This window comes from Mesorhizobium sp. LSHC412B00, assembly GCF_000503035.1.
GTDB lineage: Bacteria > Pseudomonadota > Alphaproteobacteria > Rhizobiales > Rhizobiaceae > Mesorhizobium.
Genome location: NZ_AYWB01000005.1, coordinates 167,105 through 223,571 on the forward strand (window position 1 = coordinate 167,105; position 56,467 = coordinate 223,571).

The following is a 56,467-nucleotide window of genomic DNA, read 5'->3' on the forward strand; positions in this document are numbered from 1 at the left end:
CCGCCTTGCTGTTTTCCGCTGCAACTCCATTTCCCGGCGTCAGTGCGTTGTTGCCGACCTTGGCCACAGTGCTGGTCATCCTGGCTGGCGAGGTTGAAGTCGGCCGGTTTCGTGGGCTCGATTCGTTGCCACTTCGTTTCATCGGCGATCGCTCCTACTCGGTCTATCTATGGCATTGGCCGCTGATCACCATCTCCCAGGCGCAGGGTCATTCGCTGACCCTTGCCGGCGGTTTCGGCCTGATTGCGGCGACCCTGCTTCTATCGGATCTGTCCTATCGATATGTTGAGCAGCGCTACCGGCAAGCTCGGGGCGGCGCCTGGTGGAAGCCGCTGGGATACGGCACCGCGGCGGTTCTCACATGCGTGGCCGCATCCGGCAGCCTGCTGCTCTTTCTGAAGACCGAACGCATCGACACCGCGCTGATCGGCACGCCTTCCTACCCTGGGCCCGCCGCTCTCGTCTCCGGCGCCGTGGTCCCGGACGGTGTGAACCTTCTGCCGCCGCTGGCCCGGCTGAGGCGGGACGTGCCGGTCGTGTATGCAAGGAAGTGCCACCAGGAGGAAAGCTCGGAGCCCAAACGATGCTCTCTAGGCGATCCCACGGGTGCGAAAACAATGGTTCTGGTGGGAGATTCTCATGCAGCCCAGTGGGTGCCGGCACTGGACAAGATCGCAAAGGACCGCAACTTCAAACTGGTTACCTTTACAAAATCCGCCTGCCCATTCACCCGCGTGGCCATCACGGCGGATGGCAAACCCAACGTCTTATGCGCGCAGTGGCACGAAAAGGTGCTGGCCGAGATCCTAAAGCTGAAACCGGATCTGATCTTCACCAGCCAGTCCAATTACGGAGCGGTTCAGCAAGACGTGATGATCGAGGGGCTGCGAAGTCTCTGGGGCGGGCTGACGGACGCCGGCTCGCAAATCGTTGCCATCCGCAACACGCCCTATATGAAATTCGACCCGGGCGAATGCCTGAGTTCGACCCCAACGAAATGCGTCACCAAACTGAGCGATATTGAGCGGAGCAACGTGTTGGCGCTGGCCGCGGAAGGACAGAAAAATGTGCGCGCCATCGATATGCTCGATGCCATTTGCGGGCCGCAACTATGCCCGGCAGTTGTCGGCAACATCATCGTCTGGCGGGACAGTCATCATCTGACCGCCAGCTACTCGCTTGCCCTGGCGCCCTATCTCGCAGCGAAGGCGGGGCTTTGACGAGACGTCTCGGAACTTAGATGTGTCGACAGGCAGGAAAATTCCGCTGGTGGAGCTGAGGAGGATCGAACTCCTGACCTCGTCATTGCGAACGACGCGCTCTCCCAGCTGAGCTACAGCCCCGTCCAGCGGATGGCGCATTTATCGAAGGCTGCGGTTTCCTGTCAAGGCGGGGTTTTGCGGAAATCCCTTGTGCCCGGTGCTTGCAGGCGACCGGCCCTTGCCGGTTTCGCGCGCAATGGCTACATGTCGGCAACAATCGGAGACCGGCATGCTCGCCCTCATTCAAACAATCGTCATGGCGCTGGACCTGTACTGGTGGGTCATCATCGCCTCGGCGATCTTCTCCTGGCTCTATGCGTTCAACGTCGTCAACTCGCGCAATCAGTTTGTCGGCAGCATCGGCAACATGCTCTACCGGCTGACCGAGCCGGCGCTGCGGCCGATCCGTCGATTCATGCCCGACCTCGGCGGCGTCGACATTTCGCCGATCATCCTGCTTCTGCTCCTGTTCTTTCTCAGGCAGCTCATTCTCACCACGATAGCGCCGCTGGTCCTGTGAACCTGACGATGGCATGAGCGCGCCATTCCGCTTGCGCGCTGACGGCATCGACCTGTTTATCCGGCTGACGCCGAAGTCTTCTGTGGACAGGCTCGAAGCCGTAGAAACATGGGCCGACGGGCGCAGTCATTTGAAGGCGCGCGTGCGCGCCGTGCCGGAGAATGGCGCGGCCAATGCGGCGCTGGAACGGCTGGTGGCCAAGGCGCTGGGCGTTCCGGTATCGGTCGTGTCGGTCATTGCAGGCGGCACGGCGCGGCTGAAGACGGTGCGTGTGGTTGGCGAACCATCGACGCTGGTGAAGAGCATCGAGACACTGGCCGCCGGATAATCCTCAATCCCCCAGCGGCAATTTCGGATCGTCGACCTTCAGCGTGTTCACGCTCTGCTTGATGCGGCGCAGGTTTTCGAGAACCCTGGGTCCGCGCGTCTCGGCCACGGAGGTGACGATCATGTCGACGATCGACAGCAGCGCGTAGCGCGAAGAGGTCGGCTTGTAGATGTTGCCGTCTTCCAGCGACTGGAACTGGATGACGGTATCGGCGGCCTTGGCCAGCGCTGATTCCGGCGGGGTTACGGCGATGGTGGTGGCGCCATATTGCTGGGCCACCTGAACGGCGTCGATCACCGAGCGCGCATAGCCGGACACCGAGAACGCGATCAGCGTCGTCTCCGATGTGGCGACCGCGGCATACATGCGCTGCAATTGCCCGTCGATCTGCGCCAGCACCGGCACGCCGAGCCGAAACAGCCGGTTCTGCATCTCGGTCGCCATCATCGAGGAAATGCCGCCGGAGCCGATGCACAGCACATTGCCCGAACTGACGATGCGCGCGGCCACGCCCACCAGCGTCTTCATGTCGAGGTTTTCGCTGGCGCGCTGGATGGCGGCGATTGCCGCTTCGGTGATGGCCGACGCAATGCGCTGCTCGCGCGCGTCGCGGTTCAGCGGTTCGGGCGACAGATACTGGCCGCCAATGGCAATCGCCTGCGCCAGGTAGAATTTGAAATCGCGCAGACCCTCGCAGCCGAGATTGCGGCAGAAACGGGTGACCGTCGGCTCGCTGACGCCGACGCGCGCGGCAATTTCCGAGATTGCCGCCTTGGAGGCGAAGTCGAGATCGGTCAGCACGAGGCCGGCCAGGCGGCGGTCCGATTTGGTGCCGTCCTGCGACATCAGCTGCAGGCGCGTGATGATGTCGGCCGGCGTTTTCATTTCTGGGTTGTCGTCTTCATCGTGGTGTTTTCGTTTTCATGCCGGAGCTCTCATAGCGGCAGGCCTGTCGCCGTGTCGAACAGATGGATGTTTGCAGGCGCGACCGAGACCGGCAGCATTTCACCCGGCTTGACCTGTATCCGATCGCGGAACACGGCGCGCACCGTATCAGCGCCGATGGCGCCATAGACATGGGTTTCCGAGCCGGTCGGCTCGACGACATCGACCTTGATCGCCATCGCGTCGACAGCCTCGCCGATGACGAAGTGTTCGGGCCGTATGCCGGCCTCGACCGTGCTGCCAGCCGGCACCGTCTTGCTGCCGAGCGCCAGTCGCCCTCCGCCGGCCGATTGGAACCAGCTTTTCTCGGGCGTTGTCTTAAGCGCCCCCGACACAAAGCTCATCGACGGCGAGCCGATGAAGGAGGCGACGAATTTGTTGGCGGGACGGTCGTAGAGCTCCAGCGGGGCGCCGACCTGCTGGATCTTGCCGCGATCCATCACCACGATGCGGTCGGCCATGGTCATGGCTTCGATCTGGTCGTGGGTGACATAGACGATGGTCGATTTCAGCCGCTGGTGCAGCGCCTTGATCTCGGTGCGCATCTGCACGCGCAACTGCGCGTCGAGATTGCTGAGCGGTTCGTCGAACAGGAACACCGAGGGCTCGCGCACGATGGCGCGGCCCATGGCGACGCGCTGGCGCTGGCCGCCCGACAGTTCCCGGGGATAGCGGTCGAGATAGGCGAACAGGTTGAGGACGCCAGAGGCCTTTTTCACCTTGGCGCCGATTGCCGTGCGGCTTTCGCCGCGGATCTTTGGGCCAAAGCCGATATTGTCGGCCGCTTTCAGGTGCGGAAACAGCGCATAGGACTGGAAGACCATCGCGATGTTACGCCGCTGTGGCGGCAAATCGTTGGCGCGCATGCCGCCGATCAAGAGGTCGCCTGCGGTGATCGGCTCCAGCCCGGCCAGCATGCGCAGCAAGGTCGACTTGCCGCAGCCGGAAGGGCCGACCAGCACGACGAACTCGCCGCTCTTGATGTCGAGGCTGATGTTTTCGAGGATCTTGTGGCGTCCGAAGGATTTCGACAGGTCGCGGAACTCGACATCGGTCATGGTCAGGCTCCCAATATGTCGTCGATGAAGGGCAGGAAGCCGGCGGTCAGTCCGGCGTCGACCGGCACCACCGCGCCGGTTATCCCCGATGCGCGATCCGAAACAAGGAAGGCCACCGCTTCGGCCACTTCCGTGGCGTCGACGATGCGGCCGAGCGGATAGAGCCGCTTGAGCTTGCCGAGAACATCCGGGTTCTTGGCCAGGCGATGGTCCCAGGCGGCAGTGCGGATCGAGCCGGGGCAGACGACATTGGCGCGCAGCCCGTTGCGGCCGAGTTCCACAGCGATCGCTTTGGCATAGGCATTGATGCCGGCCTTGGCTGCGGCATAGGCCGGGTTGCCGAAGTGGGCGATGGCGTTGACGGAAGAGATGAAGACGACGCTGCCCGAACCGCGCGCGGCCATCGCCTTGATCAGTGGATCGGCGAACAGCATCACCCCGGTCAGATTGAGGTCGAGCTCATGCGTGATCTTGTCGGGGGTCAGGGCTGCAAGAGTCTCGGCGCGCGTCCAGCCGGCATTGTTGATCAGGATGTCGGGCACGCCGTCTTTCCCGAGGATCGCCGTGATCGCGGCATCGGTGGAGATCCGGTCGAGAAGGTCGAAGACGTGGCCCGACGCCAGATGCGGACTGCCGAGCTGGTCTTGCGACTGGTCGCAGCCGACGACGCGCGCGCCTCGTTCGGCCAGCAGCGCCACAATAGCCGAGCCGAGCCCGCCGCCGGCGCCGGTCACCAGCACGGTCTTGCCTGCGAATTCGGCCTTTGAAACCACGCTGCGCGCCTCCCTGGGATCTACGATAATCGGAAAACGCTATTTTAAGAAATGTAATTAAGCAACAGGATAATCCGCTTGCACAAGCTCAAATGATGGATAATGTAGGAAAGTCACATTAAGTCTTGGTCGCCTGGAAGCCGCAAGAGCGCAGGCGCAATCAAATGGGAGAGATCGAATGAAGCTTGCAAAATGGACTGTCGGCCTGATGGCCGGAATGAGCCTGCTCGCCCTGGCCGCGCAGGCAGATGCCGGCGAGGTGCGCGTAACCGTCGCCGAATACAGCGCCAAGACCGGCCCGTATTTCGAAGCGGTGAAAAAGGAATTCGAGGCAGCCAACCCGGGTATCACCGTCAAGTTCGAAGTTGTGCCGTGGGACGTGCTGCTGCAGAAGCTGACCACCGACATCACGGCCGGCACCAATGCCGACCTGTCGATCATCGGCACCCGCTGGCTGATCGATTTCGTCCAGCAGGATGTCGCCGAGCCGCTCGACGGCTATATCAAGCCGGAGTTCAAGGACCGCTTCATCGACACCTTCCTGTCGCCCTCGATCATGGAGGGCAAGACCTACGGCCTGCCGATCGCGGCCTCGGCGCGCGCCATGTACTACAACAAGGAATTGTTCGAGAAGGCCGGAATCGCCAACCCGCCGGCAACCTGGACCGAGCTGCAGGAGGATGCGCGCAAGATCAAGGCACTGGGCACCGGATCCTTCGGCTTCGGCCTGCAGGGCAAGGAGATCGAGACCGACGTCTATTACTATTATGCGATGTGGTCGCAAGGCACCGAGATCCTCAACAAGGACGGCACGTCGGGCCTCGGCACGCCGGGCGCGCTCGAAGCCGCCAAGCTTTACAAGTCGATGATCGACGAAGGCCTGACGGAACCCGGCGTCACCTCCAACAACCGCGAGGACGTCCAGAACCTGTTCAAGCAGGGCAAGGTCGGCATGATGATCACCGCGCCCTTCCTGTCCAACCAGATCAAGGACGAGGCGCCGAACCTGAAATACGGCGTGGCCGCTATCCCCGCCGGACCGACCGGCGCGCGCGGCACGTACGGCGTCACCGATTCCATCATCATGTTCAAGAATTCCAAGAACAAGGATGAGGCCTGGAAGCTGCTCGACTTCCTGTTCACCACCGAACAGCGCGCCAAGTTCACGCAAGGGGAAGGCTTCCTGCCGGTGAACAAGGAAGAGGCCAAGATGGACTATTACGTCAACAATGCCGATCTGGCAGCGTTCACCGCGCTGCTGCCCGACGCCCGCTTTGCGCCGGTCATCCCCGGCTGGGAAGAAGTCGCCCAGATCACCTCGGATGCCATGCAGAAGATCTATCTCGGCGGCGACCCCGAGGCAGGCTTGAAGGAAGCGGCTGCCAAGGCCAACGCCGTGATCAAGAAATAGGGCGTATCTCCCTGCGCCCGGCGCGCCCCTGAGATCGGGGCGCGCCACACTTTCCTCTCCCTCCGGAGGGGGGAGAGGTGGCTCGGCGAAGCCGAGACGGAGTGGGGGAACCACCTGGCAANCCCCCACTCCGTCGAGCTTCGCTCGACACCTCTCCCCCGATCGACGGGGGAGAGTAAGGGCTCCCTTCCGCAACCGTTGCGGAGGATGGGCAGGCAGGTGAGGGGCAGCGCAAACGTTTGCGGGAGATTCAAACCCTGAAGCGCTGCCTTAGACCGATATGCGAGATTGATCCGAGCTGGCGCGCCAGCGCCACTTATGTCCAACACGGTACGAATCCGGCCGATGCAAAATCGTTACCTGCCCTATTTATTGACCTTGCCCAGCCTGTTTCTGGCCGCAGTCGTCATCTTCTGGCCGGTCTGGGACCTGATCCAGATATCGACGCATGATGTCAGCCGTTTTGGGCAGCTGCGGGACTTCAACGATTTCGCCAATTATTCCGCCTTCCTCGCCGATCCCGATTTCCTGGCGGCACTCTGGCGCACCGGCCTGTGGACCGTGCTGGTGGTCGGCGGCGCGCTGCTGTTGTCCGTCCCCGTGGCGATGATCCTCAATACCGATTTCTACGGCCGCGGCATTGCCCGCGTCATCATCATGCTGCCCTGGGCGGTGTCGCTGACGATGACGGCAGTGGTCTGGCGCTGGGCGCTCAACGGTGAAAGCGGGATGCTGAACTCGGCGCTGATCGGGCTTGGCCTGATCCATGAAAACATCCAGTGGCTGGCGCGCGCCGAGACGGCATTCCCGATGCAGGTGCTGATCGGCATATTGGTGACGGTACCGTTCACCACGACCATCTTCCTCGGCGGCCTGTCGTCGATCCCCGACGACCTCTACGAGGCGGCGGCCCTGGAGGGGGCGACGCCGCTGCAGCAGTTCCGCGAGATCACCTTTCCGCTGCTGAAGCCGTTCATCAACATCGCCATCGTGCTCAACACCATCTACGTCTTCAATTCCTTCCCGATCATCTGGGTGATGACGCAGGGCGGGCCGGCCAACTCGACCGACATATTGGTCACCCACCTCTACAAACTGGCCTTCCGCATCGGCAAGCTTGGAGAGGCCTCGGCGGTATCGCTGCTGATGTTCGCCATCCTTTTGATCTTCACCATGATCTATGTGCGCCTCGCCATGCGGGAGCAACGCGCATGACGCCCAAGCTGAAGCGCACGATCATTGCCTGGCTGCTGCTTTCGCCGCTGCTCGTGGTGACGATCTTCCCCTTCGCGGTAATGTTTTTGACCGCGGTCAAGCCCCGGCAGGAGGTGCTGTCGCCGACCTGGTGGCCAAGCGAATTCCACTGGTCGAATTTTGCCGACATGTGGGTGGCGACCGGCTTTGGCCAGGCGCTGGCCAATTCGCTCTATGTCTCTGTTATCGCCACCGTCGGCGCCATCCTGATCTCGGTGCCGGCCGCCTATGCCATGTCGCGGTTTCGCTTTGCCGGCTATGGCGCCTTCCGCCAGTTCCTGCTGATCTCGCAGATGATCTCGCCGATCGTGCTGGTGCTCGGCCTGTTCCGGCTGATGGCGGCCTGGGGTCTGATCGAATCCACGACCGCGCTCGGCGTCATCTACATGGCTTTCAACGTCGCCTTCACCGTGTGGATGCTGCAAAGCTATTTCGACACCATCCCGCGCGATCTCGAGGAAGCAGCGTGGATGGAAGGCGCCGGCCGATGGCTGACCTTGCGAAAAGTGTTTCTGCCGCTTTGCCTGCCGGCAATAGCGGTGACCGCCATCTTCACCTTCATCAACGCATGGAATGAGTTCGTCGTTGCGCTCACAATGCTGCGCAGCCAGGAAAGTTACACGCTGCCTATCCAGGTGTTCTCGCTGGTCGCCGGCCGCTACACGATCGAATGGCACCATGTAATGGCGGCGACGCTGCTGGCGACGCTGCCGGCGGCAATCCTGTTCATCTGGCTGCAGCGCTATCTCGTCCGCGGGCTGGCGCTCGGGGCGGTCAAATAACGGCGCCATTCACAACGGAGCTTTCATGCGCATCTTCACCGCCTCGCTGGCGACCGAAACCAACACCTTCTCGCCGGTGCCGACCGACCGGGCGTCGTTCGAGATGGCGTTCTATGCCGGGCCGGGCAAGCATCCAGACACGCCGACCTTGTGCTCCTCGCCGATGGTCGCGCTGCGCCGGCGTGCGGCTGCCGAAGGGCTGACCGTCATCGAAGGCACCGCCACCTGGGCGGAGCCGGGCGGGCTGGTGCAGCGGCAGACCTATGAGTCGTTGCGCGACGAGATTCTCGGCCAGTTGAAGGCAGCCTTGCCGGTCGACGCCGTCATCCTCGGCCTGCACGGCGCCATGGTGGCGCAAGGCTATGACGATTGCGAAGGCGATCTGCTGGAACGGGTTCGCGCAATCGTCGGGCCCGACGTGGTGATCGCGGTCGAGCTCGACCCGCACAGTCATCTGACCCCAAAGCGCGTCGCGGCATGCAATGTCATGGCCTATTTCCTCGAATTCCCGCACACCGACTTCTATGAGCGCGGCGAACATGTCGTCGAGCTTGGATTGGCGGCGGCGCGCGACGAGATCAAGCCGGTGATCTCGACGTTCGACTGCCGCATGATCCAGGTGCTGCCGACCAGCCGCGAGCCGATGCGCTCCTTCGTCGACCGCATCAAGGCGCTGCACGGCAAGGACGGCGTGCTGTCGGTCTCGGTCATCCATGGCTTCATGGCCGCGGACGTGCCGGAAATGGGCACGCGCATCCTGGTCGTCACTGACAATGACAAGGCCAAGGGCGATGCGCTGGCGGAGAGGCTAGGGCACGAGCTTTACGCCATCCGCGAAAGGACGGCGATGACGATGCTGAACACCGAGGACGGCATCGCGCGGGCACTGGCCGTGCGCAAGGAAAATCCCGGCAAGCCGGTTGTGATTGCCGACATCTGGGACAATCCCGGCGGTGGCGTCGCCGGCGACGGTACGGTCGTGCTGCGCGCCATGCTGGAACAGGGCGTGGACAATTTTGGCGTGGCGACGATCTGGGACCCGATCGCTGTCACCTTTTGCCAGGCGGCAGGCGAAGGCGCCGTCATCGACCTGCGCTTCGGCGGCAAGGCCGGGCCGCTGGCCGGCGAACCGATCGATGCGCGCGTCAAGGTGTTGAAAGCCGTCCCCGAGGGCTGGCAGAGCTTCGGGCCGAGCCGGGTGACGCTCGGACCGACGGCGCTGGTGCGGCTCGAAGGCACCGAAATCGACATCATCCTCAACACCAACCGCACGCAGACCTTCGAGCCGGATGTCTTCTCCAACATCGGTGTCGATCCGTTGTCGAAGGACATATTGCTGATCAAGTCAACCAACCATTTCTACGCCGGCTTTGAACCGATCGCGGCGGAGATCATCTATGTCTCGGCGCCGAGCTCGTATCCGAGCAATCCGGCGGTGACGGATTACAGGAAGCTGACGCGGCCGGTGTGGCCACGGGTGGCGGATCCTTGGCGCTGGTGATCTCCCCCTCGAGGGGGGAGATAAGGCGGCGCTATAGCAATCCCCGCTTCACCATCATCGCTTCCGGCGAAGGCATCTTGCCGCGGAACGCCGTGTACAGCTCCTCCGGATCCTTCGACCCGCCAGCGGCATAGATATTCTTCCGAAGCCGTTCCGCCAGCGCCGGGTTGAAGGGATCGCCGGTCTCCTCGAAGGCGGCGAAGGCGTCGGCGTCGAGCACTTCCGACCACATGTAGGAATAGTAGCCGGCTGAATAACCGTCGCCGGAGAAGATATGGCCGAAATGCGGGGTGCGATGACGCATGGCGATGGTGTCGGGCATATCAAGCTTTTCCAGCGTTTCGGCTTCGAAACGCAGCGGTTCCGCCGGCGCATCCGGCCGCGCGTGATACGCCATGTCGATCAGCGCCGACGCTGTGAACTCGACCGTGGCGAAACCGGCGCCGAACGTGCGGGCGGCCAGCATCTTGTCGAGCAGCGACTTCGGCATCGGCTTGCCGGTCTTAACATGCAGCGCATGCTTTTCCAGCACTGCGGGCACCGTCAGCCAGTGCTCGTAGAGCTGCGAAGGCAGTTCGACGAAATCGCGGGAAACCGAGGTGCCCGCCACCGACGGCCAGGTGACGTCGGTCAGCATGCCGTGCAAAGCATGGCCGAACTCGTGGAACAGGGTCTTGGCCTCATCGACCGACAACAGCGCTGCTTCCCCGGCCGGCGGCTTGGCGAAGTTCATGATATTGTAGATCACCGGCTTGGAGCCATCGCCAAGCTTGTAGCCCGACTTCAGCGCGCTCATCCACGCGCCGGAGCGCTTCGAGGACCGGGCGAAATAGTCGGCGAGGAACAGGCCGCGCTCGCTGCCATCGGCGTTCTTCACCACGAAGACGCGCGCGTCGGGATGCCAGGCGGCGATGCCCTTCTTCTCCTCGAAAGTGATGCCGAACAGTTTTGTGGCGACGTCGAAGCAGGCGTCGATGATGCGGTCGAGTTGCAGATAGGGTTTCAGTTCCGCCTCGTCGAAGGCGAATTTTTCGGCGCGCAATTTCTCCTGGTAGAAGCGCCAGTCCCAGGCGGCGAATTTTTCGTTGCTGCCTGCCTTGGTCGCCAGCCGCTCCAGCTCCTTCTGGTCGGCGGCGGCCTTCTCCAGCGCTTTCTCCCAGACCGGGTCGAGGAGGTCGTGCACCGCCTTCGGCGTCTTGGCCATGGTGTCGTCGAGTTTCAGCGCGGCGAACGAGGCATAGCCTAGCAGCCTGGCCTTTTCGGCGCGCAGTTTCAGCATGTCGCGCACCACTGCGGTGTTGTCGCTGGCGCCGCCATTCTGGCCGCGCATGGTGAAAGCGCGGAAGGCGCTCTCGCGCAGGTCGCGGCGTTCGGAGAAGGTCGTGAACGGCTCATAGATAGAGCGCGACAAGGTGACTGCGTAGCGGCCTTTCTGGCCGCGCGTCTCGGCGGCTTCGGCCATCGAACTCTTCACGAAGTCCGGCAGGCCCGCAAGATCAGCCTCGTCGAGGAAAAGCGCCCAGTCGCGCTCGTCGGCCAGCACGTTCTGGCCGAAGGTCGTGCCGAGCGAGGACAGCTCCTCGCTGATGTTGGCCAGCCGCTTCTTGCCGTCGGCGTCGAGTTTTGCGCCCGATCGCACAAAGCCTTTCCAGGTCTTCTCCAGCACCCGCAGCGTCTCGGCGTCGAGTTTGAGCGTCTCACGGCGCTGGTAGAGATCGTCGACGCGGGCAAACAATTTCTCGTTCATCGAGATCGCCGAGAAATGCCTCGACATTTTTGGCGAGATATCGCGCTCCAGCGCCTGGATCGCATCGTTGGTGTGGGCGCCGGCCCGGCACCAGAAGATCGACGAGACATGGTCGAGCGGCTCACCGGCGAGCTCGAGGGCTGCCAGCGTATTCTCGATGGTCGGCGCATCCTTGTTGCCGGCGATCGCATCGATTTCGGCCTCATGTGCCTTCAGCGCCGCGTCGAACACCGAGGAGAAATCGTCGTCGCCGATGCTGGCAAAATCCGGCAGGCCGAGCGGCCCTTGCCATTTGGTCAGCGGATGGGCGGCGAGATCGACGGTTTTCGTGGACGGCATGGGGGATCTTTCGATGATTGGCGGAGCTTGCTGACCGATGTAGGGCGATGACTGGCGCGGCGCAACAGCGCGGCCGTTCAAGCCCGCGTCAGAAGCCGTCGCAATTTTCCGCGATCGCCGCTTGCGAACTGGCGGTGATGCGGTTGCCGGTGACGGCGAACGTCTCCTGCATCAGCATGTCATTGTTGGGGAAATCATAGCAGGCGATGACAGTTGTGACGCCGGCCTCGCTCTTTTCGACGCGATGCCGGATTGCGGCTCCGGCGACCGCGCCCTTCCATTCGTCGATCGACGCGATGAACTCCTGCTTCGACTGTACGACGCCGAGATCGTCGAGCTTGATGCGGACATCGTCGGCGAGCAGGTCCGACAATTCGGTGCGATCGGCGACCAGCAGCGCCGAATACCAGCGGTCGATAATGGCGCCGTCATCGGAGCGGGCAGGGACGAGCGAAATCAGCAGCGCCGCTACGGCGAAAGCGATCGCAGGCCAAACCCGCATTCTTGCCTCCTCTTATTTGACCATGCCCTTATCCGAAAACCGGTTCCCACTTTTCGGGATCATGGGTCTACGTCAAATCCGGCCGCTCGAAGTCGCCGGTGTCCTTGTTCATCACCCAGAGCTCGCCGGTCGAGATGTCGAACCAGGCGCCATGCAGCGACAGCCGCCCCTTGCCTTCGAGGATGGAGACGCAAGGGAAGGTCCTGAGATTGGCGATCGAATAGCGGATGGAAATCCGCTCCAGCGCCGTCTGCCGTTCGGTTGTCGTCATGAACGTGCTGGACGAAACGGTTTCGGCCGCCGGCGCGATCAGGCTCATCCATTTGCCGATGAAGTCGCCGGGCGACAGCGGCGCCGAATTGGTGTCGAGCGCGGCGCGGATGCCGCCGCAGCGGCCATGGCCCATCACCACGATGTTTTTCACCTTCAGGCTCTGCACGGCGAATTCGAGCGCGGCCGAGGTTGAGTGGAACTCGCCGTCCGGCGCATAGGGCGGCACCAGATTGCCGACATTGCGCAGGACGAACAGTTCGCCCGGACCGGCGTCGAAGATCGCCTCGGGGGCAGAGCGGGAATCGCAGCAGGCAACGATCATGGTTTCGGGCGCCTGCCCCTCGCGGGCAAGCTCGCGATAGCGTCCGCTCTCGGTGAGATAGCGGCCATTCATGAAGTTGCGGTAGCCGGTCCAAAGATGTTCGGGGAGATGGGGCATGGGCTAGGGATGAAGCCTTTCGGGGTTAGCGACGGCAGCTCATTTCAAGTTAGAAAGGCTCTAACGGCAAATGCCCGTCGCGGGCAATGCCGAATTGCGGATGGCTTCGTCGCAAATCGCCATGCCGCACGCATGGCGCCGCTTGCCTCACGCCCAGATCGCCAGGGGAATGCCGAAACGGTCGGCAAGCGGCGGGTCGGGAAACGGCGTTGCCTCCCCGCCGGCAATGCGTCCGGCAATCAGCATCATCGCTGCGGCGTCGAGGAAATCGTCGGCGGCAGCACCGCGTTGCGGCGGCTGGTCAAGGAAAGCTCTGGTATAGCCGTGCCGGCAGAGCAGTGCCTTGCGTTCTTCCATCCCGGCCGGATTGACGGCGCCCTTGATCTTCTTCGGCAGTGTCATCGGTTTTTCGCCGTTCAGCCGGCAGAAGGCCACTTCGGGATGCGATTCGAAGACGCGGCGGCGCAGTTGCGGACGTGCGATCAGCAGCGCGTCGATCTCGCGTATCTTGGCAAAGATGCCGAAGGCCTGGATCGAGACGCCGCGTGGCGGATCGGAGGTCGCCTTGGCCACCTCGCTGGCGCGCCGATGTGCCTCATACCAGGCCTCGACCGTGGTGAAGCCGCTGGTGTCGGCGTAGAGGGCCGGGCGGGACGGGATAGAGAAGACGCTGGATTGCCGTGCTCCGAGCATTGGCCGTACCAAGGTCTCCGGCCCGCGCCCGCCTCTTTGCGAGACGTCCGGCAGGCCGATCGGCATGTCGACGACCACTGTCGCATCGGCGGGCAAGGCGTCGAGCAGGGTCGCAAAGCTGGGAAAGACGCGGACTGACGGCGCGGCATCCAGATCGCGGCGGACGGCGATCCAGCCGGCCTTGCAGCCGTCGACGCCGACGACCACGGTCGAGGTCACGCCCGGCGGTCCCGCCCCGGATGCGTGAGGTGGCGCAGTTGCACCATCGCCATCGGATGCGACAGGCTCTGGGCATCGGTTTCAAGCTGCAACTCGTCGCCGCCACGCTTGGCGGTTCGCGCCAGGATTTCGTAGACGGCGGCGGTGGTCGATTGCAGCGCCTTGATCGGCGGCTGCCCCGACAGGATGCGGGCGAGGTAGACGGCCGCAGTCAGGTCACCGAGGCCATTCGGCGGCTTGTCGATGAGGCGGTGTTCGGCCAGCAGCGCCTGGGTGCCGTCAAGCAGCAGATTGCCGGTGCCGCCGGTCATCATCGACTGTGCCGACGTCACCAGCATTGTTGACGGTCCGGCATGGAGGGCGGCCGAGATCACCGATTTCAGATCGGGCAAAGGCGCGCCGGCCATCCACTCCAGCTCATAGCGGTTGGGGGTGGCGATGTCGGCGATCGGCATCAGCCGGTCGCGCATCGCGGCGGCCGTCGGCTCGGGCACATAGAGCCCGCCGGAATCGCCCATCACCGGATCGCATATATAAATCGCGTCCGGCGTCTTGGCCTTGACCGCCGCAACCAGCGAGGCGACGGCCTCGGCCTGGCCGGCCTCGCCAAGATAGCCCGACAGCACCGCGCCGACCTCACCCAGCCAGGGCGCGCGCTCGAGATCGGCCATCAGCGCCTTGAACTGGTCGAGCGGCGGCACGATGCGCGTGGCGCGGCCATGGCCCGGATGCCAGGGCAAGATGACCGTCGGTACCGCCCACACGGGAAAGCCCAGCGTCTCCAGCGCAAACACGGCGGCGCGGTTGCCGACCGAGCCGCGGGCGACATGGCTGGAAATGACGATGACCGCGCGCGGCGCGTCGGCTTTTTCGCGGTTCATGGAAAATCCTAGATACGGATAATTTTTCGTTGAATCGTCATCCTGATCTATCTCTTTGGTTGGAGGATGATCTCCGGACAAAACGGTTCCCGTTTGTCCGAGAAAACCGGTTCCCACTTTTCAGGATCATGCTCTAGCTGCCCCGGGAGACGTAGTACACGAGCCAGATCAAAAGGCCGAGGGCGACGATGAGCCCAAGTGCGCGACCGATGCGGGTGCCCCAGACCTCGATCGGATCGGATCGGTCGGCCTCCGCTGCGGTAACATGATCGCGCGCGCCTTTCGCTGCCCGTGACACCAGCGATGCGCCGCCAAGGCCGCCCTCGTTCGCCACGCGCTCGATAATGCGGCGCGATTCGCTGTCATCGTCGTGGCGTTCCGCCATGATCCTGTCCTGTTTGCCGGCAACCATACCGTGTTCGCGCGATCAATCACAGGGCCTCGCCGGCGCATGAATGCGCGCCAGGAATGCGCGCCAGCGGCAGACATTTTCTTGAGCGCGGATTGTGCTAATGCTTCGCATGCAACTTCTGTCGAGGGACCTCACCATGTTTGCCCAGCGCCTTGCCTTCCCTTTCCGCAGTCTGCCGGCCGTGCTGATGATGGCCGTCGTGCTGCCTCTGCTCGCCGGCTGCGGCTTCAACACCATCCCGACGGCGGAGGAAAACGCCAAGGCGGCATGGAGCGAGGTGCTGAACCAGTATCAGCGTCGGTCCGACCTCATTCCCAATTTGGTCGAGACGGTGAAGGGCTATGCCTCGCATGAAAAGGACACGCTCGATGCGGTGGTCGAAGCGCGCGCCAAGGCGACGCAGATCACGGTGACGCCGGAAACGCTGAAGGACCCCGAAGCGCTCAAGAAGTTCCAGGATGCGCAATCAGGGCTGACCAGCGCGCTGTCGCGGCTGATCGCGGTGTCGGAGGCCTATCCCGACCTCAAGGCCAACCAGAATTTCCTGGCGCTGCAGGCGCAACTCGAAGGCACCGAGAACCGTATCGCCGTGGCGCGGCGCGACTACATCCTGGCGGTCAAGGATTACAATCTGACGCTGAGGACCTTTCCGTCGGTGCTATGGGCAACCTTCTGGTTCCGCAGCAACGAGCCCTTCGCCAACTTCACCGTCGAAGAAGACAAGATGCAGCCGCCGAAGGTCGATTTCGGCACGAAGCAGGGCGGGTGATGACGTCTGGGTGAGCTTGGCCTTTGCCAGCCTTGCGTTCCTTCACACCCCCCTCTGTCCTGCCGGACATCTCCCCCTCAAGGGGGGAGATCAGCTGTCTTCTGTCCTTGCGCCAATTATCAGCGTTGCCGGCTGAGCGTCGGCAGCGAGATTGCCAATCTCCCCCCTCGAGGGGGAGATGTCCGGCAGGACAGAGGGGGACGCGAAGGAACGCCAACCTTGGTGTTCTTCTCGCCTTTCTGGCCGTCTTCCTGCCCCTCACCGCCTTCGCCGCCGACCTCCCCGCGCTGACCGGCCGCGTCGTCGATAACGCCGGCATTATCGACGCGGGAACCAAAGCCGCGCTCACCCAGAAACTCGCCGACTTCGAGACAAAAGGCTCCGACCAGATCGTCGTCGCAACCATCCCCAGCCTCGACGGCGAGGAGATTGAGCCTTACGCCAACCGGCTGTTCCGCTTCTGGAAGCTCGGCCAGGCCAAGGAAAACAACGGCGTGCTGCTGCTGGTGGCGCCGAACGACCGCAAGATCCGCATCGAGGTCGGCTATGGGCTGGAAGGCACGCTGACCGATTTGCACACCAAGCTGATCATCGAAAACGACATGGTGCCGGCGTTCCGCGCCGGCGATTTCTCCGGGGGCATTTCCAAGGCCGTCGACGACATGGTGATGGTGCTGGAAGGCAATCCGGAGGAATTGGAGGCGCGCGGCGAGCGCAACCAGAAGCCGCCCATCAATACCGACAATCTGTTCTTCGGCGTCTTCATCAGCATCTGGGCAATCATCTTCTTCGGCAGCATGGCCGCCTCCATCCTGCCGCCGATCTTCGGCCAAAAACTCGGTCCCGGCCGCTATCGCTGGCTCGGCATGACATTCGAGCCGGGCCGGCGGTCGTCCAGCGGCGGCTGGTCTTCGGGCGGGGGCGGCTGGTCGTCGGGTTCAAGCGGTGGTGGCGGCTTTTCCGGCGGCGGCGGTTCGTCCGGCGGCGGCGGCTCCTCGGGAAGCTGGTGACGAGATGACAACACGCATCGCCAATCCCTGGCATGGCCGCTTCGCCACGATGACCGGCGCTGCCTTGCTGGTCTTGCTCGTCAGCTTCGCGGCGCTGGCGGCGGAACTGCCCGCCCTCACCGGTGGTGTCGTCGACAATGCAGGCATCATCGACGCTGCGACCGAGGCGGCGCTGACGCAGAAGCTGGCCGATTTCGAGACCAAAGGCTCCGACCAGATCGTCGTCGCGACGGTTCCCAGCCTCGACGGCGAGGAGATCGAGCCTTACGCCACCCGGCTGTTCAACGCCTGGAAGCTCGGCCAGAAGGCCAAGAACAATGGCGTGCTTCTGCTGGTGGCCGTGAACGACCGCAAGATGCGCATCGAGGTCGGCTACGGGCTGGAAGCCACGCTCACCAACCAGCACGCCACACGGATCATTGAAGGCATGGTGCCGGCCTTCCGCGCCGGGGATTTCTCCGGCGGTATTTCCAAAGCGGTCGACGACATGATCATGGTGATCGAGGACGGTCATGGTGGTTGAGGGGAGCTGGTGACGGCATGACAGTACGCGTCTTCAATCCGCCAAAACCTGGCCGCGCAGCCGCGACGATCGGCATCGCCTTGTTGACGATGCTCGCCATGCTGTTCGTAGCCTTGGCGGCAGACCTGCCGGCACTCACCGGGCGGGTGGTCGACAATGCCGGTATTATCGACGCCGCGACCAAGGCGGCACTAACGCAGAAGCTCGCGGATTTCGAGACCAAAGGCTCCGACCAGATCGTCGTCGCCACCATCCCCAGCCTGGACGGCGAGGAGATCGAACCCTACGCCAACCGGCTGTTCCGCTTCTGGAAACTCGGCCAGGCCGGCGAAAACAACGGCGTGCTTCTGCTGGTGGCCAAGAACGACCACAAGATGCGCATCGAGGTCGGCTACGGGCTGGAAGGCACGCTGACCGACCTGCACACCAAACTGATCATCGAAAATGACATGGTGCCGGCGTTCCGCGCCGGTGATTTCTCCGGCGGCATTTCCAAGGCCGTCGACGACATGGTCATGGTGCTGGAAGGTAACCCGGAAGAGCTGGAGGCGCGCGGCAAGCGCAACCCGGCCGACCACAGCACGCCCGTCGATCCTATAGTCGCGGTCTTCCTGATCCTGTGGGCGGCGATGTTCTTCGGCGGCCTGGCGATGGCCTTCCTGCCGCCGATCTTCGGCACCAAGCTGTCGCCGGGCGTGTATAAATGGCTGGGCATGACCTTTCGCTACGGCCAGGGGCCGAGCGGATCGTCCTCGGGCTCCAGCAGTTGGACAACAAGTTCGTCGTCGGGCAGCGGATGGTCATCGGGAAGTTCGGGCAGCAGCTGGGCTTCGGGCTCAAGCAGCGGCGGCGGGTTTTCTGGCGGCGGCGGTTCGTCCGGCGGTGGCGGGTCTTCAGGGAGCTGGTGAGAGAAGATGGCAACACGACCGATCAGCCCACAGGACCATGAGCGCATCGCCACCGCGATCCGCGCGGCCGAGGCCAAAACCGACGGCGAGATCTACTGCGTCGTTGCGCATGCCAGCGACGGCTATTTCTTTCCCGCCGCCTTCATGGCGACATCAGGCATGCTGATTGCCAGCCTCGCCGTCGCCTATGGGCTGGAAGCCTGGTGGCTGTCGATCCGGCTGCCGCATTTCGTCATTGTCCAACTGCTGGCACTGGCCTCGGTGTTGGTGCTTTTGTGGGCGCTGCCCGGCTTGCGCATCCATCTGGTGCCGCGCCGGCAGCGTTACCAGGCGGCACATGACAATGCGCTCAGGCAGTTCCTCGCCCGCAATGTCCACCGCACCACGGCGCGCACCGGCGTGTTGGTCTTCGTGTCGATCGCCGAGCGTTATGCCGAAGTGGTCGCCGATTCGGGCATCGACAGCAAGGTCGGCCAGCATGTCTGGGACGGCGTGGTGCGCGATCTCCTGCAGCATGCCGGCGACGACCAACTCGCCGACGGCTTCGTCAAGGCGATCGGGCAGGTCGGCGCGGTGCTGGCCGAGCATTTCCCGGTGACGTCGGGCGACGCCAATGAACTGGACGATCATCTCGTCGAGATCTGAAAAGCCTGCCTGCAAAGCTACTCAGCCGGACGCCTGACGCGGGTTTTCTGCGCTTCCGGTGCTCACGTACAAAAAGTACGCTCCGCTCCGGTTCTCGAAAACCCACGCCATTCGCCTCGGCTGAGCGCGTTATCAGGCAGGCTTTGCCCATTGTCAGCAGTGTCGCGATCGGCTGTGAGAAAGCGGTCGGCGGGCTGACCTCGACTCTTGCAAATGGCCGATCCGGGTTTATGGTTAACAAATCATGAATACGCTGAGCATCGACATCAGGAAAGCCGAACCGCGCGACGCTGGCGCCATTGCGGACGTGCACCAGCAGGCTTGGGAGGGCGCCTATTCCGGCATCATCCCGCATCGCTCGCTGACCTCCATGATCAACCGCCGCGGCGCCGACTGGTGGGCCAACGCCATCCGCCGCGCCGCCACCGTTCTGGTGGTCGAGATCGGCGGCACCATCGCCGGCTATGCCACGATCGGCAAGAACCGCGCCCGCGAGCTGAAGCAACAGGGCGAAATCTACGAACTTTACCTGCGTCCGGAATATCAAGGCATCGGGCTCGGCAGCCGGCTGTTCAAGGCGGCGCGGGCGCGGCTTGCCGACCACGGGCTGAAGGGAATGGTGGTGTGGGCGCTGGAAGACAACCAGAACGCACTTTCCTTCTATGCCGGCGCGGGTGGCCGTGACGTCGCCGAAGGCGTCGAGATTTTCGAGCAGAGGGCGCTCAAGAAGGTCGCCTTCGTCTGGGAATGACCGGCCTCGGTTACAAATCATCATAAACCGTGCGCTTCCGTTAGCGCTTCGCACCAATCGCCGCATTGCACCATGCCGCGCCGCCCGCTATCGATCTTGGACATCGAGAGAGGGATTTAAGCATGCGTATCGAAGCCATTGCCATCGGAAAGAACCCGCCCGAGGACATCAACGTCATCATCGAGGTGCCGATCGGTGGCGAGCCGATCAAGTACGAGATGGACAAGGAGGCCGGCACGCTGTTCGTCGACCGTTTCCTGCACACCTCGATGCGCTACCCCGGCAACTACGGTTTCGTGCCGCACACGCTGTCGGGCGACGGCGACCCGATCGACGTTCTGGTCTGCAACACCCGCGCGCTGGTGCCGGGCTGCGTCATCAATGTGCGACCGATCGGCGTGCTGGTGATGGAAGACAATGCCGGCCAGGACGAGAAGGTCATTGCCGTGCCGTCGCCGAAGCTGACGCTGCGCTACGAAAACGTCACCGAATACACCCAACTGCCCGAGATCACCCGCGACCAGGTCCAGCACTTCTTCGAGCACTACAAGGATCTCGAGCCCGGCAAATGGGTCAAGATCGAAGGCTGGCACGATTCCAAATACGCCAAGAAGATGATCGTCGACGCGATCGCACGGGCGAAGGCGGCGAAGTAGCGCCGAGAGAGGCCTGCGTCTCGTTCAAGTAAGCGGCAAACGCCAGCGCGAGGCACCCCTCTGGCCTGCCGGCCATCTCCCCCTCAAGGGGGGAGATCGGATGTCGCAACGGCTTTCGTCAATTTTCAGCGCCGAAAGAAAAAGCGCCGCCAGCGAAGCTGCCAATCTCCCCCCTTGGGGGGGAGATGCCCGGCAGGGCAGAGGGGGTGCCTTGCACCCACGTGACTAGTTATCCACCCGACCAAACGCCGGCACGTTGCCGATGACGGTGTGCTTGTCCTTGCCACAGGCGAAACTCTTCGCCTTTTCGTCGGCCAGCTTGCGCGCCTGGTCATTGGCCTGCGGGTTGCCGGTGGCCAGCACGAGGCCGATGGTGCAGCCGTCGCGGGCTTCCATCTGGGCGACCTTGGCGACGAGCAGCACTTCGGTCGGCTTGTTCTCGTCCTCGGGATTGCTGATCGAGCGGCGGTGGATGACGGCAAAGGGAACGGCAACGTCGCCCTTGGTCTCGATGCGCCACTCGACCTTGGCGCCGGACGAGTTGAAGCCGGAAAAGCTCTCCCAGACCGAGGTCATGTCGCCGCCGGGCGGAAATCCGTAGAACAGCGATTCACGGGCGTCGTCATAGGCGATCAGCACGGGATAGCCACGATAGCCGGAGCAGGCGAGTTCGGCCCATTCGCCGTCGCCTTCCTGCGCCTGCGCATAGGTGACGCAGTCCTTTTGCGAGTCGAGGTCGGTGTAGACGCTTGATATGCCGTCGGCATGGGCGGTTTGGGATAGGGCGGCGAGGGCGAATGGAACAAGCAGCAGGGTTCGCATGCGGACGTCTCCCGTGAAGTTCGCCCCAGCCTATCGCCAAATCTGCGGCCGGCCTAGCGTGCCAATCTCAACGTTGGCGCCGCCCAATCGCCCTGCCGGGCAATTCTCCCCCTGAACGGGAGAAAGTGGCCGGCTGCGCCGCTGGCGACAACCTTGCAACGCTGGCAATTGGCGAAATCGTGATGAGAGCGTTCCTCGCCCCATTTCCGGGAAAGGATGCCGGCAGGTGAGGGGCGGCGCCAACGTTCGAAATGTTATTTCTTCAAGCTCGCCTCGATCAGCAGGTCGGCGTTGTGGGCGACCGCTGCCGCCGGGCCTCCGAGGCCGAAGAGCTGGCCACTGATATAGGCGCCTTCGATCAACAGCAGCAGGCCGTCGCCGAGCGTGTCAGGGTCTTTAGCGCCCATCGCTGCGGCCATCGCGCGCAGGCGGTGGCGCAACTCCTGCTTGTTGGCCTCGCTGACGACGCGCGCCGGATGGCCATGTTCGGGATATTCCACCGCCGCGTTGGTCATGCCGCAGCCGCGATAGTCCGGCCTTTGCGTGCGCTTGCCGACGCGAGTCAGGAAAGCCCTGAGCTGTGCCCGTGGGTCGCCGGGATGGGCAGCCACGGCTTCGTCGAAACGCTCCCAATACTCACGGTCATATTGCCTGAGATAGGAAGCGGCGAGCTCGTCCTTGGAGGGAAAGCTGCGGTAGAGGCTGGGCTTGGTGACGCCGGCGCGCTTGACGATCTCGTCGACGCCGATCGCCCGGATGCCGCGGCGGTAGAACAGGTCGTAGGCCACGTCGAGGATTTTCTTGGCAGCCTTGGGCGGTGCGGCTGCATGACCGTCCTTGATGGTCAGTTCAATATTTTTGTCCGTTGGCATGGTATGACTCGATTGACGTGTTACCGATCGGTACGTATACATGTCCTCACCCTGCAACGTACCGGTCAGTAACATGATAGCTCAATCCCGTCCCTTTGGCCAGCGCTACGCTTTCGTCGTGGTTGGCGTCATCTTCCTTTGCCTATTGATCGCGGCCGGGCTTCGTTCCGCACCCTCGGTGATGATGCTGCCGTTGGATAAAAGCTTCGGCTGGGGGCGCGATACGGTTTCGATTGCCGCTGCGATCGGCATCTTCCTTTACGGCCTGACCGGGCCGTTTGCCGCCGCATTGATGGAGCGTATCGGCTTGCGCCGCACGCTGCTTGCCTCGCTTGTGATCATGTCGGGCTCGACCGCGCTCAGCCTACTGATGACCGAGCCCTGGCACCTGTTCCTCACCTGGGGCGTGTTTTCCGGCATCGGCTCCGGCGCGGTCGCCACCGTGCTCGGCGCCACCATCGTCAACCGCTGGTTCAAGACCAATCGCGGCTTGGTGATGGGGCTGATGTCTGCCTCCAGCGCCACCGGCCTGTTGGTGTTCCTGCCGCTGCTGGCATCGCTCGCCCAGTCGGGCGGCTGGCAGCCCGTCGCTACCGCCGTCTCGATCGCCACCGCCTGTCTTCTGCCGCTGGTCTGGCTGTTGGTTCCGGAGCGTCCCGCTTCGATCGGCATGGTGCGCTATGGCGCCGGGGCCGATGACGTGCCGCCGGTATCGCCGGCATCGCAAGGCAATTTCCTGGCGCATACGCTCAACACGCTGCGCCGCGCCGCCGGCACCCGCGTCTTCTGGTATCTGTTCGCCACCTTCTTCATCTGCGGCTTCACCACCAACGGGCTGGTCGGCACGCATCTGATCTCCTTCTGCGGCGACATGGGCATCCCCGAGGTACAGGCCGCGGGCCTGCTGTCGCTTATGGGCATTTTCGACCTGATCGGGACGACGCTCTCGGGCTGGCTCACCGACCGTTTCGACCCGCGCAAGCTGCTCGGCGTCTACTACGGCATTCGCGGTCTGGCGCTGATCTATCTGCCCTATTCCGGCTTCTCGGCGACCAGCCTGATCATCTTCGCCGTGCTCTACGGTCTCGACTGGATCGCCACCGTGCCGCCGACGCTCAGGCTCGCCAACGAGGCCTTCGGTGACCGCAGCGGCCCGATCGTGTTCGGCTGGATCGTAGCCGGCCACCAAGTCGGCGCCGCCACCGCCGCCGGCTTCGGCGGCACCATGCGCGAACTGCAGGGCAATTACGAACTGGCTTTCCTGATCGCCGGCATGACGGCGATCGTGGCTGCGTGTCTGTCGCTGCTGATCAATACGAGCAGGCCGGCTTTCGATCCGGAGCCGCAAGCGGCGTAAGGCGCGGTACTAATCTCCCGCCTGAGGGGGGAGATGGCCGCGAAGCGGCCAGAGGGGGTCCGTGCGACCGGACTCAGCCTCTTGCGCAGAGGTCGGCGCTCCAAGCGAGGCGACCCCCTTCTGTCGCCTTCGGCGACATCTCCCCCCTCAAGGGCGGAGATCACCTGTCGATTGTTATCAAAGTTTCATCTTCCCGAGATGTGGCTGAAACATTGAAGCTGGAGCTTGCTGGCACCGTTCGAAGCCATCAGGAGACAGCCATGAACAAGATCTCGTTGACCCGCCGCGCTTTCGTCACCTCTGCCAGCGCCGCCGGTCTGCTCGGCGCATCGGGGCTCGCTTTGCCCTATTATTCGCGCGCCAGCCAGCGCCCGGCCTTCACCCATGGCGTCCAGTCCGGCGATGTCGATGCCTCGAGCGGCATGGTGTGGACGCGCACCGACCGGCCTTCGCGCGTCATGTTCGAAGTGTCGTCGACGGAAAACTTCGCCAATGCGACGCGGCTGGCGCCGCTCGATACCTCGCCGGCCAGCGACTTCACGGTCAAGCGCCTGCTTACCGACCTCGCCTCCGACCAGGATATCTTCTACCGGATGACTGCCGCCGACCTGTCGGATATCAACGCCGTTTCCGAACCGATCGTCGGCCGTTTCCGCACAGCACCCGCCTCGAAGCGCGACATAAAATTCGCCTGGTCGGGCGACACGGCCGGCCAGGGCTGGGGAATCGATGAGACCGGCATGAAAACCTACGCCACCATCGCCAGGCACACGCCGGATTTCTTCCTGCATTCCGGCGACACCATCTATGCCGATGGCGCCATGAAGGACGAGGTAGACCTGCCTGGCGGCGGCAAGTGGAAAAACGTCGTCCTGATCGACGGCAAGCGCAAGGTGGCCGAGACGCTGGATGAGTACCGCGACCAGTGGAAATACAACATGATGGACAAAAACGTTCTGGCCTTGAGCGCCATCTGCCCGACCTTCTACCAGTGGGACGATCACGAGGTGCTGAACAACTGGTCGGATTCGAAGAATCTCGGCGCCGACAGCCGCTACACCGAAAAATCCATCCATGTGCTCGCGGCGCGTGCGGCGCGCGCCTTCCATGAGATGACGACGATCCGCTACGAGCCGTCCGAGCCCGGCCGCGTCTACCGCAAGATCGCGCATGGGCCGCTGCTCGACGTGTTCTTCCTCGACATGCGCTCCTATCGCGGCCCGAACGGCCCCGACATGCAGGAGGACATGACGCCGCAGTCACGCATGCTGGGCGAACAGCAGACGAAATGGCTGAAGCGCGAGCTGACGAATTCCAGGGCGACCTGGAAGATCATTGCCGCCGACATGCCGCTCGGCCTCGTCGTCTGGGACGACGGCGCCAAGAAGGTCGGCGCGGAAGCCATCAGCAATGGCGACAATGGCCTGCCCAAAGGCCGCGAGCTCGAGATCGCCGACCTGTTGCGCTACATCAAGACTGCCGGCATCACCAACACGGTCTGGTTGACCGCCGATGTCCACTACACGGCGGCGCACTATTACAACCCCGACAAGGCGCGGTTCCAGGATTTCAATCCTTTCTGGGAATTCGTCTCGGGCCCGATCCACGCCGGTACCTTCGGTCCCAATGATTTCGACATGACCTTCGGCCCGGAGCTGAAATTCATCAAGGCGCCGACCACCGAACAGGGCCAGAACCTGCCACCCTCGGCCGGCCTGCAGTTCTTTGGCCTGGTGGACATTTCAGGGGCGACAGAGCAGCTGACCGTGCGGCTGATGGATCGCGACGACATCGAGCTTTACAAGGTGACGCTCGATCCGGTGCGGTCGGCGTAAGCCTTTGGGTCGGTGCGAAGGATCGCTATGCCTGGAATGGGCAGCCGTCAGTCCGGGTAGCAAACCGTCGGAATCTTCGGCCACACCGCGCTGTCGCAGCCTGCAACCTGCTGCCTCTGCTTGAAAGAGGCGCTGACCGGGCCGGTGACCACGGGGTCGACGCCATCAGGGGCGTCGGCAAACATCTGCTCGGCCGTCCGGTCGGACGACGAAGCCGGATTGGCTTCCTTCACCGTGGCGGCCGATTGAGCGGCATTGGCCGCCAGCACGGCAGCGAATGCGACCGAAGCGATGAGGGGCCAAAATCGGTTGAGTTTGTCGGTCATCAATTTCGAACTACCCGGGCCCAGAAAGGTTCCCGCCTTGGTTAACAAAACCATCTCACACCGAGATGCTTAAGATTTGATGAGTATTTGGTGGTGCGCCTCCTCTTTCGCAATTGCGAAAAACCCTGTATGAGCCGCGCAACCGAAAGAGGCGGCGCCTTTTGGCCTGCTGCCTGCAACGCTCCCGAGACCACAAAATGAAAATTCGTAATATCGCGATCATCGCGCACGTCGACCATGGAAAAACCACCCTCGTCGACCAATTGCTGCGGCAATCCGGTTCCTTCCGCGACAATCAGCGCGTCGCCGAGCGCGCCATGGATTCCAACGACCTCGAAAAGGAACGCGGCATCACCATCCTGGCCAAGGCGACCTCGGTCGACTGGAAGGACACCCGCATCAACATCGTAGACACACCCGGCCACGCCGATTTCGGAGGTGAGGTCGAGCGCATCCTGTCGATGGTGGATTCGGCGATCGTGCTGGTCGACGCGGCCGAAGGCCCGATGCCGCAGACCAAGTTCGTCGTCGGCAAGGCGCTCAAGGTCGGCCTGAAGCCGATCGTCGTCATCAACAAGATCGACCGTCCGGACGCCCGCCACGTCGAGGTGGTCAACGAGGTGTTCGACCTGTTTGCAGCGCTTGACGCCACCGACGAGCAGCTCGACTTCCCGATCCTCTACGGTTCTGGCCGCGATGGCTGGGTCTCGGAAAATCCGGAAGGCCCGAAGGACCAGGGCCTGGCGCCGCTGTTCGACCTTGTCATCAAGCATGTGCCGGAGCCGACCGTTCATCCCGGCCCGTTCCGCATGATCGGCACCATCCTGGAGGCCAATCCCTTCCTCGGCCGCATCATTACCGGCCGTATCGAGAGCGGCACGCTGAAGTCCAACCAGGCGGTCAAGGTGCTCCACCATGACGGCACGCAGATCGAAACCGGGCGCATCTCCAAGATCCTCGCGTTCCGTGGCCTCGAGCGCCAACCGATCGAAGAGGCGCAGGCGGGTGACATCGTCGCCATTGCCGGCCTGTCCAAAGGCACCGTCGCCGACACGTTCTGCGACCTGGCGGTGACCGAGGCGTTGCATGCGCAACCGATCGATCCGCCGACCGTGACCATGTCTTTCCTGGTCAACGATTCGCCGCTCGCCGGCACTGAAGGCGACAAGGTGACCAGCCGCGTCATCCGCGACCGCCTGCTGCGCGAAGCCGAAGGCAATGTCGCGCTCAAGATCGAGGAATCGCCTGACAAGGATTCGTTTTTCGTTTCCGGCCGTGGCGAATTGCAGCTGGCCGTGCTGATCGAGACGATGCGCCGCGAAGGCTTTGAAATCGCCGTGTCGCGTCCGCGCGTCGTCATGCAGAAGGGCGAGAACGGTGAATTGCTGGAGCCGGTCGAGGAAGTCGTCATCGACGTCGACGAGGAGCACGCCGGCATCGTCGTGCAGAAGATGTCGGAGCGCAAGGCCGAGATGGTCGAGCTGCGGCCTTCGGGCGGCAACCGTCAGCGCATCGTCTTCCACGCGCCGACGCGCGGACTGATCGGCTACCAGTCGGAACTGTTGACCGACACGCGCGGCACCGCCGTGATGAACCGGCTGTTCCACGCCTACCAGCCCTACAAGGGCGAACTGCCGGGCCGCACCAACGGCGTGCTGATCTCCAACGAACAGGGCGAGGCAGTGGCCTATGCCATGTGGAACCTCGAAGACCGCGGCCCGATGGTCATCGACCCGGGCGTCAAGGTCTATCAGGGCATGATCATCGGCATCCATAGCCGTGACAACGACCTCGAAGTGAACGTGCTGAAGGGCAAGAAGCTGACCAACATCCGCGCCGCCGGCAAGGACGAGGCGGTGAAGCTGACGCCGCCGATCCGCATGACGCTGGAGCGCGCGCTGGCCTGGATCCAGGACGACGAGCTGGTCGAGGTGACGCCTAAGACCATCCGCCTGCGCAAGCTCTATCTCGACCCGAACGAGCGCAAGCGCTTCGAGAAGTCGGCCAAGGTTGTGGGCGCGGCGTAATCGTCTGATTTCCAAATCCGGAAGGAGGCGAAGCACCGATGTGCTTCGCCCTATTTCGATTATCTGCTCGCCCTTGAGATGATGGTTTCTCGGTCGGCTTCGCCGGAGAGATCAATTCGCACGATCGTGCCATCGCGAGCCGGCTTGCGCAAAGCCCTGGCGCCTTCGGAAACGACAAACAGCAATCGTTTCTCCTCCAGCGCCTGAAGCCTTGATCGCGAGATGCCGAGTTCGCCGGCGAGCAGACGGTCTAGCCGCAGCGATGTCGGCATTTCCAGCCCAAGCCTGATTTCAAGCGCGGCTGCGGGTTCGCCTTCGCCGCCGAGCCGGTGTTTGTGAACGGCGAAATCGGGAAACTCCTCGACGCGGCCGACCCGGTTTCGCAAAGCCGCGACATCGAAGGCATGGCGGCGGGCGAGGGCCGGATCGTTGCTTTCGAGCGCTGCCAGCAGCGCGGGTTCGATGTCGCGGCGGTTGCAGCGTTCGAAAATGCCGAAATTCCACGAATTGTCGCAGTCGATGCAGCGATAGATCAGCCAGACATCAATGCGTTTGCCATTGGCGTTGACGCGGAATTTGTCGCTGCAGCGATAGGCTTTCACGGCGCCGCAGCGGTTGCAGTGGATCAGGGGTCGAGGTGCGATTTCGGGCGCGATTGCCCAGTGGATAGCGAGATGTTGGGACAAGCCGGAAGACCTTCCAGTGTGGAAGTTCTTCAGGTCGGCAATGGCGAGATGCCCATGCGGGCACGGCGTGGCGAGAGCTAGCTATGTCGGAAATCAGCTGTCACGGGCGGCAAAGCGCGCGACAACGGTTCAGCAGTGCCAAACCGGTCTCGAACCGCCGCCTGAGGAACACGTGAAATGGAGCAGGCACCGCTTAATGCGGCGCCCTGCCAAGCGTGATCAGGGGAGTTGGCGAGACCGGCGGTTACTGAGGCAAAATGAAGCTCGAAATGGATGTCGGGACGGCTCTTCTAGCGGCAAGATGCCGAGCGGGCAAGGTTAATAGGGTGTCTCGCCCTGCTCAGGCGAAGGCGATCTGTACCTTCATCGATTTGTTGCGGTCGCCGGCGATCTCGAAAGCCGCAACCGCCTCGTCCATCGGATAGATGCCGGTCAGCAGCGGCTTGACGTCGACGCGACGGTTGTTGATCAGATCGACGGCCAGCGCGAACTCGTCGTGGAAACGGAAGGAGCCGCGCATTTCGATCTCCTTGGCGACGATGAGATTCTGAGGCAGCGACATGTCGCCGCCTAGGCCGAGCTGCACGAGCACCCCGCGCGGCTTCAGCACATCGAGCCCGGCTCGCACCGCGCGCTCATCGCCGGAGCATTCGAACATGACGTCCAAACTGCCCTTCTCGACATTGTAGCCAGCGAGCTTGTCGGCATCTGTGGCGACATTGATGGTGCGGTCGGCGCCGATCTCGTTGGCCTTGGCCAGAACCGCGTCCATGACATCGGTGACGACGATCCCACGCGCGCCGTGGACACGTGCGGCAAGGATGCTGAGCGCACCGATCGGCCCGCAGCCGGTGACCAAGACCCGCTTGCCGAGCAGCGAGCCGGCGCGGTTGACGGCATGCAGCGTTACCGCGAACGGCTCGGCAAAGGCGGCTTCGTTGATGGAGACATGGTCGGCGATCTTGTGGCACTGCCAGGCCTCGGCGGCGAGGCACTGGCGGAAGGCGCCCTGTATATGTGGCATCGGCATGGCGCTGCCGTAGAATCGCATGTTGAGGCATTGGTTCTGCACGCCCTGCAGGCAGTACCGGCACGCATTGCAGGGCCGGCTGGGCGAAATCGCAACGCGGTCGCCGACGACAAGGCTGGAAACGCCGGCGCCAAGTGCCTTCACCGTGCCGGCGACCTCATGGCCGAGGATCATCGGCTCGCGCAGGCGCACCACGCCGAAGCCGCCATGATTGTAATAGTGCAGGTCCGAGCCGCAGATGCCGCCGGCCTCGACCGATATTTCGACCTGTCCTGCGCCAGGCGCGCCGGGATCGGTCTCTTCGATGCGAAGGTCTTTTGCCGCGTGGATGACGATTGATTTCATGGCCGCGATCCTTTCTCAAACCACTGGCACGGGCAAGTCCGATCTCCGAAATATGTTGCGTTCGTTGGCCCATCAGGCCGAGGGGTGCCAAATCGCCACCGATCGGATATCATTTGCCATCCAACGCTCGAAGGCTCCGCCATGCACCTCACCTCGCTGCTGATCTTCGCCGCCGCTCTCTTCGTTGCCGCCGGCTCGCCCGGCCCATCGATCGCGGCACTGGTTGCCCGCGTCATCTCGAAGGGCTTTCGTGACGTGTTTCCGTTCCTGCTCGCCATGTGGATCGGCGAGGCCATCTGGCTGTCGCTGGCGGTGTTCGGGCTGGCGGTCGTGGCGCAGACCTTCCATTTCGCCTTCGTCGTCGTGAAATGGATCGGCGTCGCTTACCTCACCTACCTCGCCTTCAAGATGTGGACCGCACCTGTCGACGCAAAAGAAGGCGAGATGCCGCGCGAGGATTCGGCGACAAAGCTGTTCTTTGCCGGCATGGCGGTGACGCTCGGCAATCCCAAGATCATGATGTTCTATCTGGCGCTGCTGCCGACGATCATCGACCTCGCTTCGGTGAGTGTCATCGGCTGGGTCGAACTGACGGCGACGATGGCGGGGGTTCTGATCGCCATCGATCTCGCCTGGGTCGTCGCGGCCTCACAGGCGCGCAAGCTGCTCAAAAGCAGGCNTGCTGCCGACGATCATCGACCTCGCTTCGGTGAGTGTCATCGGCTGGGTCGAACTGACGGCGACGATGGCGGTGGTTCTGATCGCCATCGATCTCGCCTGGGTCGTCGCGGCCTCACAGGCGCGCAAGCTGCTCAAAAGCAGGCGCGCCATGAAGATCGCCAACCGAATCAGCGCCACGACGATGGCCGGCGCTGCCGGGGCCATCGCGGCGCGTTGACCTCTCCTACGAGGAGAAGGAAACTTTCACCTCGCCATGGCGTGGTATTCGTCGTTCGGCCGCATGTCGATGGCCGCCGCCACGCGGTTCGACATGTTGAAGAAGGCGGCGGTCGAGGCGATGTCCCAGATGTCGCGGTTGGTGAAGCCGGCGTTGCGCAGTGCTTCCCTGTCCGCCTCGACGATCTTTGCCGGCTCTTCCGTCAGCTTGACGGCGAATTCGAGCATCGCCGTCTGTTTCGGTGAAAGATTGGCAGCGCGGAAGTTCATCACCATCATCTCGCCGAGAGCCGGATCGCCGGAGAGCTGGCGCACCGCCGCGCCATGCGCGGTCAGGCAATAATAGCAGTGGTTGATCGAGGAAACGACGACCGCGATCATCTCCCGTTCCAGCTTCGACAGGCCGGATTCACCCAGCATCAGATCATTGTAGGTGTCGGTAAAGGCGCGCAGCTTCTTCTCGTCGAAGGCATAGGCAAGAAGCACGTTGGGAACCAGGCCGAGCTTTTCCTCGCATTTGGCGAAATAGGCTTTTGTCGCCTCGCTCAGTTCCGCGATACCGAGGTCAAGTGCGCTGATTTTGCCGGACATGGGGTCTCGCTCCTGGTTCACCGCCGCCTGACCGTCGAATTCCTGTAATTCTTATCGAGCCGTCAAACCTTTGTCGCCAAACAGCGGTCATCTGCTACCATAGTCGTAAAAGCATGTGACGGGAGGACAACATGGCGAGCGTGAAATCCGCAGCTAAGCCGAAGAAAACAGCCACTGCCGGGGTGAAACCCGACGGGAAGCCGGCCAGGCTCGCCGACTATCTGCTGGGCCGCGCGCCGGCCGAAGACATTGCCGCCTATGACGCCGCCGACCTGGAGCGCGCCGCCGACCTGGCAGGACGTGCGGTCGCCGCCCACAAGAAGGGCCAAAGTGTCGTCGCCGTCGATGCCGGGTCGGGCGTCTCCCGCGAGGGCCGCCCGATGACGATCATCACCGTCGTCAACGACAACATGCCGTTCCTGTTCGATTCGATCCTCGGCGAGATCACAGAAACTGCCGGCGAACCGACTTTGGTCACCCATCCGGTCATCGTCGTGCGTCACGGCAAGGCCGGCGTCGACGAGATCCTCGGCGACGGCAGCGCCCTCAAGGACGATGGCAATCACGACCGCCTGAGCGTCGTCCATGTCCATATTCCGCGCCTGACGGCGGAGCAGGCCGACGCGCTGGCCGACCGCCTGCGGAAGATGCTCAACCAGGTGCGCGCCGCCGTCAGCGACTGGAAGCCGATGCTCGCCCGTCTCGACCAGGCGATTTCCGAATTCCGCTATTCCGCCGTGCCGCTCGACAAGAAGAGCGTTGCCGAGGCCATCGCCTTCCTTGAATGGCTGCGCGACGACAATTTCACTTTCCTTGGCATGCGCGAGTTCAAATATTCCGGCGGCGCGGAGAGCGGCAATCTGGAGCGCGCCGACAAACCCGGTCTCGGCATCCTCGCCGACCCGGATGTGCTGGTGCTCCGGCGCGGCACCGAGGCGGTGACGACGACGCCCGAAATCCGCGCCTTCCTGCATGGGCCGGAGCCGCTGATCGTCACCAAGGCCAACGCCAAGTCGCTGGTGCACCGCCGCATTTATCTCGATTATATCGGCGTCAAAACCTACACCGCCAAGGGCACGCTTGCCGGCGAGTTGCGCATGGTCGGCCTGTTCACCTCGACCGCCTACACGCGCTCGGTGATGAAAATCCCGTATCTGAGGTCAAAGGCCGAGACCATCATCGCCAAGTCCGGCTTCGACCGGCACGACCATTCCGGCAAGGCACTGATCAACGTTCTGGAGAGCTATCCGCGCGACGAACTGTTCCAGGTGCCGGTGCCGATCCTGAAGAAGCACGCCGCGGCCATTCTCGGCCTGGTCGAGCGGCCACGGGTGCGGGCGCTGGTGCGCGCCGACCAGTTCGACCGCTTCGTATCGATCCTCGTCTTCGTGCCGCGCGACCGCTATGACAGCGTCGTGCGCGAGAAGATCGGCACCTATCTCAAGACCGTCTTCGAAGGCCGTTTGTCGGCTTATTATCCTGCGTTTCCGGAAGGCGGGCTGGCGCGTGTGCATTTCATCATCGGCCGCTCGGGCGGCAAGACGCCGAAGGTCGAGCAGGCGGTGATCGAAGCGGCGATCCGCGATATCGTGCGAACCTGGGACGACGCGCTGGCCGAAGCCGCGGAAGCCGTCGGCGGCGATCCATCGCTGAAGGCGATCGCCGCGCGTCTGCCTGAGAGCTATCGCGATTCCTTCAGCGCGGCCATCGCGCTGAAGGATGCGGGGCGCATCGCCGGCATCAGCACCGCCAACCCGATCGCCATCGACTATTACCGCCATGCCGAACAGAAACCCCATCAGGCAGCGCTGAAGATCTACCACCACGGCAGCCCGGTAGCGCTGTCGCGTCGCGTGCCGGTGCTGGAAAACATCGGCTTCCGCGTCATCAGCGAGCGCACCTTCGAGGTTGGCGAGGACGGCGGCGACACCGTCTTCGTCCACGACATGGAGCTGGAGAACAGCTACGGCAAGCCGATCGACCTCAGCGATGGCGGCGCGCTGTTCGAGGACGCGTTCCTGTCGGTCTGGCGCGGCGACATCGACAATGACAGCTATAACGGGCTTGCCCAGACCGCCGGCCTGTGGTCGGGCGAAGTCAGCATTCTGCGCGCCTATGGCCGCTACCTGCAGCAAGCCGGTATCCCGCAGAGCCAGGATTTCATCGCGGCCGCGCTCAACCGCTATCCCGACATTGCGCGCGGCCTGCATGCACTGTTCGTCGCTCGTCTCGGCCCGACCGCCGAGACGGAAGGCGTCGTCGCCGCCAAGCACCTCAAGGCCAAGATCAAGGACGCGCTGGAGGAAGTCCCCAACATTGATGACGACACCATCATCCGCCGCTATCTCAACCTGATCGAAGCCTCGTTGCGCACCAATCATTTCGTTGCGGGAACGAAGGCGCGGGGCCAGTCACTGGCGATCAAGCTGGACTCGCAAGCGGTCGAAGGATTGCCGGCGCCGCGGCCGTGGCGCGAGATCTTCGTCTACGGTTCCGAGGTCGAAGGCGTGCATCTGCGCTTCGGCCCGGTTGCGCGCGGCGGCCTGCGCTGGTCGGACCGCGCCCAGGATTACCGCACCGAGGTGCTCGGCCTGGTCAAGGCGCAGCAGGTCAAGAACGCCGTCATCGTGCCGGTCGGCGCCAAGGGCGGCTTCTATCCGAAGAAGCTGCCGATGAGCGCCGGCCGCGACGCCATCTTCGAGGCCGGCACCTCGGCCTACAAGAATTTCGTTTCCAGCCTGCTGTCGATCACCGACAATATCGGCCTCGATGGCGTCATACCCCCAGCCGGTGTCGTCAGGCGCGATCCTGACGACCCCTATTTCGTCGTCGCCGCCGACAAGGGCACGGCAACCTTCTCCGACACCGCCAATGCCATTTCGGAGAAACACGGTTTCTGGCTCGACGATGCCTTCGCCAGCGGCGGCTCGGCCGGTTACGACCACAAGAAGATGGGCATCACCGCCAAAGGCGCCTGGGAAGCGGTCAAGCGGCATTTCCGCGAGATCAACCGCGACATCCAGACCACCCCCTTCACCGTCGTCGGCGTCGGCGACATGTCGGGAGACGTGTTCGGCAACGGCATGCTCTTGTCGCCGCAGACCAGGCTGATCGCCGCCTTCGACCATCGCGACATCTTCATCGATCCCGATCCAGACAGAGTGGCGTCGATGGCGGAGCGCGAGCGCATGTTCGCGCTGCCGCGTTCGTCCTGGCAGGACTATGACAAGACCAAGCTGTCGGAAGGCGGCGTCATCGTCTCGCGCAGCCAGAAGTCGATCACGCTGCCTGCGGCAGCGGCCGCGGCGATTGGTCTCGCCAAGACCACGGCGACACCGGCCGAGATCATGACCGCCATCCTCAAGGCGAATGTCGATCTGTTGTGGTTCGGCGGCATCGGCACGTATTTACGGGCCTCGGGCGAAACCAATGCCGAAGTCGGCGACCGCGCCAATGACGCCATCCGCATCACCGCGCTCGATGTCCGGGCCAAAGTGATCGGCGAGGGCGCCAATCTCGGCGTCACGCAGCGCGCCCGCATCGAATTCGGCATGAATGGCGGCCGCTGCAACTCCGACGCCATCGACAATTCGGGCGGCGTCAACTGCTCCGACGTCGAGGTCAACATCAAGATCGCGCTGGCGTCCGCCATGCGCAAGGGGTCGCTGACCCGGCCGGCGCGCAACAAGCTGCTGGCCGAGATGACCGACGAGGTCGCCGGCCTCGTGCTGTCCAACAATTACGAACAGACGCTGGCGCTCTCCATCGCCCGCAAGCGCGGCCTTGCCGACATCGCGCACCAGAGCCGGTTCATGGCGGCGCTGGAGGCTCGGGGCCTGCTCGACCGCGCTGTCGAGACGCTGCCGTCGCCGGCCGCCCTTGCCGAGCGCGAGGCGCGTGGCGAGCCGCTGACCCGGGCGGAGCTTGGCGTGCTGCTCGCCTATGCCAAGATCGTGCTGTTTTCCGACATCGTCGCCAGCGACGTGCCGGACGACGCGCATTTCGACCGCGACCTGATGGGCTATTTCCCCGATCGGATGGCGAAGAAATACGCGGCCGAGATCCATGGCCACCGGCTGCGCCGCGAAATCATCGCCCGCGTCGTCGCCAACGATCTCGTCAATCGCGGCGGACCGTCATTCGTCAACCGGCTGCAGGAAGCCACGGGGCGCAGCGCGGCCGACGTGGTGCGCACCTTCGCCGTGGTGCGCGACGGCTTCGCCCTGCCGGCGCTCTATCGGGAGATCGATGCGCTGGACAGCCACATCGACGGCCAGGCGCAGCTCGATCTCTACCAGTCCGTCAGCCGGCTTATCTTCGTGACCAGCGGCTGGTACCTGAAGAACGATGCCGGCACCGCAGCGCTCGGCCAGCGCATTGCCGAACTGCAAGAGGCGCGCATGGCGCTGGAGCCGAAGCTGCTCTCGCTGCTACCGGCCTTCTCGCGCGAGCGGGTCGAGGAGCGGCGGCACGGCCTCTTCAAGGCCGGCGCCCCGGAAAAGCTCGCCGGGCAGCTGGCAATGGCCGATGTGGCGGGACTGATCCCCGACATCGCACTGACGGCGCGCACGGCCAATGCCGACGTCGTCGCCTCGGCCAAGGCGTTCTTCGCCGTCAGCGATGCCTTCCGCATTCCGCGCGTCGAAGAGGCGGCGCGTTCTATCACGCCGTCGGACTATTACGACCAGCTGGCGCTGTCGCGCGCCACCGACACGATCGGCGCGGCGCGGCGCGGCATCGCGGTGGCGGCTCTCGCCAGCCATACCGGGACGGCGGATCCTGTGGCGGCCTGGCTGGAAGCCGGCGGCGAGCGCGTGGCGCGCATTCGCGAGCGGCTGCAAGCGCTGACCGAAGGCGGGGATATCACCGTGTCCAGGCTGTCGGTGGCTTCGGGGCTGATGAGCGATCTGACGGGGATGTGAGGCTCGGGACTTTACCCTCCCCCTTGTGGGGAGGGTCGCTGCGAAGCAGCGGGGTGGGGTGCGGCACCGACCCCCACCCGGACCTTCGGTCCGACCTCGCCACAAGGGGGAGGTAGGGGCGCGGCGCCTTTCTTCGCGTCTCTATGCAGGTAGACAGCGGCGACATCCAGGTGAGGGGCAGCGCGAATCTTTGGCGGTTTGCATGAGCATTCGAAACATGCAGACATGGCGTCCGACAAGCGCGGTGTCCGGGGGAATCATCATGGCGGCGGTAGATGCAGTGCAGCGGGCATCGGGACGCGGCATCTGGGGGTGGATGTTCTTCGACTGGGCGGCGCAGCCGTTTTTCACCGTCGTCACCACCTTCATCTTCGGCCCTTATTTCGTCTCGCGCATGGCGAGCGATCCGGTCTCAGGCCAGGCGGCCTGGGGCTACGGCATCGCTGTTGCGGGCCTGGTCATTGCCGTTTTGTCGCCCATCCTCGGCTCGATTGCCGACCAGACCGGGCCGCGCAAGCCGTGGATTGCGTTCTTCGCCTCGATCAAAATCATCAGCCTTTGCCTGCTATGGTTTGCCGCTCCCGGCTCGAATCTTTTCCTGGTGGTGCTGTTCTTTTCTCTCGCTTCGGTCGCGGCGGAATTCTCGACCGTGTTCAATGATTCGATGATGCCGCGCCTGGTGCCGAAGAGCGAGATCGGCCACGTCTCCAACATTGCCTGGGGCCTTGGTTATCTCGGCGGCATGATCGCGCTGATCTTTGTCGTCGCTTGTCTGGCGGCTTCGCCGGAGACCGGCAAGACGATCATCGGGGTCGACCCGCTCTTTGGGCTCGACCCGAAACTCGGCGAGGACGCGCGCGCCACCGGGCCGCTGTCGGCTGGCTGGTATTTCCTGTTCATCCTGCCGATGTTCTTCTTTACGCCGGACGCCATCAAAGGCATTCCGATCGGGCCGGCGGTGCACGAGGGGCTGTCGGAACTGAAGTCGACGCTGACTGAAGTGCGCCGGCGCAAAGGCATCTTCCGCTTCCTTGTCGCCCGCATGATTTATCAGGACGGCGTCAATGCGCTGCTCGCTTTGGGCGGCACCTTTGCGGCAGCGATGTTCCACTGGTCGATCACCGAGATCGGCATGTTCGGCATCATCCTCAACGTCGTCGCCATCGTCGGCTGCCTGGTTGCCGCATGGCTGGACACCGCGCTTGGCTCCAAGACCATCGTGATGATTTCGCTCGCCCTGCTCAGCATCGCCACCATCGGCATCGTTTCGACCGGGCCAGGCTACACGTTGTTCGGCGCCTGGATGATGCCGGGAGCCGATAGTGGCGGCCTGTTCGGCACGGCGGCGGAAAAGGCCTACGTTTTCTATGGCCTGCTGATCGGGCTGGCGTTCGGACCGGTGCAGGCGTCGTCACGCTCCTACATGGCGCGCAGCGTGACCGCAGCCGAATCCGGCCGCTATTTCGGCATCTATGCGCTGGCCGGAAGGGCGACGAGTTTCCTGGCGCCGTTCATGGTGGCGTCGATCACGCTCGCCAGCGGCTCGGCGCGGCTCGGCATGGCGGCCATCGTGCTGTTCCTGGGCGTGGGGATCGCGATATTGATCTGGACGCCGTACCCGGCGGATCAGCCGGTGGAATAGCGCCGCACTTTTCCTTCTCCCCTTGTGGGAAAAGGCAGAGGCGCTCAATGCCTGAAATGCCTCACGCCGGTAAACACCATGGCGATGCCATGCGCGTCGGCAGCGGCGATGACGTCTTCGTCGCGCATTGAACCACCGGGCTGGATGACGGCAGTGGCGCCGGCTTCGATGGCTGAGATCAGCCCGTCGGCGAAAGGGAAGAAAGCGTCGGAGGCGACCACCGAGCCCTTGGTCAACGGCTCCGCGAGGCCAGCTGCTTCCGCCGCGTCGAGCGCCTTGCGGGCGGCGATGCGCGAGGAATCGACGCGGCTCATCTGGCCGGCGCCGATGCCAACCGTGGCGCCGTCCTTGGCGTAAACGATGGCGTTCGACTTGACGTGCTTGGCGATGCGGAAAGCGAATTTGAGGTCGGCCATCTCGGCCGCCGTCGGCGCGCGCCTGGTCACCACCTTGAGCTCGAGATCGTCGACCACCGCGTTGTCGCGGCCCTGGACGAGCATGCCGCCAGCGACGGATTTCACAGTGATGCCGCCGGCGTGCGGATCGGGCAGACCGCCGGTGACCAGCAGTCGCAAATTCTTTTTGGCGGCGATGATGCGGACAGCGTCCTCCGACGCGTCCGGCGCAATGATCACCTCGGTGAAGGTTTTTACGATCTCCTGAGCCGCTTCGGTATCGAGGATGCGGTTCATGGCAACGATACCGCCAAAGGCCGAAACCGGGTCGCAGGCCAGCGCTCTCGCATAGGCAGCAGCCAGCGAAGCGTCCTCGGCGACGCCGCACGGGTTGGCGTGCTTGATGATGGCAACGGCGGCGCAGCGGTTGGGATCGAACTCGCCGACCAGCTCGAAGGCGGCATCGGTGTCGTTGATGTTGTTGTAGGACAGCTGCTTGCCCTGCAACTGGCGAGCCGTGGCGACCCCCGGCCGCTTGTCGCCATTGACGTAGAAGCCGGCGCTCTGATGCGGGTTCTCGCCATAGCGCATGACGCTTTCCAGCCTGCCGCCGAAGGTGCGCCAGGTCGGGTGCTCGATCTCAAGCGTTTCGGCGAACCAGCCGGAGATCGCCGCATCGTAGCTGGCGGTGCGGGCAAAGGCCTTGGCCGCCAGCTTCTGGCGGAAATCCAGCGACAGCGAGCCGATGTTCATCTCCAGCGCGTTCAGCACCGAGGCGTAGTCGCCGGGATCGGTGACGATGGCGACATAGGCGTGATTCTTGGCCGAAGCGCGGATCATCGCCGGGCCGCCAATGTCGATGTTCTCGACAACAGCGGCATAGTCGGCGCCGGAACGGCGGACCTCCTCGAACGGGTAGAGATTGCAGACGAGCAGATCGATCGGCTCGATGCGGTGATCGTGCATCGCCTTGGCGTGTTCGGGATCGTCGCGCACGCCGAGCAGTGCGCCATGCACCGACGGGTGCAGCGTCTTCACGCGGCCGTCCATGATCTCGGGAAAGCCGGTCAGTTCCGAGACGTCACGCACCGCCAGCCCCGCCTCGGCGATCGCCTTTGCCGTACCTCCGGTCGAGACCAGCTCGACGCCGGCCGCGACCAGCCCTTTGGCGAAGTCGGTCAGGCCGGTCTTGTTGAAGACGGAAAGCAGGGCGCGGCGGACCGGAACGAGGTCGGGTGCCGGAATGTTCTTGGCGGCGACGGCCATGGGCTGGCGGCCTTTCAGGGCTGATTGGAGAGCGTTGCCGGGCCGTAGCACATGAGGTCAGGAAATCAAGCCGGAAGCTCGATCAAGCCGGCGCCGGCAACGACGCTCAGCTGTGCTCGGGATAGCCGGCGATGCCAGTGCGCGTGAGCTGCCAATGCACTTCGGCGATCTCCGAGGCCTTGAAGGCGAGCACGATCTGGCGGCTGCGGCGCGGGCCGCCAAGGCCGGCGAAATAGATCGATTCCTCGACCTCCGGCACCACTTCGGTGCAGGTGAACACCCAGGTGTCGGCCTGGTCGGCGGTCAGCACCAGGCGGTCATGCTCGTCCTGCAAAAGGTTGATATCAGGGTGGATGTGGAAGCGCACCACGACGAAGTCGCGGCCATTGTTGCGGATCGCCGCACCGCCCGGGCGAAGGAAGCGATCCCTGCCGGCGAGCACATTGCCCTCGCTCGACAGTTTCAGCTCGCGCTCATGGAGGAAGCCAAAGCGCTGCATATAGCCGTCATGGCGGGCGATGAACCCTTGCGTGCCCTTCTGGTCGATGCGCTTGCAAGGCACATGCTGCGGGCCGCCGAGCAAGGGTGAGCCGAGCAGGTCGTTGACGCGCAGCGAATGGGAAAACCGCGCCGACGAGGTGTCGTTGATGGTGGCGGTCGAATGCGCCGCGGTGGCACGGGCCAGCGGCCGGAATTCGGCGGCGCCATAGGTGTCGATGCCGGCATTGACGATATAATGCTGGCGACCGGACGAGAGTTCGAAGGCCAGGCACCCGGCATGCGCGGCGTTGGACACATCGACGGCCGGCGACGGGCCGGTATCGGCAATTACCGTAACGCCGCCCATACACAGCCGCTCATAGCCGGAATGCGGCGCGTGCAGCAGCGGCGCGCCGGCGGTGTCGTCGTGGCGCAAGATGGTGGCAATGCGGTCGTGGATGGTGGCGCCCATGCCATTGAAGCGGGCGAGGCTGCCATCCTGATGGCGGAAGAAGCGCAGCGCCGGCAGCATGCGGTCGATGGCGCCCATCAGGGCGGCCGGTGGCGTTTCTGCCTGATTGGCATAGGTCTGGCGCAGCGGCAGGAGATCGGCGAGCAATTCGAGCACCGCCATCGGGTTGCGCGAAATATGGCCGCCATCGGGAAGGATCTGGCGGTCGAGTTCTTCCGCCAGGTTGCGGGTGGCGCCGCGCAGTGCCGAGGCCGGCGCCGGCAGCGACAGCGCGGCGAAGGCAAGCGCGATGCGAGCGCGCAGCCTGTCCTTGCCGTCCGGCATTTCGCGCGCCATCGAGCGGAGATAGCGGATCTGCACGGCGAGCGATTTCAGGAAGGCGCGATAGAACGGAAATTCGGCCCCTTGTAGGACAACCGAGGAGTGTTGCAACCAGGCAATGACTCGCTTGGCGGTGGTGCCGGGCTCCCAGGCTATGCCGGAAATCTGGTTGCCATGCATGGCGATCCAGTCGGAGACAAGCGCGCGTGCATTGGCGGCGGCCAGCTCGGTGCCGGCGGCGCGCATATGGCGCAGCCAGCGAAAGCCGTGCAGCGTCTTCACCCAGCCGCGGTTGGCGACGTCGATCTGGAATGGCGATTTGCCGCCGGTCTCGACCAGATGTCCCGACAGCGGATAGCGGCCATAATAAATCTCGAGCGCGATCTGCGGATCGGCGAGCCTGAGGTCGGGCGGTGCAATCAGGACGCGTTCGGGCGTGCGCCCGGAATAGCGCCAGCGATAGACTGGCCCTGCGCGAAGGCGCCGGCGCGTCTTGCGCCAAAACTCCTTAGCGACAAGCGTCCACAGACGTGTCGTGCTGCCGGCAGCCAGTGCCAAAACCCCTCCTCGTCGCCTGGAGATAGAGCATGCTGTCGCCCGAAAACCGCGTCACACTTTTCGGCATCATGTTCCGGTACCCCAGCACAAGCTTATATGATTCAAGAACTTGTGCGAAGTCGAATTCCGCCGACGTGAAGCGCCTCACGCTGCCGGCCACCGACCCGCCCCGAAAAAAGTCAAGCGCTTCGCGGGTTTAAGCCCGGCAATCCGGCACTCACTTGCGGTTGTGGCGAGACCGAAATTCGCTGGGCGAACAGTTTTCCCGGTCGCGAAACAGACGGGAGAAATAGAAGGCGTCGTGGATGCCGACGGCGGCCGCAATGGACTCGATGGGCGAATCGGAGGCGGCCAGCATCTGTTTGGCGCGGTCGAGCCTCGTGCGCAGTTGGAAGGCCTTGGGCGACATGCCGGCTGCCCGCGCAAATCTGCGCCGCAAGGTTGCCGGCGACATCGAGAATTTTGCGGCGAAGGCATCGAGATCGACCGGGTCGCACGCGCAGCGGCGCAATTCGTCGATGATGGGCTGCATGTCGGCATGCTGGAAGCCGGGATTTCGTTGACGGTTGTTCCAATCCATTGCCTGGCGGGCAGCACGCACGACGATGCGATGCATCGTGGCGGCGGCTTCTGCCTGGCTCAGCATCGTATCGAGCGACAGCTCACCATGCAGCCTGTCGAACAGCCGCTGCATTTTGCCGAGGTCGCGCAAGGGGACGACAGGGGCGTCCTCGGCGATCAGCCGCAGCCGGGTGAAATCGCGTATCAAGGCGCCGTCGAAGAGCGCCCAGCGTTCGAGCCATCCCGATGCATCCGGCCCGTAGGAATGCATCCTCCCGGGAAGCAGCCAGAACAGGGCCGGCGCTCGGATCGTCTGCATGCCGGCTGTCCTGGTTTCAAGCCAGCCTTGACCATCCTCAATCAGCACCACGGCGAATTCCGGCAATTTGCGCGCTTGGATCGCCTGCGTGACGCGATGCCGACCAATCCCTGTAACCGACAGGCCGCCGGCCGCGGCCGGTGCGGATCTGTAGAGCGCGTAAGGGTGATCGTTCATGAGCGAAAAGTCCATGGCTTCGTTCCGTCCATGGGCGAGCGTGCGAACAGTATGGCATTTCCAGCTAAGGATGGAAAATCGCAGGTGGCTGAAATGTCAAGCTCAACAGGTGGCACGCAACGACGGATTCCTGTTGCGTCAATCGATCTGAACGCCAACGGCAAGACATTATCGATGGCGCCGAACCGGTTGGGTCATCTCGTGCCAACCGACGCCGGGGTCGGCATCGATGCCATTCGCGGCCTCCTTGCCGAGCAAGGCTATGTCTGGCTGAAAAGTATGCTGCCGCGCCGCGACGTCATCGATTTTCGCGGCTGGGTGTTTTCGTATCTGGCCGACACCGGCTTGCTGCAGCCCGGGTCCGATCCCGCGCTTGGCCTGGCGGCGGCCGCCGGAACGTTCGACCGTCAGCTCGCCGATCGCCGGTTGATGGCGCTGGTTCGCTCCACCGCCTATGAAGGGTTCTGCGCACAGCCCCTGATGGCCCGGCTAATGGATGCGTTCGTCGGCGGGCTGTCCTATTTGCACAAGCGCAAGATCATGCGTTTCACCCAACCGGGCACCACCGTGGCGACGCCGGCGCATTACGACCTCGTTTATCTGCGCGGCGGCACCAGCCGCATCGTCACTGCCTGGATCCCGATCGGCGACGTTCCCGTCGACATGGGCGGCCTGGTCTATCTCGAGGGATCGCACGCCATCGGCCTCGACATGGAGGCCCGGTTCGCCAGGGAAAATGCCGGGCTGAGCCCGCAGGAGCGCATCAGCGCCTACAACAGGAACATGAGCGAGGGCGGCTGGGTGTCGAAGGACCTGCCCGACATGGCGGAGCGGTTCGATACACGCTGGCTGATCGCGGATTTCGAGGCCGGCGATGTCGTCCTCCACTCGCCCTATATGATCCACGCCTCGACGACCAACCAGAGCGCGGAGGGGCGTATCCGGCTCTCCACCGATATCCGCTACCAGAATGTCGATGATGAGATCGATGCGAGGTGGGGGAAGCACTGGAGTCTGAACGACATGCTTTAGGCATGTCGTCGCGTCGGAGTCAGGCCAGACGTCGCATGCGGGCGGCGAAGAAGCCGTCCAGGCCGGAAACCCCTGGCGAACCAAGGTCAAGATCGGCGGGTGTGGTGCGCAGCGTGCCTTGCGGGGTCAGGAAGGCGTCGATGCCAGCGATTTCGCCGGGCTGCAGCGGATCGTCGGCGACGGTCTTGTTGCCGGCCAGAAAGGCGCGATACAGATCCTCGCCTTCGATCGGGTCCAGCGAACAGTTGGAAAAAACAATCCGGCCGCCCGGTTTGACCAAAGTGACGGCGCGGGCGAGCAGCTTTGCTTGCAGATCGGCTAGCTTTTCGACGTCGGCTACCGTCTTGGTCCATGGCACGTCCGGGTGGCGCCGAACCGTGCCGGTGGAAGAGCAGGGCGCGTCGAGCAGGACGGCGTCGAAAAGCTCCGCCGGCTGGTATTTCAGCAGATCGGCCTGCACGATCTCGGCGGACAGCCCAAGCCGTTCGAGGTTCTGCGTCAGCCGCGCCAGCCGGTTCTTCGAGGTGTCCAAGGCGGTGACTTTGGCGCCGGCAAGGATAAGCTGAGCGGTCTTGCCGCCGGGGGCGGCGCAGAGGTCGGCGACGCGTAATCCTTTGACATCGCCGAACAGCCGCGCCGGAAAACTGGCGGCGGCGTCCTGGACCCACCATGCGCCTTCGCTGAAGCCCGGCAGTTCGGTGACGGAGGCGCTGAGCTTTTCCACTCGCACCGTGCCGGTCGGCAGCACGATGCCGCCGAGCTTTTCGGCCCACAGTTCGGGATCGGCCTTGACCGTGAAATCCACCGGCGCCTCAACGCGATGCGCCGCCAGGATCTGTCTGGTCATCTCAGGGCCATAGGCAGCTTTCAGGCGATCGGAGAACCATTTTGGCGCCTCATCGGTGGCGGCAAGAGCTGCCGGCAGTTCGGTTTCCTTGGCGCGCACCAAAGTGCGCAGCACGCCGTTGACGAGGCCGGAAAAGCGCTGCGTGCGTGGGTCCGACTTGGCGTGGGTCACAGCCAAATCGACGGCGGCGCTGTCGGGGATGTCGAGGAACAGGATCTGCGCCGCCGCAACATGCAGGATTTGCGACAGCGCTGTGGCGTTGGGCGGCAGCGGCTTTTCAAGGCGGCGGGCGAGGAGCCCGGCAATGGTCATGCGGTAGCGCAGCGCGGTCACCAGTATGGCGCGCACCAGGCCGCGGTCGCGCAGGTCGAGCACCTTGTATTGCGGGTGGCCGTTCTCGTGGTCCGTCAGCCCGTCGAGCGGCGTTTTGGCGTCGATAACGGCGGCCAGCAGCCGCGCCGCGGCCTTGCGCGCGGCGAGGCCGGCGACGAATTCGTCCGAGCTGTTTTCGCGATCGCCTGAATGTGCGGGCCGGGATCTGGCGCCGCTCACGACCACGGACCTTTGGGTCCGGTCGGATTGCGGCCCCACGGATTGGCTTTCGGCTTGGCCGGTTTGGTCGGCTGCGTGGGGCGTGCTGCCTTACCCCACGGACCTTGCTCGGCATCGGCCGGCAATTCTTCGATCGGCTCTGGCGTCGGCGCCTGGCGCGGCGCCGGCTGGCGGCCTGCCATGTCGCGCGCCATCGCCTGCAGCGCGGCGATGCGGTTGTCGGTGTTCGGGTGGGTCGAAAACAGGCTGTCCATTCGCTCGCCGTGAAGAGGATTGATGATGAAGAGATGCGCGGTCGCGGGATTGCGTTCGGCATCCGGGTTGCGGATGCGTTCGGCGCCGCGGGCGATCTTGTCAAGCGCTGATGCCAGCCAAAGCGGATTTCCAACGATTTCGGCGCCGCGCCGGTCGGCCTCGTATTCGCGGGTGCGGCTGACCGCCATCTGCACGATCATGGCGGCGAAGGGCGCGACCAGCATCGCCACCAGCACGCCGACAAAGCCGAACGGGTTGTTGTTGTCGCGGCTGCCGCCGAAGAAGAAGGCGAAATTGCCGAGCATCGAGATGGCGCCGGCGAGTGTCGCGACAATGGTCATGGTCAGCGTGTCTCGATGCTGGATGTGGGCCAGCTCATGCGCCATGACTGCCGCCACCTCCTCATGCGACAGGCGCTCCAGCAGCCCGGTCGAGGCCGCGACCGCGGCGTTCTCGGGATTGCGGCCGGTGGCGAAGGCGTTCGGCTGCGGATTGTCGATCAGATAGGTCTTGGGCATCGGCAGGCCGGCCTGCTTGGCCAACGCCTCGACGATGGCGTGGAATTCGGGCGCGTTCCTGGCATCGACCTCGACGGCGTGGTTCATCGACAGCACCATCTTGTCGGCATTCCAGTAGCTGAACAGATTGGTGCCCGCGGCGACCAGGAAGGCGATCATCATGCCGCCGGTGCCGCCGATCAGAAAACCGACGCCCATGAACAGCGCCGTCATCGCGGCCAGAAGCATGGTGGTGCGTAGCGTGCTCATCATCTGCTCCCTGTGCGGCCGTGGCAAAAAAAGGTCGATCGGGGTGAACTCATGGCTATATGATGGGAAACGCCGCCCTTGGTTTCAATCCGCCCGGACTATCGCATGACCGACCAACCCAGCAAAGCTGATGCCGACCGGGAGAAGGACCTGACGCCGGCGGCCAGCCGAGCGCTGGCTGAAGCCGAGGCGCGCCGTGAAGCGTATCGCCAGAAGGAAGCTGCGTTGCCGAAGGAAATCGGCGGCCGCGGCGGCAAGGAACCCGGCCGCTACGGCGACTGGGAAGTGAAGGGACTGGCTAGCGATTTCTAGGGGTTCAGGAACGGAAGAACTGGGGAACTGGTGAACTGAAGCGTTGAAGAAAAAGGCGCACAGCCGTTCTCCAGTTCTCCAGTTCTCCAGTTCTCCAGTTCTCCAGTTCTCCAGTTCTCCAGTTCTCAGGCCGCGCTGCGCTGTGCCCCCAGCGTCATCCAGCCGCTGTCATCGATGGCGATGGAGACGGTTTCATAGCCACCAATCGAGTTGTGCTGAGTCGTCATTGGATGTTGGTGAGTGGCGCTGATCACCATCACCGACGCTCCCGCTGCTTCCGCGGCGGCGATGCCGGCCGGCGCATCCTCGAAGACCAGGCAATCGCCGATGTCGACGCCGAGCCGTTTTGCCGCCAGCAGGAAACAGTCTGGCGCCGGTTTGCCGTGAGACACATCCTCGGCCGCGACCACCAAGGCGGGAACCGGGATGCCGGCGGCCCGCATGCGCAGCAGCGCCAACGGGCGCGGCGCCGAGGTGACGATCGCCCAGCGCTCTGGCGGCAAAGCGTTGAGGAACGGCACGGCGCCGGCGATCGGCAGCACGCCTTCGACATCGTCCGACTCGGCCTGCAAAAGCACAAACGCCTCATGAACAGGGTCGACGCCGGGAAGCGCCAGCCTGGTGATGGTCTCGACCGCCCGCACGCCATGGATCGTCGGCAGGAAGGCTTCGACGTCGAGACCGTGCTTAAGCGCCCACGCCGCCCAGACGCGCTCGGCCGAGGCGATCGAATTGAGCACCGTACCATCCATATCGAACAGGAACGCGGCGAATTTTCTGCCTGCAAACATCAGATTTTCCACGGGGTTAGGGATCGTTTCGGGAGGGTCAAAACATGTCGTGCGACCGTAACGTCGCCACGCCTGCCTGGGAAGCCGCGGGAGAGCCTTTTCGATAGTTCCAGGGAACCATGGTCCCGCCTCTGGCGTTTTGAGCATACTGTTTTCCACGGGATCGAAGGGGCAATCATTGTGCTGATCCGGCTCGGCTACGAAATCGCCATTGAATGCGTCGGCGCCACGCCGGTCATCTCGCTGCTTGATATCCACAGGGATCGTCAGGCCGACATCAAACGGCAGACGCGCGTGCTGACGTCGCCTTCAGTGCCGAGCAAGGTCTATCACGATCTGTTCGGCAATACCTGCCGCCGCTTCACCGTACCCGCCGGCAGTTTCCGCATTCTCTATGACGCAGCCGTCGAGGACAGCGGCGAGCCTGACGCGGTCAACACGCTGGCCAGGGAAGTGCCGGTGGCGGAACTGCCGGACGATGTGCTCGGCTACCTCCTCGGCAGCCGCTATTGCGAGACCGATCATCTGAGCAGTCTGGCCTGGCAGCTTTTCGGCCATGTTCCCTCCGGCTGGGCGCGGGTGCAGGCGATCGTCGACTATGTCCACAACCGGCTGTCCTTCGGCTATGGCTATGCGCGGTCGACGCGCACCGCAGCCCAAGCGCATGAGGAGCAGGTTGGTGTATGCCGCGACTTCGCCCATCTGGCGATCACGCTCTGCCGCTGCATGAACATCCCGGCCCGCTATGTGAACGGTTATCTCGGCGACATCGGCGTACCGGCCGACCCGGCGCCGATGGACTTTTCGGCCTGGATGGAAGTGTTCCTCGACGGCAAATGGTACACGTTCGACCCCCGTCATAATCGTCCGAGGATAGGCCGCGTCGTCATCGCGCGCGGTCGTGATGCCACGGATGTGCCGCTGCTGCACAGCTTCGGCCCACACCAACTCTCGCTGTTCAAGGTCTGGACCTATGAGCAGGAGGGCAAGCTGTTCAATCCGCCCTATCACGGCGTCGACAAGACGGTCAGCGCGCGGATGCTGGCGTGACCGGATTCTGATCCGCTTCGACACACAATCCGGAAATGGAAAAGGCCGCCGCTTCTTGACGAAGCCGGCGGCCTTCCGTGTTTCCGTCCGTGGCGCGGCCAATGGCGGCGACCGAGGTCACCCGCCGCGCTTATCGCGCCTTAACGGGAAGACTGCTTCCCGAAAGTGCAATCCGCTGAGGCCACGTTCTGGAAAACGAAATCACTCGACATCGGATCACCTCCTTTCGATTTGTTGAACACGTACAGATGATGGGGTGCGTTGCAGCAAAAAACAAGATGCCGGTTTGAAATAGCTGGCGAGCCGCCTTTTGCGCCGGGTTGCGAAGAGCCGCGCGGGCGGGCAAAATCCATGCAAGGTGGATTGTCAGGACTCGGGAGGATGGCCATGGAGGCAGCCGAGAAGGCCGCGCGCATCGTGCGAACGGTGATCGAAACGCTGAAGCCGGGTTTTGCGGTCAAGCTGTGGACCGGCGAGCGGATCGGTCCCGCCACCGGGCCCGTGCTCACCATCAACGACCAGGACATCGTCTGGCAGGTGGTGAAGCGGCCATCGTTGTCGACGCTGATCGAGATGTGGATTTCCAAGACGATAGACATCGAAGACGGGACGATTTTCGATTTTTATGCACTGCCGTCGCAAGGCAAGCTCAGGACCAAGCTCAAGTCGCTGCCGAAGCTGGCGATCCTGCGCGACTTGCCGGCGGTGCTCCTGTCACGCAAGCAGATGAGTGCACGCACCGATCTGTCGGGTCGCAACCCCTATGTCAGCGGGTCGAGCCAGGAGGCGATCCAGCATCACTACGACATTTCGAATGCCTTTTACCGGCTCTTCCTCGACGAGCGCATGGTCTACAGCTGCGGCTACTTTAAGGATTTCGCCGATGGCATCGACCAGGCGCAGGCCGACAAGCTCGACCATATCTGCCGCAAGCTCAGGCTGAAGCCGGGCGAAAAGCTGCTGGACATCGGCTGCGGCTGGGGTGCCATGCTGATCCATGCGGCCAAAAATTACGGCGTCGTCGGCCATGGCGTGTCGCTGTCGCAGGCGCAGACCGATCTCGCCCGCGAGCGCATCCGCGCCGAAGGGCTGCAGGACCGCATCACCATCGAAATCAAATCCTATACGGAGCTCAAAGGCTCCTTCGACAAGATATCGTCGATCGGCATGTTCGAGCATCTCGGCCTCGCCAACCACGCCACCTATTTCAAGACCATCCATCGCTTGCTGAAGCCCGGCGGCATCTATCTGCACCACGCCATCACCAGGCGCAGCAAGGGCGACTTGAAGAAAACCTTGCGCAAGGGGCCGGAGTTCAAGGCGCTGCTCAAATACATTTTCCCAGGCGGCGAACTCGACACGATCGGCATGACGCTGGGCAATCTGGAGGCGCATGGCTTCCTGGTCTACGACGTCGAGAATCTGCGCGAGCACTATGCGCGCACCTGCCGGCTGTGGGCCGAGCGGCTACAGGCTCGCTTCGACGAGGCGGTCGCCGAAGTCGGCGAGGCCAAGGCACGGCTGTGGCTGCTTTATCTCACCGGCTGCTCGATCACCTTCGAGCGCGCCTCGGCGCAGATTTTTCAGACCGTCGTCACCAAACGCGCACGCGGGCCGAGCGGGCTGCCGCCGACACGGGCGGATCTGTATCGGTAGGGATAGGATTCGGGGCCGAACCCCACGCTTTCCAAGGTCTGCGATTCGCTGCCTCGCGGTAGAGGCCTACACGAACCGCATCGGCGCGCCGATCTCGACACGGGCAGGCCTGTCCACAGTGCAATAGACGCCAAGATTATGGGCGTTGTGGCGGACCAGATTGCGCAGGATGCCGGGATCGTGGTCAAAGCCGTCCTGGCTGATGATGGTGAAGCCGCAGCGGCGGCACGGCTCCGAGACGGTCACCAGCAGGTCGCCGATGGCAAGCTTGCGGCCAATCCATTCGGTCTCGGGAAACGAGCCTTCGACCGCCGCCATGTCGACGACGATGTTGGGGCGGAAGCGGCGCGGATCGGGAATGCCTTCGGGGTGCAGCGCCTTGAGCCGGGCCAGCGATGCGGTGGTCAAGAGATGGATCGGCGCTTTGCGGTAGCGCGCCGCGGTCAGCGGGCCGGTGTAGCCGGGAGCGTTGTCCTGGCTGAACGGCCGGATCGAGGCGGCGAAGCCGAGATAGGTCGAGACGGCGCTGTCGCATTCAGCGCCCGGCGCTACCAGCCAGTCGCCGTCGGGAACGGCGATCTCCAGCTTGCGGTCCTTGCTCAGCCGGGTGCGGATGCGCGGCACCTTGTGCCACTTGGCGTCGCGGTCGGGCCGCGCGATCTCATTGTCCGAGACATCGACAAGGCCGAACAGCCGGTCGCCGTCGATGGTTTCAAGGCCGACCGAAATGGCGTCCTGGCGTTCGCCGGCAAGCGAACTAGCGGGGTAACGCCAGAGCTCCGTGACTGCGCCCAGTGCAGCCATCAAATCCCCTCAGCCCTTCTTGTTCTGGCGGTTGGCGATCAGATCATCGACCACGGCCGGATCGGCCAGTGTCGAGGTATCGCCGAGCGCGGAAAAATCGTCCTCGGCGATCTTGCGCAGGATACGGCGCATGATCTTGCCGGAGCGGGTTTTCGGCAGTCCGGGCGCGAACTGCAGCTTGTCGGGCGAGGCGATTGCGCCGATCTCCTTGCGGACATGGGCGACAAGCTCCTTGCGCAGTTCCTCGCTCGGCTCCACGCCTTTCATCAAGGTAACGTAGCTGTAGATGCCCTGGCCCTTGATGTCGTGGGGATAGCCGACGACAGCTGCTTCCGACACCTTCTCATGGCTGACGAGCGCCGATTCGACCTCGGCCGTTCCCATGCGGTGGCCGGAAACGTTGATGACGTCGTCGACGCGGCCAGTGATCCAGTAATAGCCATCGGCGTCGCGGCGACAGCCGTCACCGGTGAAGTATTTGCCCTTGTAGGTGGAGAAATAGGTCTGCACGAAGCGGTAATGATCGCCATAGACGGTGCGCATCTGGCCGGGCCAGGAATCGGCGATGCAGAGATTGCCGTCGGCCGCCCCTTCCAGCACCCTACCTTCGCCGTCGACCAGCTGCGGCCTGATGCCGAAGAAGGGCCGCGTCGCCGAACCAGCCTTGAGGTCGGTGGCGCCGGGCAGCGGCGTGATCAGGATGCCGCCGGTCTCGGTCTGCCACCATGTGTCGACGATCGGCACCTTGCCGTTGCCGACGATGTTGAAATACCACTCCCAGGCTTCCGGATTGATCGGTTCGCCGACTGAGCCCAGCACGCGCAGCGACTTGCGCGAGGTCTTCTTCACCGGTTCGTCGCCGGCGCCCATCAGCGCGCGCAGTGCCGTCGGCGCAGTGTAGAAGATGTTGACCTTGTGCTTGTCGATGACTTCCCAGAAGCGCGACTGCGAGGGGTAATTCGGCACGCCCTCGAACATCAGCGTGGTGGCGCCGTTGGCGAGCGGGCCATAGACGATGTAGCTGTGGCCGGTGACCCAACCGACATCGGCGGTGCACCAGTAGATATCACCATCATGGTAGTCGAAGACATATTGGTGGGTCATCGAGACATAGACGAGATAGCCGGCGGTGGTGTGCAGCACGCCCTTCGGCTTGCCGGTCGAGCCTGAGGTATAGAGGATGAACAGCGGATCCTCGGCCTTCATCTTCTCCGGCTTGCAGTCGCCTTTCACCGTGGCGATCTCGTCATGGTACCAGATGTCGCGTCCCTGAACCCAGCCGGTCTTGCCGCCGGTGCGGCGCACGACGACCACCTTATCGACCTTGGTGCCGGCCTTGGCGGCGATTTCGATCGCTCTGTCGGTGTTTTCCTTCAGCGGGATCGGCTTGCCGCCGCGCAGGCCCTCGTCGGCCGTGATGACGAAGGTCGACTTGCAGTCATCGATGCGGCCGGCCAGCGCGTCCGGTGAAAAGCCGCCGAAGACGATCGAGTGGATGGCGCCGATGCGGGTGCAAGCCAGCATCGCGTAGGCCGCTTCCGGGATCATCGGCATGTAGATGGTGACGCGGTCGCCCTTCCTGACGCCGTGCTTCTTCATCACATTGGCGAGCCGGCAGACATGCTCGTAGAGCTCGTTATAGGTGATCTTCTTGTCGTCGTAGGGATTGTCGCCTTCCCAGATGATGGCTGTCTGGTTGCCGCGCTTCTTCAAATGGCGGTCGATGCAGTTGTAGGAGACGTTGGTTTCGCCGTCCTCAAACCATTTGATCGAGACCTTGCCCTCGAAGGAGGTGTTCTTGACCTTGCTGAACGGCTTGAACCAGTCGATGCGCTTGCCGTGCTTGCCCCAGAACTTGTCCGGATTCTTCACGCTGTCGGCATACCATTTGAGGTAGGTGTCGTTGTCGATCAGCGCATTCTTCTTCCACGCCGGCTGGACGCGGTGGATCTTCACCTCGGACATGTCTTCACTTTCCTCCCAAACCACCCCGCCGGCTTGACCTCAGCCAGGATCACGGCGACGCAGCCGCGAATTCGGCGGCATTATTAACAGTTCCGCGCTGACGGCAACATTAGACGTTGGATTCGCGTGGCGGGATGCCGCAGCTCCCGTTTCGGTTGCATCAGCACTCGGCAGCGGTCGCTGCTAACTGCATGTTTTCGTGCATAAAACCCGACTGGGATCAGGAAAATCATAGACAGTTAAGGAACGGCGCGCACAATTCGGTGTTGGGAGGAATGGAGAATCAACTAGGCCAAGGGGCTGTCATGCGCGATCATTCCGAAATGGACCTGATGCTCAAGGGGTATGGCCTGACCACGGCCAAGATTCTGTACCATTTTCCCGACCACCCGCATCTGCTGCAGAGCTTCATCTGGCAGGATTACGATCTGGCGCCGAAGTTTCCGGTGCTGATCAAGTTCATCGAGTTCTGGAAGGCCAGGCTCGACGGGCCGCTGCATTCGATCAGCTACACGCACCAGAAGCTGATCGCGCCGAACGAATGGCGGAAGGTGGATGGGGAGTTCGTGCTGCACTGAGCGGCAGTATAGCTGATCTCCCCCGCAAGGGGGGAGATTGGCAGCTTCAACGTCGTGTGATCACACCGCAGGCGGGTTCAGCCGGGCGAAACCTTCCTGGCGGAGATAGGGGAAGTACGGGTAGGGCGCGGTCACTTCGCTTGCCATGTCGAGCTTTTTGACCTGCTCCGGCGTCAACGCCCAGCCGACGGCGCCGAGGTTCTGGCGCAGCTGTTCCTCGTTGCGGGCGCCGATGATGACGGAGGACACGGTCGGGCGCCGCAACAGCCAGTTGATGGCGATCTGCGGCACGGTCTTGCCGGTCTCTTCAGCCATCGCATCAAGCGCATCCATGACCCGGTAGAGATGTTCGTCCGCGACCGGCGGGCCGAAATCGGCGGTGTCGTGCAGCCGGCTCTTTTCCGGCAGGGGCTGGCCGCGGCGGATCTCGCCGGTCAGGCGGCCCCAGCCGAGCGGGCTCCACACCAGCGCGCCGATGCCCTGGTCGATACCGAGCGGCATCAGCTCCCATTCATAGTCGCGACCGACCAGCGAGTAGTAGACCTGATGCGCGGCGTAGCGCGGGTAGCCATGCTTGTCGGCTTCCGCCAGCGATTTCATCACCTGCCAGCCGGAGAAGTTGGAGACGCCGACATAGCGCAGCTTGCCGGCGCGCACGAGGTCGTCCAGCGTCGACAACACCTCCTCGATCGGCGTGCCGGCATCGAAGGCGTGCAGCTGCAACAGGTCGATGTAATCGGTGCCCATGCGCTTCAGGGCGGCGTCGACGGCTTTGATCAGCCGCGAGCGCGACGAGCCGTAGTCGGCCGGTCTGTCGCCCATCGGCAGCGAAGTCTTGGTCGAGATCAGCACCGCGTCGCGGCGGCCTTTGATGGCTTCGCCAAGCACTTCCTCGGAGGCGCCGTTCGAATAAACATCGGCGGTGTCGAACAGATTGACGCCGGCCTCGAGGCAGATGTCGATCAGCCGCCGCGCTTCCTTGGCATTGCTGTTGCCCCAGGCCCCGAACAGCGGCCCGGAGCCGCCGAAAGTGCCGGCGCCGAAAGAGAGTGCGGGCACTTTCAGGCCCGATGCGCCGAGACGTCGATAATCCATTTTATGCTCCTTGATGATGTCGAAGAAGGATTGCGCGTGATGCTCATGACTGGGCGCAGACCGGCGCCCCGATTGTGGGGGCGCGATCGAGGCGCAGCGCCAGGGCAGCGACGCCAAGAGCCGCGACCGGCAGCAAAGCGGCGATCCAGGTTAGTGAGCCGAGGCCGAGGCCATGGGCAATCACCGCGCCGCCAAGCCAAGCGCCGGCGGCATTGCCGAGGTTGAAGGCGGCGATGTTGAAGGACGAGGCGAGGCTCTGGCCCGCGCCTTGCGCCTTTTCCAGCACCCACATCTGCAGCGGCGCCACGGTGGCGAAGGCGGCGGCACCAAGCAGGCCGACATAGATGACGGCCAGGATTTGGCTGTGGACGGCGAAGGTCATTGTGGCCAGCACCAACGCCAGCACCACGAGGCTGCCGAGCACCGCCGGCACCAACCAGCGGTCGGCGACCTTGCCGCCAAGCAGATTGCCGGCGATAAGACCGCCGCCGAAGACGAGCAGGATCGGCGACACGGCGGCTTCCCTGAAGCCGGTGATCTCGGTGAGCAGCGGGGCGATGTAGGTGAAGACGGCGAAGACGCCGGCGTAGCCGAGCACGGTGGTGGCGAGGCCGAGCAGCACCGGCGTGCGGCGCAGCACGGCGAGATCGGCGCGCAGGTTGGTCTTCTCGGGCGCCGTCTGGCTGCGTGGTACCAGAAGCAGGATCACTGCGAAGGCAGCGAGACCGACCAGAGCTACCGCCCAGAAGGTGGCGCGCCAGCCGAAGGTCTGGCCGAGCCAGGTGCCGAAGGGCACGCCGAGGATGTTGGCGATGGTCAGGCCGGTGAACATCAGCGCGATCGCCGAGGCTTTCTTGTTGGGTGCGACCAGGCCGGTGGCAACCACCGAGCCGACGCCAAAGAAAGTGCCATGGGCAAGGGCGGTGATGATGCGGGCGCCCATCAGCGTCCAGTAGTCGGGGGCGATCGCACAGGCGAGGTTGCCGAGCGTGAAGATCGCCATAAGGGCCAGAAGGACGGTCTTGCGGGGCCAGTTGCCGGTGGCGATGGTCAAAAGCGGCGCGCCGATGACGACGCCCAAGGCGTAACCCGAAATCAACTGGCCGGCGGCCGAGATCGAGACGTCGAGATCTTTGCTGACGTCGATCAGCAGGCCCATGATGACGAATTCGGTGACACCGATGCCGAAGGCGCCGGCAGCGAGGGCGTAGAGAGCAAGAGGCATGGCGGTTTCCAGTTCGAACGCGATGAGCGCCCTGTCCAAACCTGCGCCCCGATCCTAGAGATCGTGTAGCCATGCCTTGTGAACCAGGCTTGCCTTGGGCATATTTCCTGTGAAATAGATTCACAGATGGCCAGACCCGATATCAACCGTTCCGGCGAGATCGAAGTGTTCGTCCGCGTCGTCGAGGCGGGCAGCTTCTCGGCTGCGGCTCGTTCGCTGCGTATGACACCGTCGGCGGTGAGCAAGCTGATCGCGCGACTGGAGGCAAGGCTCGGCGCGCGGCTGGTCACCCGCACCACGCGCAAGCTGCAGCTGACGCCGGAAGGGACGGCGTTCTATGACAGCGGGGTGCGCATCCTGGCCGATATGGCGGCGGCCGAGCGCGAGGCCGCCGTGGGTGCCGCGCCGCGCGGACGGCTGCGCGTCAACTGCTATGTGCCCTTCGGGGTGCATCGGCTGATCCCGCTGCTGCCTGATTTCCTCGGACGCTACCCCGGGATTTCGGTCGATCTGGTGCTGACCGACAGCGTCATCGATCTGATGGCTGAACGTGCCGACGTCGCCATCCGCGCCGGGCCGCTCGGCGAGTCGCGGCTGGTGGCGCGCAAGCTCGGGCAAAGCCGGATGACAGTCGTTGCCGCACCGTCCTATCTCAAGGCGCATGGCACGCCGCTGGTTCCAGCAGATCTCGACCGGCACAATCGCATGGCTTTCGGCTTTGTCCGGCATGTCGATGGCTGGTCGTTTGTCGATGCAACCGGGAACGCCGTCATGGTGCCGATCACCGGAAACACGCTGGTCGGCGATGGCGAGTCGATGCGGTTGATGGCGGTCGGCGGCGCCGGCATCGCCCGGCTGGCACACTGGCATGTGGCCGATGACATCGCGGCGGGGCGGCTGACGGCGCTGCTGGAGGATTTCAATCCGGGCGACGAGGAGCCTACCCACGCCGTCTATGTCGGCCAAGGCCGGCATTTGCCCGCACGGGTGCGGGCGTTTCTCGACTTTCTGGTCGAGAGCGTGCGGATGAGCTGAA

At 63.6% G+C, this 56,467-nt stretch carries 49 protein-coding genes, 1 tRNA gene and 3 pseudogenes (1 of these 53 only partly in view); 27 read left to right on the forward strand and 26 right to left on the reverse strand.

From position 1 onward, the window contains the following. A protein-coding gene (locus tag X757_RS152885; RefSeq protein ID WP_023726095.1) for an acyltransferase family protein crosses the window boundary here: on the forward strand, positions 1-1,220 show its 3' portion. Its footprint begins 742 nt before the window's first position; 1,220 of the gene's 1,962 nt are visible here — the last part of the coding sequence; its start codon lies off the left edge, out of view; the stop codon is at positions 1,218-1,220. A 47-nt stretch (positions 1,221-1,267) separates the two neighbouring features. On the opposite strand, the gene X757_RS152880 is transcribed toward X757_RS152885, so the two are convergent. Continuing rightward, positions 1,268-1,343: transfer RNA gene (locus X757_RS152880), tRNA-Ala, on the reverse strand. Between the two features lie 148 nt (positions 1,344-1,491). Between X757_RS152880 and X757_RS152875 the strand changes: the two genes are divergently transcribed. After that, positions 1,492-1,782 (forward strand): YggT family protein, encoded by a 291-nt coding sequence (locus tag X757_RS152875; protein WP_023668602.1) that lies wholly within the window; start codon positions 1,492-1,494, stop codon positions 1,780-1,782. Positions 1,783-1,795: 13 nt separating this feature from the next. After that, positions 1,796-2,110 (forward strand): DUF167 family protein, encoded by a 315-nt coding sequence (locus X757_RS152870; protein WP_023681446.1) that lies wholly within the window; start codon positions 1,796-1,798, stop codon positions 2,108-2,110. Between the two features lie 3 nt (positions 2,111-2,113). On the opposite strand, the gene X757_RS152865 is transcribed toward X757_RS152870, so the two are convergent. Genes X757_RS152865 through X757_RS152855 form a run of 3 tightly spaced genes read right to left on the reverse strand, consistent with a single transcriptional unit; the run spans position 2,114 to position 4,886 of the window. Next, the gene (locus X757_RS152865) at positions 2,114-2,995 is read right to left on the reverse strand and encodes a MurR/RpiR family transcriptional regulator (protein ID WP_023681445.1); all 882 of its coding nucleotides are present in this window, start codon (positions 2,993-2,995) and stop codon (positions 2,114-2,116) included. 50 nt (positions 2,996-3,045) lie between these two features. Further along, on the reverse strand, positions 3,046-4,113 hold the full coding sequence (locus X757_RS152860) for an ABC transporter ATP-binding protein (protein ID WP_023704978.1): 1,068 nt from the start codon (positions 4,111-4,113) through the stop codon (positions 3,046-3,048). A 2-nt stretch (positions 4,114-4,115) separates the two neighbouring features. Next, entirely contained in the window at positions 4,116-4,886 is a 771-nt protein-coding gene (locus X757_RS152855) for an SDR family oxidoreductase (protein ID WP_023726096.1), read from the reverse strand. A 178-nt stretch (positions 4,887-5,064) separates the two neighbouring features. Here X757_RS152855 and X757_RS152850 point away from each other — a divergent pair, with 178 nt between their 5' ends. The 4 genes from X757_RS152850 (at position 5,065) to X757_RS152835 (ending at position 9,834) form a co-directional block, all read left to right on the forward strand. Then, the gene (locus X757_RS152850) at positions 5,065-6,297 is read left to right on the forward strand and encodes a sugar ABC transporter substrate-binding protein (RefSeq protein ID WP_023726097.1); all 1,233 of its coding nucleotides are present in this window, start codon (positions 5,065-5,067) and stop codon (positions 6,295-6,297) included. Positions 6,298-6,642: 345 nt separating this feature from the next. After that, positions 6,643-7,512 carry a carbohydrate ABC transporter permease gene (locus X757_RS152845; RefSeq protein WP_023726098.1) on the forward strand — a complete coding sequence of 290 codons (870 nt, stop codon included), beginning with the start codon at positions 6,643-6,645 and terminating at the stop codon, positions 7,510-7,512. Continuing rightward, on the forward strand, positions 7,509-8,333 hold the full coding sequence (locus X757_RS152840) for a carbohydrate ABC transporter permease (RefSeq protein WP_023726099.1): 825 nt from the start codon (positions 7,509-7,511) through the stop codon (positions 8,331-8,333). Before X757_RS152845 ends, X757_RS152840 begins: the two co-directional genes overlap by 4 nt. Before the next feature lie 25 nt (positions 8,334-8,358). Next, positions 8,359-9,834 carry a M81 family metallopeptidase gene (locus X757_RS152835; protein ID WP_023688837.1) on the forward strand — a complete coding sequence of 492 codons (1,476 nt, stop codon included), beginning with the start codon at positions 8,359-8,361 and terminating at the stop codon, positions 9,832-9,834. A 31-nt stretch (positions 9,835-9,865) separates the two neighbouring features. Here the strand turns inward: X757_RS152835 and X757_RS152830 are convergent, their stop codons facing one another. From X757_RS152830 to X757_RS152805, 6 genes are all read right to left on the reverse strand, one after another. Then, entirely contained in the window at positions 9,866-11,920 is a 2,055-nt protein-coding gene (locus X757_RS152830; RefSeq protein WP_023688838.1) for a M3 family metallopeptidase, read from the reverse strand. Positions 11,921-12,008: 88 nt separating this feature from the next. Further along, a complete protein-coding gene (locus X757_RS152825; protein ID WP_023688839.1) occupies positions 12,009-12,422 on the reverse strand; it encodes a hypothetical protein in 414 nt (137 codons plus the stop codon). A 67-nt stretch (positions 12,423-12,489) separates the two neighbouring features. Further along, positions 12,490-13,134 carry a carbonic anhydrase gene (locus tag X757_RS152820; RefSeq protein WP_023668613.1) on the reverse strand — a complete coding sequence of 215 codons (645 nt, stop codon included), beginning with the start codon at positions 13,132-13,134 and terminating at the stop codon, positions 12,490-12,492. Between the two features lie 147 nt (positions 13,135-13,281). Further along, entirely contained in the window at positions 13,282-14,046 is a 765-nt protein-coding gene (locus X757_RS152815; RefSeq protein WP_023688840.1) for a DUF429 domain-containing protein, read from the reverse strand. Then, positions 14,043-14,927, reverse strand: a complete 885-nt coding sequence (gene pdxY / locus X757_RS152810; protein WP_023688841.1) for a pyridoxal kinase PdxY — start codon at positions 14,925-14,927, stop codon at positions 14,043-14,045. The genes X757_RS152815 and pdxY overlap by 4 nt, the downstream gene beginning before the upstream one ends. A gap of 133 nt (positions 14,928-15,060) precedes the next feature. Next, positions 15,061-15,312, reverse strand: a complete 252-nt coding sequence (locus X757_RS152805; RefSeq protein ID WP_023693217.1) for a hypothetical protein — start codon at positions 15,310-15,312, stop codon at positions 15,061-15,063. Positions 15,313-15,475: 163 nt separating this feature from the next. On the opposite strand from X757_RS152805, the gene X757_RS152800 reads away from it, so the two are divergent. From X757_RS152800 to ppa, 7 genes and pseudogenes are all read left to right on the forward strand, one after another. Next, positions 15,476-16,108, forward strand: coding sequence for a LemA family protein (locus tag X757_RS152800; protein ID WP_023681434.1), 633 nt, complete (start codon positions 15,476-15,478; stop codon positions 16,106-16,108). Between the two features lie 239 nt (positions 16,109-16,347). Beyond that, on the forward strand, positions 16,348-17,118 hold the full coding sequence (locus X757_RS152795) for a YgcG family protein (protein ID WP_198024402.1): 771 nt from the start codon (positions 16,348-16,350) through the stop codon (positions 17,116-17,118). Positions 17,119-17,167: 49 nt separating this feature from the next. After that, positions 17,168-17,623: pseudogene (locus X757_RS152790) on the forward strand (YgcG family protein); the annotation flags it as partial. Positions 17,624-17,658: 35 nt separating this feature from the next. Next, positions 17,659-18,549 (forward strand): YgcG family protein, encoded by an 891-nt coding sequence (locus X757_RS152785; RefSeq protein WP_023726101.1) that lies wholly within the window; start codon positions 17,659-17,661, stop codon positions 18,547-18,549. 6 nt (positions 18,550-18,555) lie between these two features. Beyond that, positions 18,556-19,194 (forward strand): TPM domain-containing protein, encoded by a 639-nt coding sequence (locus X757_RS152780; protein WP_023726102.1) that lies wholly within the window; start codon positions 18,556-18,558, stop codon positions 19,192-19,194. A gap of 244 nt (positions 19,195-19,438) precedes the next feature. Continuing rightward, entirely contained in the window at positions 19,439-19,945 is a 507-nt protein-coding gene (locus X757_RS152775; protein WP_023668622.1) for a GNAT family N-acetyltransferase, read from the forward strand. Between the two features lie 122 nt (positions 19,946-20,067). After that, positions 20,068-20,601: an inorganic diphosphatase gene (gene ppa / locus X757_RS152770; RefSeq protein WP_023668623.1), complete on the forward strand. Its 534-nt coding sequence runs from the start codon at positions 20,068-20,070 to the stop codon at positions 20,599-20,601. Positions 20,602-20,826: 225 nt separating this feature from the next. On the opposite strand, the gene X757_RS152765 is transcribed toward ppa, so the two are convergent. Beyond that, positions 20,827-21,423 (reverse strand): hypothetical protein, encoded by a 597-nt coding sequence (locus X757_RS152765; protein ID WP_023700187.1) that lies wholly within the window; start codon positions 21,421-21,423, stop codon positions 20,827-20,829. Between the two features lie 254 nt (positions 21,424-21,677). Beyond that, positions 21,678-22,295: a TetR/AcrR family transcriptional regulator gene (locus X757_RS152760; protein ID WP_023668625.1), complete on the reverse strand. Its 618-nt coding sequence runs from the start codon at positions 22,293-22,295 to the stop codon at positions 21,678-21,680. A gap of 73 nt (positions 22,296-22,368) precedes the next feature. Between X757_RS152760 and X757_RS152755 the strand changes: the two genes are divergently transcribed. Together X757_RS152755 and X757_RS152750 are read left to right on the forward strand one after the other, a co-directional pair. Next, on the forward strand, positions 22,369-23,652 hold the full coding sequence (locus X757_RS152755; RefSeq protein ID WP_031251249.1) for an MFS transporter: 1,284 nt from the start codon (positions 22,369-22,371) through the stop codon (positions 23,650-23,652). Positions 23,653-23,912: 260 nt separating this feature from the next. Then, positions 23,913-25,487 carry an alkaline phosphatase gene (locus tag X757_RS152750; protein WP_023700189.1) on the forward strand — a complete coding sequence of 525 codons (1,575 nt, stop codon included), beginning with the start codon at positions 23,913-23,915 and terminating at the stop codon, positions 25,485-25,487. 47 nt (positions 25,488-25,534) lie between these two features. On the opposite strand, the gene X757_RS152745 is transcribed toward X757_RS152750, so the two are convergent. Next, positions 25,535-25,813, reverse strand: coding sequence for a hypothetical protein (locus X757_RS152745; RefSeq protein WP_023753187.1), 279 nt, complete (start codon positions 25,811-25,813; stop codon positions 25,535-25,537). A 197-nt stretch (positions 25,814-26,010) separates the two neighbouring features. Here X757_RS152745 and typA point away from each other — a divergent pair, with 197 nt between their 5' ends. Then, a complete protein-coding gene (gene typA, locus X757_RS152740; RefSeq protein ID WP_023681424.1) occupies positions 26,011-27,840 on the forward strand; it encodes a translational GTPase TypA in 1,830 nt (609 codons plus the stop codon). Positions 27,841-27,899: 59 nt separating this feature from the next. On the opposite strand, the gene X757_RS152735 is transcribed toward typA, so the two are convergent. Then, positions 27,900-28,526 carry a DUF1062 domain-containing protein gene (locus tag X757_RS152735; protein WP_023726104.1) on the reverse strand — a complete coding sequence of 209 codons (627 nt, stop codon included), beginning with the start codon at positions 28,524-28,526 and terminating at the stop codon, positions 27,900-27,902. A gap of 340 nt (positions 28,527-28,866) precedes the next feature. Beyond that, on the reverse strand, positions 28,867-29,901 hold the full coding sequence (locus X757_RS152730) for an L-idonate 5-dehydrogenase (RefSeq protein ID WP_023726105.1): 1,035 nt from the start codon (positions 29,899-29,901) through the stop codon (positions 28,867-28,869). Positions 29,902-30,042: 141 nt separating this feature from the next. On the opposite strand from X757_RS152730, the pseudogene X757_RS0133840 reads away from it, so the two are divergent. After that, a pseudogene (locus X757_RS0133840) lies at positions 30,043-30,567 on the forward strand (LysE family translocator); the annotation flags it as partial. A 16-nt stretch (positions 30,568-30,583) separates the two neighbouring features. Further along, positions 30,584-30,799 (forward strand): annotated as a pseudogene (locus X757_RS1000000168510) (LysE family translocator); the annotation flags it as partial. 26 nt (positions 30,800-30,825) lie between these two features. Here the strand turns inward: X757_RS1000000168510 and X757_RS152725 are convergent. Continuing rightward, the gene (locus X757_RS152725) at positions 30,826-31,389 is read right to left on the reverse strand and encodes a peroxidase-related enzyme (protein ID WP_023681420.1); all 564 of its coding nucleotides are present in this window, start codon (positions 31,387-31,389) and stop codon (positions 30,826-30,828) included. A 131-nt stretch (positions 31,390-31,520) separates the two neighbouring features. Here X757_RS152725 and X757_RS152720 point away from each other — a divergent pair, with 131 nt between their 5' ends. Both X757_RS152720 and X757_RS152715 read left to right on the forward strand, forming a co-directional pair. Further along, the gene (locus X757_RS152720) at positions 31,521-36,311 is read left to right on the forward strand and encodes an NAD-glutamate dehydrogenase (RefSeq protein WP_023726111.1); all 4,791 of its coding nucleotides are present in this window, start codon (positions 31,521-31,523) and stop codon (positions 36,309-36,311) included. 262 nt (positions 36,312-36,573) lie between these two features. After that, positions 36,574-37,953: an MFS transporter gene (locus X757_RS152715; RefSeq protein ID WP_023726112.1), complete on the forward strand. Its 1,380-nt coding sequence runs from the start codon at positions 36,574-36,576 to the stop codon at positions 37,951-37,953. Positions 37,954-37,997: 44 nt separating this feature from the next. Here the strand turns inward: X757_RS152715 and purH are convergent, their stop codons facing one another. The 3 genes from purH to X757_RS152700 form a co-directional block, all read right to left on the reverse strand. After that, positions 37,998-39,614 (reverse strand): bifunctional phosphoribosylaminoimidazolecarboxamide formyltransferase/IMP cyclohydrolase, encoded by a 1,617-nt coding sequence (purH, locus tag X757_RS152710; protein ID WP_023726113.1) that lies wholly within the window; start codon positions 39,612-39,614, stop codon positions 37,998-38,000. A gap of 106 nt (positions 39,615-39,720) precedes the next feature. Beyond that, the gene (locus X757_RS152705; RefSeq protein WP_023668638.1) at positions 39,721-41,445 is read right to left on the reverse strand and encodes a heparinase II/III family protein; all 1,725 of its coding nucleotides are present in this window, start codon (positions 41,443-41,445) and stop codon (positions 39,721-39,723) included. A gap of 217 nt (positions 41,446-41,662) precedes the next feature. Beyond that, positions 41,663-42,517, reverse strand: coding sequence for an AraC family transcriptional regulator (locus tag X757_RS152700; protein ID WP_373432832.1), 855 nt, complete (start codon positions 42,515-42,517; stop codon positions 41,663-41,665). A gap of 78 nt (positions 42,518-42,595) precedes the next feature. Between X757_RS152700 and X757_RS152695 the strand changes: the two genes are divergently transcribed. Then, positions 42,596-43,534 (forward strand): phytanoyl-CoA dioxygenase family protein, encoded by a 939-nt coding sequence (locus tag X757_RS152695; protein WP_023668640.1) that lies wholly within the window; start codon positions 42,596-42,598, stop codon positions 43,532-43,534. Positions 43,535-43,553: 19 nt separating this feature from the next. On the opposite strand, the gene X757_RS152690 is transcribed toward X757_RS152695, so the two are convergent. Both X757_RS152690 and htpX read right to left on the reverse strand, forming a co-directional pair. Then, the gene (locus X757_RS152690) at positions 43,554-44,939 is read right to left on the reverse strand and encodes an RsmB/NOP family class I SAM-dependent RNA methyltransferase (protein WP_023726114.1); all 1,386 of its coding nucleotides are present in this window, start codon (positions 44,937-44,939) and stop codon (positions 43,554-43,556) included. Then, the gene (gene htpX, locus X757_RS152685) at positions 44,930-45,955 is read right to left on the reverse strand and encodes a zinc metalloprotease HtpX (protein ID WP_023726115.1); all 1,026 of its coding nucleotides are present in this window, start codon (positions 45,953-45,955) and stop codon (positions 44,930-44,932) included. Before htpX ends, X757_RS152690 begins: the two co-directional genes overlap by 10 nt. 105 nt (positions 45,956-46,060) lie before the next feature. Between htpX and X757_RS152680 the strand changes: the two genes are divergently transcribed. Next, positions 46,061-46,267: a DUF1674 domain-containing protein gene (locus X757_RS152680; protein ID WP_023688862.1), complete on the forward strand. Its 207-nt coding sequence runs from the start codon at positions 46,061-46,063 to the stop codon at positions 46,265-46,267. A 125-nt stretch (positions 46,268-46,392) separates the two neighbouring features. Here the strand turns inward: X757_RS152680 and X757_RS152675 are convergent, their stop codons facing one another. Then, positions 46,393-47,058, reverse strand: a complete 666-nt coding sequence (locus tag X757_RS152675; RefSeq protein WP_023684076.1) for an HAD-IA family hydrolase — start codon at positions 47,056-47,058, stop codon at positions 46,393-46,395. Positions 47,059-47,238: 180 nt separating this feature from the next. Here X757_RS152675 and X757_RS152670 point away from each other — a divergent pair, with 180 nt between their 5' ends. After that, positions 47,239-48,108 carry a transglutaminase family protein gene (locus tag X757_RS152670; protein ID WP_023726116.1) on the forward strand — a complete coding sequence of 290 codons (870 nt, stop codon included), beginning with the start codon at positions 47,239-47,241 and terminating at the stop codon, positions 48,106-48,108. 387 nt (positions 48,109-48,495) lie between these two features. After that, positions 48,496-49,764 carry a cyclopropane-fatty-acyl-phospholipid synthase family protein gene (locus tag X757_RS152665; protein WP_023726117.1) on the forward strand — a complete coding sequence of 423 codons (1,269 nt, stop codon included), beginning with the start codon at positions 48,496-48,498 and terminating at the stop codon, positions 49,762-49,764. A 66-nt stretch (positions 49,765-49,830) separates the two neighbouring features. On the opposite strand, the gene X757_RS152660 is transcribed toward X757_RS152665, so the two are convergent. Both X757_RS152660 and acs read right to left on the reverse strand, forming a co-directional pair. Next, entirely contained in the window at positions 49,831-50,568 is a 738-nt protein-coding gene (locus tag X757_RS152660; RefSeq protein ID WP_023726118.1) for an MOSC domain-containing protein, read from the reverse strand. A 9-nt stretch (positions 50,569-50,577) separates the two neighbouring features. Continuing rightward, positions 50,578-52,533 carry an acetate--CoA ligase gene (gene acs / locus X757_RS152655; protein ID WP_023726119.1) on the reverse strand — a complete coding sequence of 652 codons (1,956 nt, stop codon included), beginning with the start codon at positions 52,531-52,533 and terminating at the stop codon, positions 50,578-50,580. Positions 52,534-52,838: 305 nt separating this feature from the next. On the opposite strand from acs, the gene X757_RS152650 reads away from it, so the two are divergent. Beyond that, on the forward strand, positions 52,839-53,111 hold the full coding sequence (locus tag X757_RS152650; protein WP_023668649.1) for an usg protein: 273 nt from the start codon (positions 52,839-52,841) through the stop codon (positions 53,109-53,111). A 60-nt stretch (positions 53,112-53,171) separates the two neighbouring features. Here X757_RS152650 and X757_RS152645 read toward each other — a convergent pair whose 3' ends face one another. Together X757_RS152645 and X757_RS152640 are read right to left on the reverse strand one after the other, a co-directional pair. Beyond that, on the reverse strand, positions 53,172-54,206 hold the full coding sequence (locus X757_RS152645; RefSeq protein WP_023726120.1) for an aldo/keto reductase: 1,035 nt from the start codon (positions 54,204-54,206) through the stop codon (positions 53,172-53,174). Positions 54,207-54,249: 43 nt separating this feature from the next. Beyond that, complete coding sequence (locus tag X757_RS152640) at positions 54,250-55,431, reverse strand: MFS transporter (RefSeq protein ID WP_023726121.1); 1,182 nt, start codon at positions 55,429-55,431, stop codon at positions 54,250-54,252. A 126-nt stretch (positions 55,432-55,557) separates the two neighbouring features. Between X757_RS152640 and X757_RS152635 the strand changes: the two genes are divergently transcribed. Continuing rightward, a complete protein-coding gene (locus tag X757_RS152635; RefSeq protein ID WP_023726122.1) occupies positions 55,558-56,466 on the forward strand; it encodes a LysR family transcriptional regulator in 909 nt (302 codons plus the stop codon). The last annotated feature ends 1 nt before the right edge of the window (position 56,467 follow it).

What these genes read in the sequence shown, in the direction of transcription:
- X757_RS152860 (WP_023704978.1), bottom strand. Translation starts at nt 4,113, where the DNA reads ATGACCGATGTCGAGTTCCGCGACCTGTCGAAATCCTTCGGACGCCAC.
- X757_RS152660 (WP_023726118.1), bottom strand. Translation starts at nt 50,568, where the DNA reads ATGGCTGCACTGGGCGCAGTCACGGAGCTCTGGCGTTACCCCGCTAGT.
- X757_RS152875 (WP_023668602.1), top strand. Translation starts at nt 1,492, where the DNA reads ATGCTCGCCCTCATTCAAACAATCGTCATGGCGCTGGACCTGTACTGG.
- pdxY (WP_023688841.1), bottom strand. Translation starts at nt 14,927, where the DNA reads ATGAACCGCGAAAAAGCCGACGCGCCGCGCGCGGTCATCGTCATTTCC.
- X757_RS152800 (WP_023681434.1), top strand. Translation starts at nt 15,476, where the DNA reads ATGTTTGCCCAGCGCCTTGCCTTCCCTTTCCGCAGTCTGCCGGCCGTG.
- X757_RS152835 (WP_023688837.1), top strand. Translation starts at nt 8,359, where the DNA reads ATGCGCATCTTCACCGCCTCGCTGGCGACCGAAACCAACACCTTCTCG.
- X757_RS152635 (WP_023726122.1), top strand. Translation starts at nt 55,558, where the DNA reads ATGGCCAGACCCGATATCAACCGTTCCGGCGAGATCGAAGTGTTCGTC.
- X757_RS152680 (WP_023688862.1), top strand. Translation starts at nt 46,061, where the DNA reads ATGACCGACCAACCCAGCAAAGCTGATGCCGACCGGGAGAAGGACCTG.
- acs (WP_023726119.1), bottom strand. Translation starts at nt 52,533, where the DNA reads ATGTCCGAGGTGAAGATCCACCGCGTCCAGCCGGCGTGGAAGAAGAAT.
- X757_RS152645 (WP_023726120.1), bottom strand. Translation starts at nt 54,206, where the DNA reads ATGGATTATCGACGTCTCGGCGCATCGGGCCTGAAAGTGCCCGCACTC.
- purH (WP_023726113.1), bottom strand. Translation starts at nt 39,614, where the DNA reads ATGGCCGTCGCCGCCAAGAACATTCCGGCACCCGACCTCGTTCCGGTC.
- X757_RS152830 (WP_023688838.1), bottom strand. Translation starts at nt 11,920, where the DNA reads ATGCCGTCCACGAAAACCGTCGATCTCGCCGCCCATCCGCTGACCAAA.
- X757_RS152720 (WP_023726111.1), top strand. Translation starts at nt 31,521, where the DNA reads ATGGCGAGCGTGAAATCCGCAGCTAAGCCGAAGAAAACAGCCACTGCC.
- X757_RS152775 (WP_023668622.1), top strand. Translation starts at nt 19,439, where the DNA reads ATGAATACGCTGAGCATCGACATCAGGAAAGCCGAACCGCGCGACGCT.
- X757_RS152845 (WP_023726098.1), top strand. Translation starts at nt 6,643, where the DNA reads ATGCAAAATCGTTACCTGCCCTATTTATTGACCTTGCCCAGCCTGTTT.
- X757_RS152805 (WP_023693217.1), bottom strand. Translation starts at nt 15,312, where the DNA reads ATGGCGGAACGCCACGACGATGACAGCGAATCGCGCCGCATTATCGAG.
- X757_RS152765 (WP_023700187.1), bottom strand. Translation starts at nt 21,423, where the DNA reads ATGCGAACCCTGCTGCTTGTTCCATTCGCCCTCGCCGCCCTATCCCAA.
- X757_RS152865 (WP_023681445.1), bottom strand. Translation starts at nt 2,995, where the DNA reads ATGAAAACGCCGGCCGACATCATCACGCGCCTGCAGCTGATGTCGCAG.
- X757_RS152850 (WP_023726097.1), top strand. Translation starts at nt 5,065, where the DNA reads ATGAAGCTTGCAAAATGGACTGTCGGCCTGATGGCCGGAATGAGCCTG.
- X757_RS152665 (WP_023726117.1), top strand. Translation starts at nt 48,496, where the DNA reads ATGGAGGCAGCCGAGAAGGCCGCGCGCATCGTGCGAACGGTGATCGAA.
- X757_RS152745 (WP_023753187.1), bottom strand. Translation starts at nt 25,813, where the DNA reads ATGACCGACAAACTCAACCGATTTTGGCCCCTCATCGCTTCGGTCGCA.
- X757_RS152780 (WP_023726102.1), top strand. Translation starts at nt 18,556, where the DNA reads ATGGCAACACGACCGATCAGCCCACAGGACCATGAGCGCATCGCCACC.
- X757_RS152870 (WP_023681446.1), top strand. Translation starts at nt 1,796, where the DNA reads ATGAGCGCGCCATTCCGCTTGCGCGCTGACGGCATCGACCTGTTTATC.
- X757_RS152820 (WP_023668613.1), bottom strand. Translation starts at nt 13,134, where the DNA reads ATGCCCCATCTCCCCGAACATCTTTGGACCGGCTACCGCAACTTCATG.
- X757_RS152650 (WP_023668649.1), top strand. Translation starts at nt 52,839, where the DNA reads ATGCGCGATCATTCCGAAATGGACCTGATGCTCAAGGGGTATGGCCTG.
- typA (WP_023681424.1), top strand. Translation starts at nt 26,011, where the DNA reads ATGAAAATTCGTAATATCGCGATCATCGCGCACGTCGACCATGGAAAA.
- ppa (WP_023668623.1), top strand. Translation starts at nt 20,068, where the DNA reads ATGCGTATCGAAGCCATTGCCATCGGAAAGAACCCGCCCGAGGACATC.
- X757_RS152785 (WP_023726101.1), top strand. Translation starts at nt 17,659, where the DNA reads ATGACAGTACGCGTCTTCAATCCGCCAAAACCTGGCCGCGCAGCCGCG.
- X757_RS152640 (WP_023726121.1), bottom strand. Translation starts at nt 55,431, where the DNA reads ATGCCTCTTGCTCTCTACGCCCTCGCTGCCGGCGCCTTCGGCATCGGT.
- X757_RS152760 (WP_023668625.1), bottom strand. Translation starts at nt 22,295, where the DNA reads ATGCCAACGGACAAAAATATTGAACTGACCATCAAGGACGGTCATGCA.
- X757_RS152715 (WP_023726112.1), top strand. Translation starts at nt 36,574, where the DNA reads ATGGCGGCGGTAGATGCAGTGCAGCGGGCATCGGGACGCGGCATCTGG.
- X757_RS152755 (WP_031251249.1), top strand. Translation starts at nt 22,369, where the DNA reads ATGATAGCTCAATCCCGTCCCTTTGGCCAGCGCTACGCTTTCGTCGTG.
- X757_RS152750 (WP_023700189.1), top strand. Translation starts at nt 23,913, where the DNA reads ATGAACAAGATCTCGTTGACCCGCCGCGCTTTCGTCACCTCTGCCAGC.
- X757_RS152695 (WP_023668640.1), top strand. Translation starts at nt 42,596, where the DNA reads ATGTCAAGCTCAACAGGTGGCACGCAACGACGGATTCCTGTTGCGTCA.
- X757_RS152675 (WP_023684076.1), bottom strand. Translation starts at nt 47,058, where the DNA reads ATGTTTGCAGGCAGAAAATTCGCCGCGTTCCTGTTCGATATGGATGGT.
- X757_RS152700 (WP_373432832.1), bottom strand. Translation starts at nt 42,517, where the DNA reads ATGGACTTTTCGCTCATGAACGATCACCCTTACGCGCTCTACAGATCC.
- X757_RS152730 (WP_023726105.1), bottom strand. Translation starts at nt 29,901, where the DNA reads ATGAAATCAATCGTCATCCACGCGGCAAAAGACCTTCGCATCGAAGAG.
- X757_RS152840 (WP_023726099.1), top strand. Translation starts at nt 7,509, where the DNA reads ATGACGCCCAAGCTGAAGCGCACGATCATTGCCTGGCTGCTGCTTTCG.
- X757_RS152825 (WP_023688839.1), bottom strand. Translation starts at nt 12,422, where the DNA reads ATGCGGGTTTGGCCTGCGATCGCTTTCGCCGTAGCGGCGCTGCTGATT.
- htpX (WP_023726115.1), bottom strand. Translation starts at nt 45,955, where the DNA reads ATGAGCACGCTACGCACCACCATGCTTCTGGCCGCGATGACGGCGCTG.
- X757_RS152725 (WP_023681420.1), bottom strand. Translation starts at nt 31,389, where the DNA reads ATGTCCGGCAAAATCAGCGCACTTGACCTCGGTATCGCGGAACTGAGC.